Here is a 56,678-nt window from a genome sequence, read left to right as displayed (position 1 = left end):
CCAGCACCAGCGCGAAGGCGCCGCACATGCTGCCGATCAGCAGCAGGCGCCACCAGTTGTACGGGCGGGCGACGATGGCGAGGACCCAGATGGCGATCAGGAAGAGCGTCAGGGTGGCCACACTGGTGTCGGCCTTGAGGTCGGTCGCGTGGTCGGTGCGGGCGAGCGTGTAGGCGACGAAGGTGCCGGTGCCGGCGATGACGCCGCCGGGGATCGCCAGCCGCAGCACCCGCTTCACGAAGCCGGTGCGGGCCCGCTCGTTGTTGGGGGCGAGCGCGAGGAAGAACGCCGGGATGCCGATGGTCAGTGAGGACAGCACGGTGGAGTGCCGGGGCAGGAACGGGTACGGCGAATGGGTGAAGATCACCAGGAGGGCCAGCAGGACCGAGTAGACGGTCTTCACCAGGAAGAGTGAAGCGACCCGCTCGATGTTGCCGATGACCCGGCGGCCCTCGGCCACCACGGAGGGCAGCGAGGCGAAGGAGTCGTTCAGCAGCACGATCTGGGCGACCGCCTTGGTGGCGTCCGAGCCGGTGCCCATCGCCACGCCGATGTCGGCGTCCTTGAGCGCGAGCACGTCGTTGACGCCGTCGCCGGTCATCGCCACGGTGTGGCCGCGGGACTGCAGCGCCCCGACCAGCTGGCGCTTCTGCTGGGGGGTGACCCGGCCGAAGACGTTGGTCCGGTCGGCGGTCTCGGCGAGTTCCTCCGGGTCGGCGGGCAGGGTGCGGGCGTCCAGCGGGTGGTCGGCGCCGGGCAGGCCCAGGTGGCCGGCCACCGCGCCGACCGAGACCGCCGCGTCGCCGGAGATGACCTTGGCCCGGACCCGCTGGCCCTCGAAGTAGCGCAGGGTCTCGGCGGCGTCCGAGCGCAGCCGCTGCTGGAGCACCACCAGGGCGAGCGGGGTGAGGTCGGCCGCCGGGTCGGGGGCGTCCAGCGGGACGGTGGTGCGGCCGAGCAGCAGTACCCGCAGGCCGCGGGCGCCCAGTTCGTCCACCTCGGCCAGGGCCGGGTGCCCGGCGGGCAGCAGCACGTCGGGCGCGCCGAGCAGCCAGCTGGCCTCGCCGCCCTGCGGCTCCAGCAGCTGCACCCCGCTCCACTTGCGGGCGGAGGAGAAGGGCATCGCCTCGATCACCCGCCAGCCGTCGCGGCCCGAGGAGGCGCCGCCGTCGCCGCGCCCGTACGCGTCGATGACCGCCTGCATGGACGGGTTGGGGCGGGCGTCGGCGCCGGCCATCACGGCCAGCGCGTGCTTGACGGTCTCCGGGGCGACGGCGGCGGGCTCCCCGTTCGAGAGCACCCGCAGGTCGATCACGTCCATGCCGCCCTCGGTGAGGGTGCCGGTCTTGTCCAGGCAGACGGTGTCCACCCGGGCCAGGCCCTCGATCGCCGGGAGCTCCTGGACCAGGCACTGCTTGCGGCCGAGCCGGACCACGCCGATCGCGAAGGCGACCGAGGTCAGCAGCACCAAGCCCTCGGGGACCATCGGCACGATGCCGGCCACCATGCGCCGGACGGCCTCCTGCCAGTCCCGGCCCTCGACGGCCAGCTGGCTGATGATCAGACCGAGGGCGGTGGGGATCAGCAGGTAGGTGATGATCCGCAGGATGCTGTCGATGCCGGTGCGCAGCTCCGACTTCACCAGGGTGAACTTGCTGGCCTCCTCGGCGAGCTGGGCCGCGTAGGCCTCGCGGCCGACCTTGGTGGCGGTGAACGCGCCGGCGCCGGCCACCACGAAGCTGCCGGACATCACGTGGTCGCCGGGCTGCTTGAGGACCGGGTCGGGCTCGCCGGTCAGCAGCGACTCGTCGATCTCCAGGCCGTCCGCCTCGGTGACCTCGCCGTCCACGATCACCTTGTCGCCGATGCCGAGCAGCACGGTGTCGTCGAGGACGATCTCGGAGACGCCGATCTGCTGGACGGCGCCGTCCCGGCGGACCTGCGGGCGGGCCTCGCCGATCAGGGCCAGACTGTCCAGGGTCTTCTTGGCGCGCAGCTCCTGGATGATGCCGATCGCCGTGTTGGCCACGATGACCAGGCCGAACAGGCCGTCCTGGAGCGGACCGACGATCAGGATGATGCCGAACATCACGCCGATGATGGCGTTGAAGCGGGTGAAGACGTTGGCCCGGACGATCTCCCTGGTGGACCGGCTGGACCGTACGGGGACGTCGTTGACCTGGCCCTTCGCGACCCGCTCGGCCACCTCGGCGGCGGTCAGGCCACCGCGCCGGCCGGGCAGCAGGCCGAGGGGGTGCGCTCCGTCCGGTCGGTCTCGGTCGGTCGGCCGCTCTTCCGCTGGCTGGGCAGGCTGCGTCATGGCACCGACTCTACGGGTGCCTTATGCCCGATGCGTGCTACTAAAGGACTATTCAGTCCGACCGGGTGGCCGGGTTCTGGCCGTTGTCCTCGGCCGTGTGTTCGGCCGTGTGCGCGGCCGCCTCGGCGGCGCGGCCGCGGGCGATCGCGTCCCGTCGGGCGCGGCAGTACCAGAGGCCGATCAGGCCGAGCAGGCCGCCGGAGAGGCAGATCCACGGCCAGGTGCCGTGGCCGTGCGCGGAGAGGGTGCCCTGGAAGGGGAGCAGGGCGAGGAAGGCGACGAACCACAGCACCGTGCCGCCGCCGACGATGGCGACGTCGTTGGCCTCCAGCGGAGGGGGCGAGGGGTGCAGTGGCGTCTTGGGCATGGGGCCTAGCGTACGGTGCGGCGGGCGGCTGTGCGGGCCCCTCGGCCCCATGCGAGCTCTACGCGCGAAGATAGCGCGTGTGCGATCCGGAAACCATACTTAAAGATCTGCGCCCGGCCACCGTCGCCCCGGGCGTCCACTCCCTCTCCTCAGCTCCCCCACAGAGGACGCACGCACATGCCAGTGGTCCAGCCGACCACCGAGTCGCCCGAACCCGCCGACGCCGCGCCGAAGCCCCCCACGAGCGCCGTCGACCGCTTCTTCCGGATCAGCGAGCGGGGTTCCACCCTGCCGCGCGAGATCCGCGGTGGTGTCGCCACCTTCTTCACCATGGCGTACATCCTGGTGCTGAACCCGATCATCCTGGCCAGCGGCACCGACGTCACCGGGGCCCACCTGGACAGCGGCCAGCTGGTCACCGCGACCGCCCTGACCGCGGGTCTGACCACCCTGCTGATGGGGGTCGTCGGCAACGTCCCGATCGGCCTGGCCGCCGGCCTCGGCGTCAACACGATCGTGGCGCTCCAGCTCGCCCCCAAGATGACCTGGCCGGACGCCATGGGCATGGTCGTGCTGGCCGGTTTCGCGATCATGCTGCTGGTCGCCACCGGTCTGCGCGAGCGGGTCATGAACGCCGTGCCGCTCGGTCTGCGCAAGGCGATCGCGATCGGTATCGGCCTGTTCATCAGCCTGGTCGGCCTGGTCGACTCCGGCTTCGTCAGCCGCATCCCGGACGCCGCCCACACCACGGTCCCGCTCCAGCTCGGCGGCAACGGGCACCTGCTCGGCTTCCCGGTGCTGATCTTCGTGGTCGGCCTGCTGCTGACCCTGATCCTGCTGATCCGCAAGGTGCCCGGCGCCATCCTGATCAGCATCGCGGTCTCCACCGCGCTCGCCGCGATCATCGACAAGGTGGCCGACATCCCGGCGCTCAAGTGGGGCCTCACCGTCCCGACCTGGCCGGGCAACCCGGTCTCGGCGCCGGACTTCGGGCTGGTCGGCAAGGTCAGCCTGTTCGGCGGCTTCGAGAAGGTCGGCGTGCTGACCGGCGTGCTGTTCGTCTTCACCGTGCTGATGTCCTGCTTCTTCGACGCGATGGGCACCATCCTCGGCGTGGCCGACGAGGCCCACCTGCTGGACGCGAAGGGCGACCTGCCCGGCATCAACAAGGTCCTGATGGTGGACGGCATCGCCACCGCGGCCGGCGGTGCCACCTCGTCCTCCGCCAACACCTGCTTCGTCGAGTCCACCGCCGGTGTCGGCGAGGGCGCCAGGACCGGCTTCGCCTCGATCGTCACCGGCCTGCTCTTCGTGGTGGCGCTCTTCCTCACCCCGCTCGCCACCATGGTCCCGGCCCAGGCCGCCACCCCGGCCCTGGTCACCGTCGGCTTCCTGATCCTGGCCAACTCGATCAAGGAGATCGACTGGGCCGACTACACGATCGCGATCCCGGCCTTCGTGACCATCGTGATGATGCCGTTCACCTACAGCATCACCAACGGCATCGGCATGGGCTTCATCGTCTTCTGCGTGATGCGCCTGGCCGCCGGCCGCGGCCGCGGGGTCCCGGTCCCGATGTACGTGGTGGCGGCGGTGTTCGCCTTCTACTACCTGATGCCGGCCCTCGGCCTGCTCTGACGCCGTACGGCCCACGCGGCCCCGTCCCCCCGGCTTCACCTCGGGGGGACGGGGCCGCGGCGTCTCCGCGGGGCGCTCCTCCGGCCGCCCGGCCTTTCCGCGGGGCGCCCCTTTGGCCGCACCCGTCACCAGCGGTCGGAAGTTGTCAAGAATGCGCCCGTGTAGGCGAGTTGGCGATGGGAATACTGGCTGGACGGAGAAGGGGGAGGGGACTCGACCGATGGTGCAACAGGATCCGCCGGGGGGCGTCGAGGCACAGCTTCTGCCGGAGCTGTTCTGGACGACGGACAAGGCATCGCTGGACGGCCAGCGGGAGACGCTGCGCTGGTACCGCGGCCTGATCGCGATGCTGGTGGTCGCCGCGGTGATCGGGTCGTTCCCGGGCCCGGACGACAAGGGCGACTTCGACGTCTGGCCGCTGTTCTCGGTCGCCGCCTTCCTGGTGGCCGGCTACTTCTGGTCCCGGCTGCGCCGGAGCAACCCGCAGGGCCGCTGGTACCAGGCCAGGGCGGCGGCCGAGTCGGTCAAGACGCTGGCCTGGAAGTACACCGTCCGGGCCGCGCCGTTCGACGGCGAGGCCGAGTCCGTGGACGTCGACCGCGGCTACCTGCTCCAGGTCGAGGACGTGCTGCGGGCCTTCGAGGACCCGGAGATCGTGCCGCCCGGCAGCGTCGCCGAGATCACCCCGGAGATGCGCCGGCAGCGCGCCGAGAGCCTGACCGCCCGGCGCACCCTCTACCTGCGCACCCGGGTCGAGGGCCAGCGCACCTGGTACCGCTCCCGGGCCGAGGCCTGCGATTCGCAGGCGGTCTCCTGGGGGCTCGGCGTCGCGGTGCTGATCATCGTCGGTGCCGCGGCGGCCGTCGCCCAGGCCACCGGCGCGCTGCCGGTGCACGTCTTCGGCGCCACCTCGGCCGCCGCGGCGGCGATCATCGCCTGGACGCAGCTCAAGCAGCTCGGCCCGCTGGCCGCCGCCTACCAGCTGGCCGCGCGCGAGCTGGAGAACGTCGGCAACCAGCTGTCCGACCTCGACCTCCGGGCGCCGGACGCCGAGGCGCGCTGGGCCCGGTTGGCCGCCGAGGCGGAGGACGCGGTCTCCCGGGAGCACACCACCTGGCGGGCCCGCCGGGCGTTCCCGCGTTAGGGGCGCGTGTCCGCCGGCGGCGGAGAGTACCCGGTGGGAACGGGGAGTTGGGGAGATCCGGCGAAACGCGGGGCACAGGTGTGCGGGGTGCGTGAGAGTAGAGCGCCGAGACACGGACCGTAATCATTACGTGTCCATGCCGTGGTTTCATCGCCTGCGCGCGACCCCAGTTCCCGCCGGAGGCCCTCCTTGCGCATTCTCCTGATCGCCAGCGCGTTCAACAGCCTGACCCAGCGCGTCCACACCGGACTGCGCGAGCGCGGCCACCGGGTCGCCGTCCAACTCGCCCTCGGAGACGAGGGGATGAGGGAGGCGGTGGCCCGCACCGATCCCGAGCTGATCATCTGCCCGATGCTCACCAGGGCCGTCCCGCAGGACATCTGGTCCACCCGGACCGTCCTGATCGTGCACCCGGGGCCCAAGGGCGACCGCGGTCCCTCCTCGCTCGACTGGGCGATCACCGAGGGGGCGGAGCACTGGGGCGTCACCGTGCTGCAGGCCGTCGAGGAGATGGACGCCGGGGACATCTGGGCCTCCGTCGAGTTCCCCGTCCCCGCCTGCGGCAAGAGCGAGTTGTACCGGGGCGAGCTCGCCGACGCCGCCGTCGAGGCCGTCCTGCTGGCCGTCCAGCGGTACGAGGGCGGGCTGTTCACCCCCGAGCCGCTGGACTACGCCCGGCCGGACGTGCAGGGCGAACCGCGGCCCTTCCTGCGCCAGGAGGCGCGCCGGATCGACTGGTCGCGGGACGACACCGCCACCGTGCTGCGCAAGCTGCGCGCCGCCGACTCCCAGCCCGGCGTGCTGGACGAGCTGTACGGGCGGGAGTTCTTCCTGCACGGCGGCCACCCCGAGGACGAGCTGCGCGGACCGGTGCCCGGCGCCGTGCTGGCCACCCGGGACGGCGCGATCTGCCGGGCCACCGTGGACGGCGCTGTGTGGATACCGCAGCTGCGCCCGCGCCGCACCCCCGGCGGGCCGGCCACCTTCAAGCTGCCGGCGGCCACCGCGCTCGCCGACGAGCTGTACCGGGTCCGCGAGGTGCCGGTGCGCCCGGAGGCGGCGAGCCGCCGGGACACCTGGTCGGAGCTGCGCTACCGCGAGGAGGGCGAGGTCGGCTTCCTCGAATTCGCCTACGCGGGCGGGGCGATGAGCACCGGGCAGTGCCGCCGGCTGCTCGCCGCCTACCGGGAGGCGGCCGAGCGGCCGACCTCGGTGCTGGTGCTCGGCGCGCCCCGGGACTTCTACTCCAACGGGATCCACCTCAACGTCATCCAGGGCGCGGCCTTCCCGGCACTGGAGTCCTGGGAGAACATCAACGCGATGGACGACTTCGTCGAGGCGGTGCTGACCACGACGGACAAGGTGACGGTGGCGGCCCTGGCCGGGAACGCGGCGGCCGGGGGGCTGATGGCGGCGCTCGCCGCCGACGAGGTGTGGTGCCGGGAGTCGGCGGTGCTCAACCCGCACTACCGGCTGATGGGCCTGTACGGCTCCGAGTACTGGACGTACACCCTGCCCCGGCGGGTCGGCGCCGAGCAGGCCGAGCGGCTGACCGCCGAGGCGCTGCCGGTCGGTGCCGACCACGCCCGCCGGATCGGCCTGGTGGACCGTACGGTCGGCGGGGACGCGGCCGGGTTCCGCCGCTGGGTGGCCCGCGAGGCCGCCCGGATCGCCGCCGCCCCGGACCTCACGGGGCGGCTGGTGGACAAGAAGCGCCGCCGCGCGGTCGACGAGGAGGCCAAGCCGCTGGCCGAGTACCGGGCGGAGGAACTGCGCCGGATGCACGCCAACTTCTACCGGGCGGGCGAGCCGTACCACGCGCTGCGGCGGGACTTCGTGCACAAGGTCTGCCCGGTGGCCACGCCGGAGCACGTGGCGGGGCTCCTCGGGCGTCCCTCGCAGGCCTGACGCGGCGGTACCCGTCGGAACGGGAACGGGACCGGGCGGACGCCCGGTCGGGGTGGGGGGCCCGGCCGGACGCCCGCTCGGGCTCCGCTCCCGCGCCCGGCCTCAGCGCCGGGCCGCCCCGCCCAGTGGCCGCTGCCGCCGCGGGAGCGGCGGCAGCGGCGGGTCGTCCGGGCCGCCCGGGGTGCGCGCGGCCCACCCGGCCCGCTCGGTGGCGGGAGCACGCGGGGGCAGCGGGGCGGCCGGACCGGCCAGCAGGGGCCGGGAGTCGGGTCGGCTCGGTGAGACGGCGAAGGCCAGCGAGCCGAAGAACACGTAGCAGCCGAGCCCGACCCCGAGCGGGAAGATGAACTGGAGCGCCATCACGCCGTCCGCGGTGGAGCGCGAGAAGTCCAGCCGGACGGAGAGCGCCGCCATGCCGGTGTAGTGCATCGCACAGACCGCCACGCCCATCACCGGGGCCGCCGCCAGTACGGCGAGCGTGCCCTGGATGTTCAGCGCGGCCCAGAGCGCGGCCGTGGCCGCGACCACGGCGATCGCCACCGAGGCCGCCACGGTGGGCCGGTCGTAGTCGAGCCGGCCGGGCAGGACCATCGCGGCCATGCCCAGGTAGTGCATCGCGGCGACCCCGAGGCCGGTGGTCAGCCCGCCGACCAGCAGGGCCGGGCCGCGGCGCCGCCAGTACCCGACGGTGAAGAGCCCGACGCCGACCACGGCGACGGCGACCAGCAGGCTGAGGACGGTGAGCCCGGGCCGGTAGCTGATCTCGACGCCGGTCACGGAGAAGCCGAGCATCGCGATGAAGTGCATGGACCAGATTCCGGCCCCGAGCGAGGTCGAGGCGAACAGCAGCCAGACGGCCCGGGTGCGGCCCCGGGAGACGAGTGCCCAGCGGGCGCTGCGCAGCGCGACGAAGGCGCCGAGGCAGGCGACGAAGTACGAGACCGCCGGTGTCACCCAGCCGTGGTCGGCATGGTGGATCTCACCCAACAGAGCTCCCTGGACGAGGGTTGCGGGCACCGGGAGACGGGCGGACGCGGCTGGCCGGGGAAGGCGCGCGGCAGCGGGCACCGGAGCGGGAACGCGGTCCCGCGGGGAGGAGCCTGGTATGTGGTGCCCCTGACAAACCGGGAGAGTAGTCACTGTTCGGCGGATCGCACAATGTTCGCGTTTTTCGTGAAGTCCCAGGTCAGGATGGACCTTTACGCGGTCTGCATGATCCCGGCACCAACCCCTGACACCGCCTGCGCACCGCCCCCGGGTCGCGGTCGGCGCCCACTCCGGCGGTCGGCGCTCACTCCAGGGGGGCTAGTCCGAACGGGTGGCCGGCCGGGTCGATCAGCACCCGCAGCGTGCGGCCGTGCTGGTAGGCGGGCTCGGTGGCGCCGAGCGCGAGGGCCTTCTCGGTGGCCTCGTCCAGGTCGTCGACGTAGAAGTCGAGGTGGAAGTGCTTGCTGCCGTCCGGTTCCTTCCACGGCTCCGGCCGGTACCCGGTCACCCGCCCGAAGCCGATCGGGCTGCCGCCCTCGGGGTTGTCCAGGATCGCGAAGTGCTCGTCCGCGTGCCTGGTCTCCCACCCCAGCAGCTCGCCGTAGAACGAGGCCAGTGCGACCGGGTCGGCGCAGTCGATGGTGACCATGGCGAGCCGGGCGAAGCCGGTGTCGTCGGGCTCGGTCCTGGTGGACGGCACGGACGGCTGCGACTGCTCGGACGGCTGCGGCCGTTCGGACCGCCCGGACGGCTCGGTGGCGAGGTCGGACATGGCAGGTCGGCCCTTCTGGGAGTCGAGAGCTGGGGCCCATGACCAATATCGCACCGGGGTGACCCTCCGGCGCGGCGGATCTCATTTTCCTTAGCGAGAGTAATGACGTAGTCTAAAGAGATGCCCGAGATGTCCGAGCAGGACCTCGCAGCGATCAGTCAGCTGCGATCGTCCACGATGCGCCTCTCCCGACGACTCAAACACCAACGGGTGGAGGAGTCGCTGAGTCCCACCGAGATGGGAGTACTGGGCACCCTCGCCCGGTGCGGGAAGGCGACGCCGGGTGAGCTCGCCCGGAAGGAGCACGTGCAGCCTCCCTCGATGACCAGGATCGTCGCGATGCTGGAGGAGAAGGGGCTGGTGCGGCGCGAGCCGCACCCCGAGGACCGCCGCCAGGTGGTCGTCAGCAGCACCGAGCAGGCCGAGACGATCCTCGCGGAGAGTCGTCGACGCCGGAACGTCTGGCTCGCCGAGCTCGCCCAGGGACTCGACGAGGAGGAGTGGGCCGTCCTCAGGGAGGCCGCGCCCGTGCTCTACAAGCTCGCACACCTCTAGGCACACCGAATCCGGCCAGCCGCCGGAAGAACGAGGAGCACTGCATCACCGCAGGACCGACCACTGACACCAGGAGCGCGACGGCCACCGCCATGGCCGTCGCGCCACGAGGGGAGACCACCGTGACACCGCCGGCCGCAGCCAGCGCCGCCGCCTTCCGTACCGACGACCCGACCACCGACCCCGCCGCGGCGAGCGCCGCGGCCGCCGACACCCAGGCACCCGCCCCCACGGGGCTGCCCGGCAACGGCGACGACGACCCCGACGAACGCACCGCGGCGGACCCCGCCGCTCAGGGCCGCCCCCACTCGGCCCGCCCGTCGCCCGCCACCACCCTTCCGGCGACGAGCTCCGCTCGGCCCCTCTCATCTCCCACAGGTGCCGAATTCACCCGGCCCGGGGGGATGTTCTCCTCACTGCGCGTTCGCAACTACCGCTACTACTTCGCCGGCCAGGTGGTGTCCAACACCGGCACCTGGATGCAGCGGATCGCCCAGGACTGGCTGGTGCTGAGCCTCACCGGCAGTCCGCTCGCGGTCGGCATCACCACCGCCATGCAGTTCCTGCCGATGCTGTTGCTCGGCCTGTTCGGCGGCGTGCTCGCGGACCGGATGCCCAAGCGCCGGCTGCTGATCTACACCCAGGGCGCGATGGGCCTGCTGGCCGCCGGCCTCGCGGTGCTGACCGTCGGCGGCGTGGTGACGCCGTACTACGTGTACTTCTTCGCGCTGCTGCTCGGCCTGGTCACCGTGGTGGACAACCCGACCCGGCAGGCCTTCGTCTCCGAGATGGTCGGGCCCAAGGACCTCGCCAACGCCGTCAGCCTGAACGCCGCCAACTTCCAGACCGCCCGGCTGGTCGGCCCCGCCGTCGCGGGCCTGCTGATCGCCGCGGTCGGCAGCGGCTGGGCGTTCGCCGTCAACACGCTGTCCTTCGCCGCCGTGATCGGCGGGCTGCTCGCGATGCGGGAGAGCGAACTGCGCCCGACCGAGCCGATCGCCCGCGAGAAGGGGCAGTTGCGCGAGGGCCTGCGGTACGTGAGGGAGCGGCCCGAGCTGCTCTGGCCGATGGTGCTGGCCGGGTTCATCGGCACCTTCGGCTTCAACTTCCCGACGCTGCTCTCCGGTTTCGCGTACGACACCTTCGAGGTGGGCGCCGGCCAGTACGGCCTGCTGAACACCGCGATGGCGATCGGTTCGCTGACCGGCGCGCTGCTCGCCGCCCGCCGGGGCGTGCCGCGGCTGCGCCGGCTGGTCGGTGCGGCGCTGGCCTTCGGCGCGCTGGAGGTGGTCGCCGCGTTCGCGCCCGACTACTGGACCTTCGCGCTGCTGCTGATGCTGATCGGGGTGTTCGGGCTGAGCTTCAACACCTCGGTCAACTCCTCGCTGCAGCTGGCCACCGACCCCGAGATGCGCGGCCGGGTGATGGGCCTGCTGGTGCTGGTCTTCACCGGCGGCACGCCGATCGGCGCCCCGATCGTCGGCTGGGTGACCGCCTCGTACGGGCCCCGGCTCGGCCTGCTGGCCTGCGGACTGGTGTCCGCGGCGGCGGCCGGCGTGGTGGGCCTGGTGCTGGCCCGCAGCGCGGACCTGCGGGTGCGCTTCGACCTGCACCCGGGCCGCGGCGGCCGGGTGGTGGCCGTCGTGCCGCGAACCGGCGCGACGAGCAAGTCGGAGCTGGCCCCGGCCTGCTGACGGAACGTCGGGCCCCCGGACGTGTCCGGGGGCCCGCGGTGGTTCAGAGGCGGATCTCCAGCACCTGGCCGGGCCAGACGCCGTTCGGCTGGTCGACCTCGAACGCCACGGTCTCGGTGAAGCCGAGCGCCCGGTACCGGCCGACCAGCTTGCGGTCGGCGCCGCCGTAGCAGTCCACCCGCAGCAGGCCGATGCCGCGTCGGCGGGCCTCCTCGATCGCGTCGGCGATCAGCGCGGCGCCGATGCCGGAGCCCTTGCGGTCGCGGTCGGTGACCAGGTTGCGGACGTACAGCTCGCGCTCGTCCACGGCGGGGATCCACCGGCCGCGGTCCTCGGAGAGCACGCAGCAGCCGACCGTACGGCCGTCCTCGTCCACGGCGAGGCGGATCAGGAACGGTTCCTCGGCGTACGAGGAGACCTGGTCGATCCGGGCCTGGATGGTGCTGAACGGCTGGTCGCCCCACTGGCCGGTGCGGCCCTGGGCGGTCAGCCAGGAGATGGCGTCGTCGAGCAGGGACAGGATGTCGGGGACGTCCGCGGACCCCCCGTTGCGGATCTTCATGGGAGAACGTTCTACCCCAGCCGGCCGGGCGCGGGAAGATGGGCCCATGAGGTTGTTCGTGGCGGTGCTGCCGCCGGTCGAGGCGTTGCAGGGGCTCGCCGACGCGGTCGCGCCGGTGCGGGAGCTGCCCGGGGCGGAGCGGCTGCGCTGGACCGGCGTCGAGGGCTGGCACCTGACCCTGGCCTTCCTGGGCGAGGTGCCGGCCGGGAGCCTGCCGGAGCTGGAGGCGGGCCTGGCCGCGGTCGCCGAGGTCCACCCGGTGCACCGGCTGCGGATCGCGGGCGCGGGCCGGTTCGGCGACCGGGTGCTCTGGGCCGGGGTCGAGGGCCAGACCTGGGCGCTGCGGCGGCTGGCCGACGCCGTCACCGAGGCCACCGCCGAGGTCACCGGGGCGACCGACGACTTCGCCTTCCACCCGCACCTCACCCTCGCCCGGGCCGGCTCCTCGCGCGGCCACCGGCGGGCCGTGCAGCGGGTCGCGGCGGCCGAGCTGGACGGCCTGGTGGCGGCGCTGGCCGACTACCGGGGGTCGGAGTGGGACGCGGTCGAGCTGCGCCTGGTGCGCAGCGACCTGGGCGGCGGCTTCGCGCACTACGAGACGCTGCGCTCCTGGGCGCTGGCGGACTGGAGCTGAGCTCCCCGGGAGGGCCCGGCAAGGGGCCCGGGCGGAGTACGGGGTGAGCCGGAGGTACGCTCGTTGACCGTGGATCCCAAGACTCGTATGCGCATCGTCTCCGGCACCCTGGTGCTGATGCTGGTCGTCGTGCTGATCAGCTCGCTGGTCGGCCGATAGGCACCTCCGGCCTCCCGGCCCCGGAACGGCGAGAGGGCCACCGCCCGTCGGCGGTGGCCCTCGGCCGTGTCCTCGGGGGACGGGGTCAGAGCTGCTCGACCACGTAGTCGATGCAGTGGGTGAGCGCCTCGACGTCCGCCGGGTCGATCGCCGGGAACATCGCGATGCGCAGCTGGTTGCGGCCCAGCTTGCGGTAGGGCTCGGTGTCCACGATGCCGTTGGCACGCAGTGCCTTGGCGACCGCCGCGGCGTCCACCGACTCGTCGAAGTCGATGGTGCCGACCACCTGGGAGCGCTCGGCCGGGTTCGCCACGAAGGGGGTGGCGTAGGAGGACTTCTCGGCCCAGGAGTACAGCCGGGACGAGGAGTCGGCGGTGCGGGCGACCGCCCAGTCCAGCCCGCCGTTGCCGTTCATCCACTCCAGCTGGTCGGCCAGCAGGAAGAGGGTGGAGAGCGACGGGGTGTTGTACGTCTGGTCCTTCGACGAGTTGTCGATGGCCGTCGGCAGGGAGAAGAACGGCGGGATGTAGCGGCCGGAGGCGGCGATCTCGGCGGCGCGCTCCAGGGCGGCCGGGGAGAAGGTGGCCAGCCACAGGCCGCCCTCGGAGGCGAAGGACTTCTGCGGGGCGAAGTAGTAGACGTCCGTCTCGGTGATGTCCACCGGCAGGCCGCCGGCGCCCGAGGTGGCGTCCACCAGCACCAGCGAGCCCTCGTCCGCGCCGGCCGGGCGCCGGATCGGCATCGCGACGCCGGTCGAGGTCTCGTTGTGGGTGAGCGCGTAGACGTCCACGCCGGCCTCGGCGACCGGCAGCGGGTGGGTGCCCGGGGCGGTCTTGATCACGCTCGGCTCGCCGAGCCAGGGCGCGGCCTCGACCGAGGAGGCGAACTTCGAGGAGAACTCGCCGAAGTCGAGGTGCTGGGACTTCGCCCGGACCAGGCCGAAGGCGGCGATGTCCCAGAAGGCGGTGGAGCCACCGTTGCCGAGGACGACCTGGTAGCCGTCCGGCAGCGAGAAGAGGCTGCTCACACCCTCGCGCACGCGCTTGACCACGTTCTTGACCGGGGCCTGGCGGTGGGAGGTGCCGAGCAGGGAGGTCTGGGTGGCGGCGAGGGCACTCAGGGCCTCGGGGCGCACCTTGGACGGTCCGCAGCCGAAACGGCCGTCTGCGGGCTTGATGTCAGCGGGGATCTGGATCTGAGCCACGGGCGCAGCCTACCGGCCGGGGGCCCGGCGGATGTACGGCCGTCCGCCCGCTGAGACTGGGGTCCCGGCCGTCCGGGAGCCGCCCGGGGACGCGCGGCAGCGGGCCCGGACGGAGCCGGACCCGCTGCTCAGGGGCACTGACCGGACGCTCGTCCGGTATCGCGCCGCGGGGGATCAGTGGGCGATGGCGTCCCAGCCCTCGATCTCCTCGGGGCGGCGCGGGCCGGGGCCGACGTAGCGCGCGGAGGGGCGCACGAGCCGGCCCGTGCGCTTCTGCTCCAGGATGTGCGCCGACCAGCCCGCCGTGCGCGCGCAGGTGAACATCGAGGTGAACATGTGCGCCGGGACCTCGGCGAAGTCCAGCATGATGGCGGCCCAGAACTCGACGTTGGTGGCCAGCACGCGGTCGGGGCGGCGGTTGTGCAGCTCCTCCAGCGCGGCCTTCTCCAGGGCCTCGGCGACCTCGAAGCGCGGCGCGCCGAGCTCCTTGGCGGTGCGGCGCAGCACCCGGGCGCGCGGGTCCTCGGCGCGGTAGACGCGGTGGCCGAAGCCCATCAGGCGCTCGCCCTTGTCCAGCGCGTTCTTGACCCAGGCGGTCGCGTCGCCGGTGCGCTCGATCTCCTCGATCATGCCGAGCACGCGGGACGGGGCGCCGCCGTGCAGCGGGCCGGACATCGCGCCGACCGCGCCGGAGAGGGCGGCCGCGACGTCGGCGCCCGTGGAGGCGATGACCCGGGCGGTGAAGGTGGAGGCGTTCATGCCGTGCTCGGCGGCCGAGGTCCAGTAGGCGTCGACGGCCTTGACGTGCTTCGGGTCCGGCTCGCCGCGCCAGCGGATCATGAACCGCTCGACGACCGTCTCGGCCTTGTCGATCTCGCTCTGCGGGACCATCGGCAGGCCCTGGCCGCGGGCCGACTGGGCGACGTAGGACAGGGCCATCACGGCGGCCCGGGCGAGGTCGTCGCGGGCCTGCTCGGCGTCGATGTCCAGCAGCGGCTTGAGGCCCCAGACCGGGGCGAGCATGGCGAGGGCGGACTGCACGTCGACGCGGATGTCGCCGGAGTGCACCGGGATCGGGAACGGCTCCGCGGCCGGCAGGCCGGGGTTGAACTTGCCGTCCACCAGCAGGCCCCAGACGTGGCCGAAGGAGACGTTGCCGACCAGGTCGTCGATGTCGACACCGCGGTACCGCAGGGCGCCGCCCTCGCGGTCGGGTTCGGCGATCTCGCTCTCGAACGCGACGACTCCCTCAAGCCCGGGTACGAAATCGGACATGCGACGGCTCCTTCAGTTCTGCGATCGGCGCTCCGCCGTGGTGGGGCGGCGCACCAGTGACCGAATGGTGTTTGGCACTCGGTGCCAGAGTGACAGGCACGGGGTGCATTGCGCCATACACCACCGTGGTGATGTTTCCCGTCGTCCCGCTTGACCTTCCCGCGGACGGGCCGGCCCGCCCGGGGAGGCCGCGGAACCAAACGCCCGGTTCCGGACAATTCCCGCAGGGTGGGCGGCCGACCGGTGGCGGGTCACCTCATCTCCCACCGAGGTTTGTCCGGAGGTAGCGGTGTCCGTTGCTTGTCGTACGGGATGATGTTGGCGTGCAGACCCCGGATCGCGCCCAGTCGACGCCCCTGAGCCCCGCCAACCGGACCCTGGCCGACGAGGCCCGCCCAGGCCCGGACCTCACCGTGATGCGCAAGCACTACAGTCACGAGGGCCTGGTCGAGGAGCAGCTCGCGCCCGAGCCGATCGGCCAGTTCACCCGATGGTTCCACGAGGCGGACGACGCCGGCGTGGTGGAGCCCAACGCGATGGTGCTCTCCACCGCCGACGCCCAGGGGCGGCCCAGCTCCCGCACCGTCCTGCTCAAGGGCTACGACCTGCGCGGCTTCGTGTTCTTCACCAACTACGGCTCCCGCAAGGGCTCCGAGCTGGCCGCCAACCCGTACGCGGGGTTGCTGTTCCCGTGGATCGCGCTGGCCCGCCAGGTGATCGTCCAGGGCCGGGTGGAGAAGGTCGGCCGGGACGAGACCGCCGCCTACTTCCGCACCCGCCCGCACGGCTCCCAGCTGGGCGCCTGGGCCAGCGAGCAGTCCAGTCCGGTCGACGGCCGGGAGGTGCTCGAACGGCGCTACGCCGAGCTGGAGCGCCGCTACCCGGAGGGCGAGGGCGTGCCCGTCCCGCCGTTCTGGGGCGGGTACCGGGTGGTCCCGCAGAGCGTCGAGTTCTGGCAGGGCCGGGAGAACCGGCTGCACGACCGGCTCCGCTACGTCGCCGACCCCGCCGCCCCGACGGGCTGGCGGGTGGAGCGGCTCTGCCCGTGATCCGTTCGGCCCATCAGCTCCGCGCGGCGCCCGCGCGGAGCTGATGGTACGTCACTCCCCGGGTGTAGGATGCCCGTCGCGGACCTGGGTCGATGCACCTTCGGCCAACAGCCCGCTGTGCCGACACGATCGAGTGAGGGACTGATGGGCGTCACCGGTGCGGAAACCGCCGCTGGACTCGGCTCTGACCTGGTCGACGTCGCCGCCCTGTCGCTCGACGAACTCGAAGCCCTGCCCGACACCGTCCTCGGCGACCTGCTGCGCCGGGTGGTCGCGGACGCCCTGACTCCCGGCGCCGAGCCGCTCGCCGCCTTCCAGTCGGCACTCGACCGGTAGGCCGCCTCGCCGCCGGCATCCGGCCCGCGGCACCCCGCCGGACGCACCCCGCCGGCGGCGCTCGACCGGTGGCACTCGCCGATCCCGCCGGTGCGCCCCGCGATCCCGTCCGCGCGCCCCCGGGCGCCGGAGTACCGCGGGCCGTCCGTGTGCGCCTGACCACCGGCTAAACCACCCGAGGCGCCGAATCCGCCAACTCGCCAGCGGGGCCGGGGGAGTTCGCGACATGCTGGGGTATGAAACCAGCGCCGTCGCGGACCGTCGGGCACGGGGGGAACAGGTGATGGGGCAGGAACAGCAGAGGCCGTACTTCTTCTTCAGCTACGCGCGTCGGGACTTCGAGGCCGAGGACGCCTTCGTCAACCAGTTCTTCAACGACCTGCGGGACGAACTCGGCCGAGTGCTCGGGGTGGCCGTCCGGGCCGAGGAGCTCGCCTTCCGCGACACCGAGCAGCTGCGCCTCGGCGACGACTGGGCCGAGCGGCTGGCGACGATGCTGGGCCGCAGCCGGACCATGATCGCGCTCTACTCCCCGGCCTACTTCGCCAGCCTCTACTGCGGCAAGGAGTGGACCGCCTTCCGCGGCCGGGTGCGGCGCCACCACGAGGACACCGGGGAGCTCGTCCCGGCGCTGATCCCGGTGCTCTGGGAGCCCGTCGGCTCGGGCGAACTGGCCGCCGAGGTGACCAAGGTCCAGTGGGTCCAGCCGGACATGGGCGAGGCCTACGCCCGGCACGGTCTGCGGGCCCTGCTGCGCACCGCGCAGAGCGGGGCGTACGAGCAGGTCGTCCGGGTGGTCGCGGAGCGGGTGCGGGACGCGGCCGCGCGGCGGCTCGGCGAGCTGCCCGAGTTCGACCTGGGCGCGGTGCGCGGCTACTTCCCGCCCCCGGCGGCGCCGGAGCCGGCCCCCAGCCCCGGGATGGTGCGGCTGTTCATCGCCGCCGGGAGCGCCCCGGAGGCCGCCGCGCAGGGCGGCTCGTACACGGGCGGCTGGTACGGGGCCAAGCCCTGGCACTGGGCGCCCTACTACCCGCCCGCCCGGCCGTCCCTGGCGGCCCGCGCCCAGCAGGTGATCACCGCGGCCGGGCACACCACCACGCTGGAGGAGATCGGTCCGGGCCTCGGCGACAAGCTCGACCAGGCCCGGGAGGACAGCCAGGTCAGCGTGTTGCTGGTCGACCCGTGGGTGGCCGGCAACGGCCGCTACCGGGCCGCGCTGAGCGAGTACGACGACCAGAACCACCCGGTCACCGGCGTGGTGGTGCCGATCGGCAGCAGCGACCCGGACGGGGAGCGCGAAGCGCCGTGGACCGGCGTGCGCGGCGTGTTCCGCCGCAACTGGTTGCGCCGGAGCGACCTGGAGCACTTGTTCCGGGTGCGCGTGAACCAGGAGAGCTTCGACAACGACCTCACCATCATGGTGACGGTCGCCCAGAACAAGCTCATGGACGACAACCTCGATTGGGGAGACGATGGCGGGGACGCCTTCGGCCTCGGCCCGGAAGGCGACGCCTTCGGCTTCGGCGACGGCCCGGACATGCCCGGGCTGACCATCCCGGCCGGTCCGTCCGGGCGGCCCGGCCCGTCGGGTCCGCGCCGGGGCCGACCGCCCGCGCAGCACCACCCCGATCCCGCTCCACCGGAACTGCCCGGCCAGCGCCGGGGCCAGGACGATGCCGTCCCGCTGAGGGGAGACCAGGACGATGACCACTGAGCCCGGCGCAGAGCTGGAGCGCGGCGGACCGGGATCGGTCGTCACGTTCTACTCCTTCAAGGGCGGCACCGGCCGCACCATGGCGCTCGCCAACGTCGGCTGGATCCTCGCCAGCCGCGGCCTGCGCGTCCTGGTCGTCGACTGGGACCTGGAGGCGCCCGGCCTCCACCGCTACTACCACCCGCTGCTGGTCGACCCGGAACTCCACTCCACCGAAGGCCTGATCGACCTGCTGCGCTCCTACGTCAAGCAGGCGCTGCCCTCCGCCAGCGGGCCGGTCGGGCAGTCCCCGGCCGACTGGCTGGACGAGCCCGGCCGCCTGGAGGGCTACGTCTGCGGCCTCGCCCTCGACCTGCCGCCCGGCGGCCGGCTCGACTTCCTGCCCGCCGGCCGGCAGAACGCCGCCTACGCCGCCGCCGTCACCAGCTTCAACTGGCGCAGCTTCTACCACGGCCGGGACATCCGCGGCGGCGAGTTCCTGCGCGAGCTGCGCGAACGCTGGGCCCGCGGCTACGACTACGTGCTCATCGACAGCCGCACCGGCGTCAGCGACACCTCCGGTATCTGCACCGTCCTGATGCCCGACACCGTGGTGGACTGCTTCACCTTCAGCGCCCAGAACATCCGCGGCGGCGTCGACGCCGCCCGCGACATCACCGAGGCCGAGGAGCGGGCGATCCGGGTCCTGCCGGTGCCGATGCGGGTCGAGGACGCCGAGCAGGAGCGCCTGGAGGCCGGCCGGGACTACGCCCGCGAGGCCTTCGCCCCCTACCTCGGCCGCTGGCTGGCCGGCGACCGCCGGGCCGGCTACTGGGCCGACGTCGAGGTGCCGTACAAGCCCTTCTACGCGTACGAGGAGGTGCCCGCCACCGTCGCCGACCGGCCGCAGGAGGCCCGCAGCCTGCTCAACGCCTTCGAGCGGCTGGCCGGTTGGATCACCGACGGCCGGGTCCGCACCCTGCGCCCGCTCACCGCCGAGACCCGCCGCCGGCTCTACGGCGCCTACCTGCGCTCCGCCCGCGCGGTGCCGCGCCAGGTGTTCGTCAGCTACGCGCCCGAGGACCGGATGTGGGCCGAGTGGGCCGCCGGGACGCTCACCCGCTTCGGCTACCAGGCCTCCCTGCACAGCGCCGCCGAACCGTACACGGGCCCCCGGCCGCCCGAGGTCGCCGGGCCGATCGACGGCCAGGGCCGGCTGCTCGCGCTGCTCTCGCCCGAGTACACCGCGCTGCCCCGGGCCGCCGAGGTCTGGCAGCTCCTCCAGGGGCGCGAACTGGCCTCCGGATCACCGGCGTTGGTCCCCTTCCGGCTCCAGGACCCGGACGAGCCGGTGCCCCGCCCGTTCGCCGGGCAGCCGGTGCCCGACCTGGTCCGCTCCTCCGCGGTCGGCGCCGAGTCCCAGCTCTACGCCGAACTCGGCCCGCCGCCCGGCAGCAACCGGCAACTCGACACCGACAGCGGTGAGTTCGCCGCCCCCGCGCGGTTCCCCGGCACCGCCCCGCAGGTCCAGGACGCGCCCTCGCGCAACGCCGCCTTCATCGGCCGCGGCAAACTCCTGGAACTGCTCCGCAACCGCTTCACCGGCGGCCCCGCCGCCGTGCTCAGCCAGGTGCTCTACGGCTTCGGCGGCGCCGGCAAGTCCCAGATCGCCGCCGAGTACGCGCACCGCTTCAAGGCCGCCTACGACGTGATCTGGTGGGTGCCCGCCGAGGAGCCCGCCAACATCCCGCAGAAGCTCGCCGAACTCGCGCCCCGGCTCGGCGTGCCCACCAGCGACGACGTCGCCCACACCGCCGCCGCCGTGCTCGACGCGCTGCGCCGCGGCCAGCCGTACCGCCGCTGGCTGCTCGTCTTCGACAACGCCGGCACCCCCGAGGAACTCGCCCCCTGGCAGCCGGCCGGATCCTCCGGCGGGCACGTGCTGATCACCTCCCGCAACCAGGGCTGGGCCCGGCACGCCGGCCTGGTGGAGGTCGACGTCTTCCTCCGCGAGGAGAGCGTGCGACTGCTGCGCCGCTTCAACGGCGGCCTCTCCGCGGAGGACGCCGACCAGGTCGCGCACCGCCTCGGCGACCTGCCGCTCGCCGTCGGCCAGGCCGCCGTCTGGCTCCAGGAGACGTCGATGCCGATCGCCACCTACCTCGAACTGCTCGACGAAGAGCTCACCGAGATGCTGGAACGCACCCGGCTGCGGGCCGCCGACTACCCGCACTCGGCCGCCGCGACCTGGCGCATCTCGGTCGAGGAGCTGCGCCGGATGAACGCCCCGGCCGCCCAGATCCTGGAGATCTGCGCGTTCTTCGGCCCGGACGCCATCCCGATGCGGCTGCTCTACAGCCGGGCCGTCACCCGCGCCCTGCGGCTGCCCCCGCGCGCGCCCCGCGACAAGCTCGCGATCGGCGAGTTCCTGCGCGCCATCAACCGGTTCGGGCTCGCCCGCACCGACCAGGGCAGCGAGACCATCACCGTGCACCGGCTGGTCCAGGCGGTGCTGCGGGACCAGGTCGAGGAGGAGCGGCGGGCCGAACTGAGCGGCGTCGTCCACGCCGCGCTCGCCACCGCCAACCCCGGCGACCCGGACGTGCCCGCGAACTGGGCCGAGTACGCCGAACTCCTGCCCCACCTCTGGCCGTCCGGGGCGCTCGACAGCGCCGACGAGGACGTCCGGCAGTGGATCATCGACTCGGTGCGCTACCAGTGGAAGCGCAGCCTGCACGAGTCCGGCCGGGAACTCGCCGAGCGGACCCTGGAGCACTGGCGCCAGGACGGCTACGGCGGGCCCGGCTTCGACGTCGACAACGACGCCCAGACGCTCATGCTGCGCACCCAGCTGAGCAACATCCGCCGCTCCCAGGGTGCCCTCCAGGAGGCGTACGAGATGGACCGGGACATCCTGGAGCGCTTCACCGCGACCCTGGGCCCGGAGCACTCGCACACCCTCGCCGTCGCCAACAGCCTCGGCGCCGACCTGCGCTTCCTCGGCCGCTACGACGAGGCCAGGGCGCTCGACCGCCGCACCCTGGACGCCGCCCGGCGCACCCTCGGCCCGGACCACCCGCGCACCCTGATGATCACCAACAACCTCGCCGTCTCCGACTACCTGGCCGGCGACCGCCGGGCCGCCCTGGAACGGCACCGCAGCAACTACCTCCAGCAGCGCGACGCGCTCGGCGCGCACAGCCTCTACGCGCTCTCCTCGGCCTCCAACTACGCCCGCGACCTGCGCGAGACCGGGCGGCTGCGGGAGGCCCTGGACCTGCTGGAGGAGACCGTCCGGATCTACCAGCAGACCATCGGCGACAGCCACACCGACACCCTGCGCGCCCGCAAGAACCTGGCCGTGGCGCTGCGCCGGGCCGGCCGGTACCACGAGGCCCTGGAGATCGACGAGGACATCTACCAGCGCTACCTGGACATCAACGGCCCCGAGCACCCCGACACCCTGGCGGCCGCCACCAACCTGGCCAGCGACCTCAACGCGCTCGGCGACACCGGGCGGGCGATCCCGCTGGCCGAGCGGGCGCTGGCGCGGTACCGCGACTACCTGGGCGAGAACCACCCGGTGACGCTGGCCGGCGCCAACAACCTCTCGGTGTACCTGCGGCTGGCGGGGCGCGCGGCGGAGGCGCGCGAGCTGTCCGGCCGTACGCTGGCGCAGTTCCGCACCGTCCTCGGCGCGCACCACCTCTACATCCCGATCGCGATGATGAACCACGCCAACGACCTGGCGCTGGCCGGGGAACTCCGGGCCGCGCTCGAACTGGAGCTGGAGGCCGAGCCGTTGATGACCGACGCCCTCGGCCAGGACCACTACGACTCGATCGGCATCAACTCCAACCTCGCGCTGTCGCTGGCCGCCCTCGGGTACGCCGAGCGGGCCGCGGAGCTGCGGGCGGACTGCATCCGGCGGGCGCGGTCGACCCTGGGGGAGGAGCACCCGACGACGATCGCGGTGCGGGCCGGGACGCGGCTGGACTCGGACGTGGAGCCGCCGCACGTGTGACGAACCGTCAGGCCGCCTGGTGGTCGGGCGGCGTGGCGGCCAGGCCTTAGGCTCACGGGCATGGTGCCGTTCCGGCAGTTCCTGCTGAAGATCCACAGTCGGTGCAACCTGGCCTGCGACTACTGCTACGTGTACGAGGGCGCGGACCAGAGCTGGCGCGGGCGGCCGCGGCGCATGGAGCTCGCGACCGTCCGCCGCACCGCCCGGCGGATCGACGAGCACGCGGCCGAGCACGGGCTGGACGAGGTGTCCGTGGTGCTGCACGGCGGCGAGCCGCTGCTCGTCGGCGCGGCCCATCTGGACGCGCTGCTCGGCGAGTTGGCGGCCGTCCGGCCCAGGGTGCGGTTCACCGTGCAGACCAACGGGCTGCGGCTGCTGGACGAACCTGCGCTGCTCGACGTGCTGCACCGCCACCGGGTCGCGGTCGGGGTCTCGCTGGACGGCACCCGGGCCGGCCACGACCGGCACCGGCGGCTGCCCTCCGGCGCGGGCAGCTGGGCGCGCACCGCCGAGGCGGTGCGGCTGCTCGGCTCGGAGCGGCACCGGGAGCTGTTCGCCGGGCTGCTGTGCGTCGTCGACCTGGCGTCGGACCCGGTGGCCACCTACGAGGCGCTGCTGGAGTTCGCGCCGCCCAGGATCGACCTGCTGCTGCCGCACGCCACCTGGCGCGAGCCCCCGCCGGGCGTCCCGCCGCGGCCGGTGCCGGACGCGCCGCCGCCGGGCGGGGGGCCCGCGCCGTACGGGGAGTGGCTGATCGCCGCCTTCGACCGCTGGTACGGCGCGCCGCGCCGGGAGACCGGGGTGCGGCTGTTTGAGGAGCTGGCGGTGCTGCTGCTCGGCGGGCGGGCGGCCAGCGAGGCGGTCGGGCTGGCGCCCGTCGACCTGGTGGTGGTCGAGACGGACGGGGCGATCGAGCAGGCGGACAGCCTCAAGGCGGCCTACGACGGCGCCCCCGGGACCGGCCTGGACGTGTGGCGGCACGGCTTCGGGGAGGCGGGCGCGCACCCGGCCTTCCGGGCCCGCCAGCGCGGCCTCGCGGGCCTCGGGGCGGTCTGCGCCGGGTGCCCGCTGGCCAGGGTCTGCGGCGGGGGCCTGTACGCGCACCGGTACGCGGGGGACGGCTTCGGGCACCCGTCGGTGTACTGCGCGGACCTGGACCGGCTGATCCGGCACATCGCGGGGCGGCTGCGGGCGGGAGTGGCGGGACTGGCGGGGGCGGCGGGGGCGGCGCGGGCGACGGGGGCGGCAGGTTCGGCGGGGGTGGCATCGGAGGCGCGGGCGGGGCGTCGGTTCACCCGTCCGGGTCATGCCCGGCCGCCGTCCGGCTGATCCGCACCCGCGCGGGGAGACCGCGGGCGGATCCGGCGGGTTGGGCGAGGGGCCGGCCGACCTGGCCGGCAGCCGCACACACGAGGAGGAGGACCGGTGACGGGTACGGGCGAGGTGGTGGCGGCCGGGGTGCCGGGCGCGCGCGGGGCGGACGGACTGCCCCGGCACGGGGTGGACCGGGCGACGTTCCGGGCGATCGCGGGCGCGCGCGGCGGGCCGGAGGCCGTCCGGCTGCTGCGCGCGGGGCAGTTGAGCAAGCGGGCGCTGCTGCTGCTGGCGCTGCGCCGGTCGGCACCGGAGCACGACGGCTACCGGGAGGCGTACGCCCGGGTGCGGGCGCTGCAGCGGGACGACCGGGACGGTTGGGAAGAGGTGCTGCTGCGGCCGGAGTTGGACGCCTGGGCGGCCGACTGCCTGCGCGGCGCGGCGGCGGGGGAGGCCGTTCCGCTCGACGGGCTGGGCGAGTTCCTCCGGTCGGGCCCGGGGCCGGCCCTCGCGCTGGAGTGCGACGGGCTGCGCTGGACGCCGTCGATCGACCACGCCGGTCCGCGCCGGGTGGACTACGGGCGCCCGCCGGCCGGGCCGCTCACGGGCGACGAACTCGCCCGCTGGGAGGGGCGGTTGGCCGAGGCCTGGGAGATCCTGGTGCGCCGCCACCGCCGCCATGCGCGGGCCCTCGCGGCCTGCGTGGCCACCGTCGTGCCGCTTCGGCCCGCCCCCGGCGGGGAGGTCGTCAGCGCTGCCGCCCGGCGGGCGTACGGTGCGGTGGCGGCCTCGCTGCCGGACGATCCGGTGCTGCTCGCGCTCGCCCTGGTGCACGAGTTCCTGCACGTCCAACTCGGCGCGCTGATGGACCTGGTGCCGCTGCACCGCCCCAACGGTCCGGCCGTCCACCACGCTCCCTGGCGGCCCGACCCGCGTCCGGCCGGGGCGCTACTCCAGGGGGCGTACGCGCACCTGGGCGTGGCGGACTTCTGGCGGGCGGAGGCGGTGGGCGCGAGTGTCGGTGACGCGGCGCGCGCGGCCCGTGCGCACGGGGAGTTCGCGCGCTGGCGGACGCACACCCTGGCGGCCGGGCAGACGCTCCTGGGCTGCGGCGAACTCACGCCGGACGGGCTGGAGTTCGCCAGGGAGTTGGTGCGGGCCGTGGGGGAGCTCGGCGAGCCGGGGGGAGTGAATCCGGGGGAATGAATCCGGTGAGGCGGAGGCTTGACCGGATGGCGCGCTTGTGGGGGTTCTCTGCCGGGCACTCCCGGGGTGTGCCCAGGCGGCGGTCCACATGTTCGTCCTGGCGGCGGGCCACAATTTCGCCCTGGCGGCGGTCCATGTTTTCGCCCCGGCGACACGCTTCGGCGTGCGCCACGGCGAAGCGCGCGGCGGCTGAACAGGTGAATTCTGGTGGTACGGCGCGGGCTGTGGTGCGGCGTCGGCCGCCTGGGGAGCTCAAGGTGACTCCGAACGTGCCGCGCGGAGTCTTCGAGGGCACTACATTGGTCGCAACCGGGTGGGCTTACCCACCCTCGGCAGGTCCTAACCGCGCCTAAGGAAACGAATATGACTCCGGTAACCAGCATCAGGCCGGCCGGCAAGCTCACTGACCCTCAGGAGACGCCGGAACGCCCCTCGCTCGCCGATCTCGCCGCGCTCGGCGCGGAAGAACTCGCCTCCCGGCTCCAGCGCGCGCTCCCCGGCGCGGAATCCGGCCTCGTGCCGGTCGCTGCCTTCAACTCCTCGATCTGACCCGGCCCGGAACACCGAGCGGAACCCAGACCGAGCCGAACCGAACAGTCCCAGCTCCATGACGACGTCGACTCCGCTGCCGCTGACGCAGTTCGTGGTCAAGATGCACAGCAGGTGCGATCTGGCCTGCGACCACTGCTACGTCTACGAGCACGCGGACAGCAGCTGGCGCTCCCGGCCGAAGGTCATCGCGGACGGGATCCTGGCCAAGGCCGCCGAGCGCATCGGCGAGCACGCGGCCGCCCACCGGCTGCCCGCCGTCCGGGTCGTCCTGCACGGGGGAGAACCCCTGCTCGCCGGCCCGGACCGCTTGCGCCGCGCCGCCGAGGCGCTCCGGGCGGCGCTCCCGCCCGGCTGCGCGCTCGACCTGCGCATCCACACCAACGGCGTGCTGCTGAGCCGGGACTTCTGCGCGCTGTTCGCGGAGCAGGAGATCAAGGTCGGCATCTCGCTGGACGGTGACAAGGCCGCCAACGACCGCCACCGGCGGTTCGCCGACGGACGCAGCAGTCACCCGCAGGTGCTGCGGGCCGTCGCGCTGCTGAACGAGCCCGAGTACCGGCACCTCTTCGTCGGGCTGCTGTGCACGATGGACGTCGAGAACGACCCGGTGGCCGTGTACCGGGCGCTGGCCGAACTCCGGCCGCCCGCCGTGGACTTCCTGCTCCCGCACGCCACCTGGGACGAACCGCCCAAGCGCCCCGACGCGCTCGGCGCCGCCCCGTACGCCGACTGGCTGCTGACCGTCCACAGGCTGTGGGAAACGGACGGGCGGCCGTTCGCCGTACGGACCTTCGAGTCCGTGCACCGGACCCTGCGGGGGTTCTCCAGCCTCACCGAGTCGCTCGGCCTGGAGCCCTCCGACCTCGCGGTCCTGGAGACGGACGGGACCTTCGAGCAGGCCGACAGCCTGAAGACGGCGTACGACGGCGCGCCCGCCACCGGGCTGAACGTCTTCGCGCACAGCCTCGACGACCTCGCCCGCCACCCCGGCATCGCCGCCCGCCAGTCCGGCCTGGCCGGACTGAGCGAGGCCTGCCGTTCCTGCTCCGTGGTGCGCTCCTGCGGTGGCGGGCTGTACGCCCACCGCTATCGGAGCGACGATGGAGGAGGCAGCTTCGACCATCCCTCCGTCTACTGCGGTGATCTCATGACGTTCATCAACGGCATCGCGGGGAGCGGGAGTTCTGCCGGCGATCCGGGGGGCCGTGTTCCCGGGCAGGCTGCCGGGTCGTCGCGGCCCGGCGCCGAGCAACTGCTGCCCGGCACGCTCACCCCGCCCCAACTCGACGAGCTCGCCGCCGGATACGGGGGCGCGGACACCATCGCCGTGCTCGGCCGCTCCCAACTCGCCCTCACCCGGGCGATGCTGGCCGCCGCCTGGGACGCCTCCGGACAGGGGCGGGCCGAGGCGTGGGCCCTGCTGGCCGAGCTCGACGCGGCGGCCCCCGCCGCCGTGGACGCCGTGCTCGCCCACCCGTACGCCCGCGCCTGGGCGGCCCGCCGGCTCGCCGGGGACCTCCCGGTCGGGCTCGGCCCGCTGGTCGCGCTCGCCGCGGCGGCCGCGGTGCGGGCCGGGCGGGGCGACACGGTCGCCGTGCCCGTCCGGGGCGGCCGGCTGCACCTGCCGACGCTCGGCAGCCTCGCCGTACCCGACGGCGAGGCCGTGGTCACCGGACGGGCGGACGGCCTCGAAGTGCGGGCGTCCGACGGATCGGTGCACACCGTGCTGGACGAGCCGCGGTGGCGGATCCGGCTGGCCGACGGTTGGACGGTCGCCCTGGAGGACACCGACCCGCTGCGGGACAGCCACGACCACCCCGTCGCGGACCGCCTCTCCGAGAGCGAACTGCTCGACTGGACGGGCGCGTTGCGCGAGGCCTGGGAACTGCTCGGGCGGGACCTGCCCGGGTACGCGGAAGGCATCCGGGCCGGCCTGACGACGGTCACCCCGTTGCGGCCCGGCCCGACCGGCCGGGACGTCAGCTCGGCGGCCCGGCAGGCGTACGGCGCCGTCGGCATCGCCCGGCCCGCCACCGCGCCGACCCTCGCCCTGCTGCTCGCCCACGAGTTCCAGCACGTCAAGCTCGGCGCGGTGCTGGACCTGACCGACCTGTACGACCGCGGCGACACCGCGCTGTACTTCGCCCCCTGGCGGCCCGACCCCCGGCCGCTCGAAGGGCTGTTCCAGGGCACGTACGCCCACCTGGCCGTCACCGAGTACTGGGGCACCCGCACCCTCGCGTACGACGGACTGCCGGGCGCGGCCGCCGACCGGGCGCGCGAACAGTTCGCGCTCTGGCGGCGGTACACCGCCGACGCCGTGGAGCGGCTGGCGTCGTCCGGGTCCCTGACCGGGACCGGCCTGCGCTTCGCCGACGGCATGCGTGCCACCGTGGCACCCTGGCTCGCCCTGCCGCTGCCCGCAGCCGCCGAGCAGGCGGCCGACCGGGTACGGCGGGAACGGGCCGGGGTCTGACCTCCCACCCGCGCCGCCCCGGGACCTCCCTCGCCCGGGGCCCTCAACCCCGGGGAAACGCCATCCTCACCGAACCCCGCGGCGGCGTCGCCGTCGCCACCTCCGTCCACCCTCTCGTCCGCGACCTCGTCGAACTCGGGGTCCGTCCGGGCACGGTGCTGCACGTCCAGGCGTCCCTGCGCGCCCTCGGACCGGTGCCGGGCGGGGCGGCCGGTGTGGTCGAGGCCCTGCTCGAAGCCCTGGGCCCCGACGGCACCCTGGTCGCCTACACCGCCACGCCCGAGAACTCCGCCACCTCCCGCATCCACCAGTCCGCCACCGCCGGTCTCTCCCCGGCGGAGGTGGCCGACTACCAGGACCGGATGCCCCGCTTCGACCCGGCCACCACCCCGGCCTCGCCCTCCATGGGGGCGCTGTCGGAAACGATCCGCACCTGGCCGGGCGCGCTGCGCAGCCGCCACCCGCAGACCTCCTGGGCGGCCGTCGGCCGGCTCGCCCGGGAGATCACCGCCCACCATCCGCTGACCTCCCACCTCGGCCCGCAGACGCCGCTCGGGCGGCTCTACGAACTGGACGCCCGGGTGCTGATGCTCGGCGTCCCGATGGACCGCTTCACCGCGTTCCACCTCGCCGACCTCCGCATGCCCGACGTGCCGGTGCGCGAGTACCGCTGCGTCGGGGAGGACGGCTGGACGGCCTTCCGGGCCGCCGACCTGGACGACCTCCACTTCGGTGGCCTCGGCGCCGAGGTCCTGCGCACCGCCCGCGGCATCACCACCGCGCGCATCGGGGCCGCCGACTGCCGCCTGGTGCCGGTCCGGGAGGCCGTCGACCTCGCCGAGGCCGTCCTGCGCCGCGGCCGCCCCTGAAACCCGCCCCTTGTTCCCACCCCTGCTGCCCTATCCCGCCGTTTCCCACCCCCCGCCCCCACACCCACCCCCCCGCCCCGCCGCCCCACCCCGCCCGCCCGTTGCCGCTCCGGCTCCGCCGGAGCGGCAACGGGGCTCCCGGCCCCACCTCGTGCGTGACCTCCTGCCCCAGGACTTCGCGGCCGTCCTGCGCGAGGTCGTCGAGCGCGGCGAACTCCTCGCCGCCCGTTGACCATAGGGGTGACTGGGTCGGCTCGACTCCCGATCACCTATGCGCAGACCACGACGGTCATCACGCACGACTCCACCGAAAAACGACAGCCCTTGATGTGATCAAGACCGATGCGGCAAAAGGACCTTGGCGCGGCGGGTGACGTGCTACGTTCCGTGGTCCAACCGAAAATAGGCGACCCCGGCAGCGCGCCAACGCTCCGGGGTCCGGCAACAGGAGTAAGAGCTCCCGATGCGCGTCCATCGTACCGAACACGTACGTAGCTTCACTGTGCTACCCAACGGCCTGCTGCAGGACCGGCGGCTGTCCTACACCGCCCGTGGCTTGCTCGCGGACCTCCTCTCCCGGCCGGACGGTTGGCGCGAGGACGGCCGGCACATGGCCGACTCCAGCCCGCAGGGTCGTGGGGCGATCCGCAAGGCTCTGAAGGAGCTGACCGAGGCCGGGTACTACCGGGTCGAGAAGATCCGCCTGCCGGACGGAACGATCATCACCGAGACCCACGTCCACGACACCCCGCTGCGCACGCCGCCGGGTGCCACCCGTCCGGTCCCCGGTGAGGGGAGCACCGGCCGTGTCGGCGCCCCTCTTGTAAAGAAGCGGTACCAAGAACCCTCCCACCCCGCCGAGCAGCAGCCGGCCGCCGACCGGCCCGAGGGGCGGGAGGAAGACCACACCATCGACCAGGAGCTTCCGGCCATGCCGGACGAGCAGGTCCGCGAGGCGGTGGCGATGCTGTTCCGGGCGATCCGCCCGGAGCCGCGCCTGCGGCTGGGCGAGGCCGAGGCCATCGAGCTGGCGCCACTCGTCGCCCAGTGGCTGGAGCGTGGCAGCACCACTCAGGAGCTGGCCCAGGCCCTGCTGCCCGGTTTGCCCGTACCCCTGCACTCCCCGGTTGGCGTGCTCCGTAGCCGCCTGAAGCGCAAGTTGCCGCCCGTCCAGGCCCCGCAGCAGCCCTCCAAGCCCAGGTACGCCGAGTGCGCCAAGTGCCATGACCCTGTGCCGCAACCGGGCATCTGCCGCGCCTGCGCGGGCCTCGGCACGGTGCCGGCCGCAGTCGGAGGCGGTGCTGCCGTGACGACTCGGGGCGCCGTGCGGGCGCGTGCGGCCCTACTGGCGGCCAGGGCTGTCCCTCTCCGGCCCGGGTGAGCGCGGCCTCGACGCTCGGCCAGTCGGGCTCCCGTACCTCGGCTGAGCCGCCCGGTCGTGCGCCTCGTGCGTGAGAAGTCAGCCAGGCCGACTTCCCATGAAGGACTCCTCCCGCTCATCGCAGACGGCGCCAGGTGATATCGCTTCCCTGCTATGACCTGCGCAACGTCGCCACGAGTGGTCCGATAACAAGGCCATCCAACCCACATCTCATGAATGTGTTGACCGCATCGTCCGGAGTGCAGACGATCGGTTCGTCGGCCCTGTTGAAAGACGTGTTGAGCAGGACGGGCAAGCCGCACAATCGGCGGTACTCCTGTATGACCTTCCAGAGATCGGGGTTGGTGTCCTGTTTGACCGTCTGTACCCGGGCGGACCCATCAGTGTGGACGATCGCTGGGACTTCCTCGCGCCGGTGTGGGTGTACCAGCGCTGTGGCGAGCATGTACGGGTAGACCAGTACCCCGGCCGCGGAGAGGTCGAAGTACTTGTGGGCGTGCTCGGCCAGGACCGCCGGTGCGAAGGGGCGGAACGCCTCGCGCTGCTTGATCATGGCGTTGATGCGTACTGCGGTCTGGGCTGAGCGGGGTGAAGCGAGGATGCTGCGGGCTCCGAGCGCGCGCGGCCCGAACTCCATGCGACCCTGGAACCAGCCGATCACCTGCTCAGCGTTTAGCAGCCTCGCCGCCTCCTGGTGGGGGTCAGTGGTTCGCCGTACCTCGTAGCGGCCCGCTGGAAGGTCGCCGAGTGCCTTCTCAATGGCCCTGGTGCTGAACTCTGGCCCGAGGAAGGCATCGCGGAGTGGCCGCCGTTCTTTGGACGCACCCGCGATCAACGCGGCCCCGATTGATGTTCCCGCATCGCCGGCCGCTGGCTGGATGAAGACGTTGTCGAAGCGTCCGGAGTTGATGATCGCCGTGTTGGCAACGCAGTTCAGCGTGACGCCCCCGGCGAGACAGAGCATTCTGTGTGGCACCAGCCGTTGGGCGTGGGCGATGTAGGCGCCGACCAACTGTTCGTGGACGTGCTGGAGGGCATGGGCGATGTCACGGTGGCGGTCGGTGATCTCGCTGCCGGGATTCCGCGGTGGGCCGAGGAGATCGACCAAGGCGGGGCTGTAGAGGGTTCGCCGCGCACTGGGTGTGCGGTGATGGTCGAAGTAGCGGAGATCCAGGCGCAGGCGGCCGCTGTCGGCGTCGAAGTGGGCTAGCCGGGCGAGTCGTTCGATGTAGGTGCCGCTGCCGTACGCGGCCAGACCCATGACCTTGTACTCGTCGCTCTGCGGGCGGAAGCCCAGGTAGCGGGTGAGAGCGCTGTACAGGTAGCCGAACGAGTGCGGGTAGGTGATGTGGTGGCGCCTGATCAACTTCCCGTCGACACCGTCGAAGATGGCGGCGGTCTCGTACTCGCCTCGACCGTCGAGCGTGACGACGAGCGCATCGTCGAACGGGGAGACGTGGTACGCGCTGGCCGCGTGCGCCCGGTGGTGAGGCACGGTCACGAGCGGCAGGTTCTTCGGCAACAGGCCGCTGCTGCGGATGGTGGCTGGCAGCCGGCGGCGCTTGCGGTACTTGTCGAGGTCGGAGAGCAGGGAGCCGACGGATGCCGGTGTGCCGTGGCGGAGGTTGGAGGGGGCCAGGAGGAGGTGGAGTTTCGGGTCCACGAACAGGGCCACCTGGTCGAGGTCGTCAGCGCGGGCGCCCGCCAGGTCCAGACAGGCCTGGATCGCGCGCTCGGGGAACACCTTGGTGTTCTTGACCCGGGTCAGGCGTTCCTCTTCGACGGCGGCGGCCACCGTTCCGTTGTGAACGATGGCCGCCGCCGCGTCGTGGGTGCCGAAGTTCAGCCCCAGCGTCAGGGTCAATCCCGCCTGCCGATCCATTCCTGCCCGCCCAGGTATGGCCGGAGTGCCTTGGGGATGTAGATCGTGCCGTCCGCCTGGACGTGGTTCTCCAGGATGGCCAGGGCGGCGCGGTCGGTGATGCCGGTGGACGAGATGGTGTGCGGGAGCACGGTCTTGCCGTTGCCGTCCTTGAACCGGATCTTGAAGCGGCGGGACTGGTAGTCCCACAGGTTCGAGTTCGAGTGCGTCTCGCGGTACAGGCCGAAGGACGGGAACCACGCCTCGGTGTCGTACTTCTTGTACGTGGGTGCCCCCATGTCGCCGAGGCACACGCGCACCACCCGGTACGGCAGTTCGAGGCCGTCGAGGATGTCCTCCACGTTGCGCTGGCACTCGTTGAGCCAGTGATCGGACTGCTCCGGGTGGCACAGGACGATCTGCTCGACCTTGTGGAACTGGTGGGCGCGGAAGCCGCCGCGGTTGGTCCGTCCCGCCGCGCCGGCCTCGGTACGGAAGCACGGGGAGAACGCGGCCACCTGGATCGGCAGCTCCTCGGGGTCGAGGATGGTGTCGCCGTAGAAGCCGATGAGGGTCTGCTCGGTGGTGCCGATCAGTGAGAGGTCTGTGCCCTGCACCCGGTAGAGCTGGTCCTCGAAGAACGGCAGGAAGCCGGTGCCGAAGAACGTGCGCTCGCGCGCCATGAGTGGGGTGAGCATCGGGGAGAATCCGCGCTGCACCAGCAGGTCCTGGACGTAGGAGAACATCGCCCAGGCGAGGCGGGCGCCGTCCCCCTTCCAGTAGTAGAAGCCGGCGCCGGAGACCTCGGCAGCGCGCCTGAGGTCGAAGATACCCAGGCGCTCGCCGATGACCTCGTGGGCACGGGCCTCGTCGGTCGGCTTCGGGGCGCCGACACTCCGCAGCTCGACGTTGCCTTCGTCGTCGTCACCCGAAGGGGTGTCGGCCGGGAAGATGTTCGGCACCCGGACCCACAGGTCATCGCGCTCGGCCTGGAGGTCGCGGACGCGGTCGTTGGCGGCCTGGAGGCGGCTCTTGAGGTCGCGGGCGGCCTCGATGTCGGCGCCCCTGCCCAACTTCTTCTGCTGCGCGCGCAGTTCCTCGGCCTGGGTCTGCTCCTGGCGGAGTTCGCCGTCCACCTCGATCAGGCGGTCGACGTTGACGTCGGAGCCCTTCGCCCGTGCGGTACGACGCACGAGGTCGGGGTCGGTTCGCAACAGGGCGATGTCAATCACGGAAGTTCTCTCCTTGGGGTTTCGGTTGGGGCAGTGTAGGGAGAACGGGGCCTTGATCGTTCCGAGTTACGGACAGTGTCGATCACCTCGTTGACGTGTTCGGGGGTGGACATGGTCACCGCGAGGGCGGAGACGCGCGGGTCACTCAGTGCCCATGCCAGCGGCCGGAGACGCGCACGGGCGGTGGTGGCGAGCGGGTTCACCAGTGCTCCCCGGTTGAGCGGCGACATGCCGATGAATGCCTTGCCGGCCCTCTTGACCTGAGCGATGTGCGCGAAAGCCCACGGTGAGGTCAGGTGGTACTGAGCGGCGACTGCGCTGACCGCCTCCACCTGGAGTGCGGCGGCCAGTGCTTGGGGGCCGTGGCAGTAGGCGTAGACCGCGTCGACTCGGCCGGACGCGAACGCCACGCGGGCCCCGCTGCGGAAGAAGCCGGCGAGCACGCGCGGCTTGTGCAGCAGGTCCGTGTGTTCGGTTCGCTTGAGGTCGACTTCGAGTACGAGCGCGCTGATCCTGGGGATACCGAGCCGACTGGTGGAGACGTCGATGGCGTTCCGGATCCGGGCTTCGAGATCGCCACGCAGCGGGCATTCGGCCTTGACGAGATGACGCAGCCCGTGGACCGGCCCGATCTCCTCCAGCACCTCGCGCACGGCCCACTGGGTGTTGAGGTTGGGGTTCGAGTGGATCAGTCGGACACCGGACCGGAGCGCGGTGCGCAGTGCGGCGATTCCGGGGCCCGACTCCTTCTGCGGGAGCAGGTGGCCGGCCACGAAGGTGGATGTGCCGAAGCACAGGCGCTCCAGTCCCGTGATCACGCTTTCTTTCCGCCTTCCAGCTGTTCACGGGTGAGGATGGTGCGGAAGTGCGCGATGCTCTTCTGCTCGCCGACGACCTTGTCGAAGCGCAGTTCGCCGAGTTGGTCGCGGTAGTGCTTGCGGTTGGGGTTGTCGATGTCGAACTGTTCGCTGTCGCGGTAGCCGGTCAGGCGCTTGAAGGTTTCCCGCTTCTCGTCGAGCGACATCCCCCACAGGACGGGCGGGTTCTTCTGGCTGATGCAGACCGTCGTCATGCCGTTGGGGCTGATGCGGAGCTTCCAGCAGCCGCCGCACGGGTAGTCCCAGGAGAACATCGCCAGCACGGCGACCTTCACCCCGGTGTCGCCGACCTCGTAGTAGTTGTAGCTGGGGTTGTCGCCTTCGATCCCCTCGCGGCGCACCGGGTTGAGTTCCCCGGCCTTGGCGAGGGATTCGAGGATGGCCGACTCCTCCACGAACTGGTTCTTCCAGAAGGCTTCGCCCTCGGCGCCGAGCTGGGCCGGGTTCGAGGGGAAGAACTGGTTCAACTTGATCGCCAACTGCCCGGCTCCGCCAGCGCTGTTGAGGCTGCGGGCGTAGTCGATGAAGGCCGGCAGCTCGTGCAAGGTGTCGCGCATGGTGACGCACGAGATCTTGGTGAGCGTGGGCAGCAGTTCGACGGAACGCTCGATGCTCTGGAGGGTGTCGCTGTGGAAGCCGCGGCGAGTGATGAAGAGGTTCCGCTGTTCGTCGAGGGTGTCGATGCTGATGATCGCCCGGGTGAGGCCGGCGTCGATCGCCTCCTCGATGATGTGGTGCAGCCGGTAGCCGTTGGTCGTGACGATCTGCTGCGTGAAGCCGATCGCCTTCGCGGCCCGGAGCAGGTCCACGAAGTCCCGGCGCACGGTCGGCTCGCCGCCCGTGTAGTGGACTCGGGCGAACCCGATGTCGTGCGCCGCCTGGAGGACTTCGATGGCCTCCTCCAGAGACGGCTGGACGATGACGCCCTGCTTGCCCTCGGGCAGGCAGTACTGGCAGCGGATGTTGCAGCGGGACGTGATTCCGAAGCGGAGGTTCCACTTGCGCATTCCCGGTGAGTACCGGTTGTCCATCACCTTCATGACGCTTCTGCCTCTCGGTCGTCAGCCGGCCTGCATGTGTGCCTCGCCTGGGCTTGGAGGAGCTTCGATGAGCTGGCGGCCGTTCTACGGATGGTCTGGCAGCCGACCTGCCCGTCCCGTCTGGCGTCGACCAGCGCTTCCTCGTGCAGCGAGGCACCGCCGATGGCCCGCTCGATGGCGAAGTAGCTTCCGTCCTCGGAGCCGCTGTCGATGATCTCCGGTACGGGGTAGCCGAGTTCCGCGATCAGCTGCTGGAACTCGGTCTCCGCCTGCAGATCCTCGCCGCCGGTTCGCTTGTAGAGCCGGCCGTCCGCAGACCTCCATACCGCGCCTTGGGCGGCGGTTCTGTCCTTCACGAACTCCCAGTCGCTCATCCATCCACCCTTACGGAGCTCCGAGTTGGATGCTGATGGTCGCGCAGAGTGCGAGGACCGCGTCACCGCATACGCGGACGGTTCAAGGACGTCCTGGGACGATTTCCAGCAGGGCGAGGAGACTTGCTGTATCCGACAGATCCGGTAGGACTATCGGTGCACCAGCCGCTGTCAGTTCGGCCTGGCTGTGGATGCCGGAAGCCACCGCGATGATCCCGGAGCCGGTGACGAGAGCTGCTTCGACGTCCCGTGGCGTGTCGCCGACCAGGACGACCGGGGTGTCCTCTGGGAGCCCGCGGTAGCGCTGGACGCGCTTCCGGGCGACGGATACCAGATCGGGACGCTGCGCGCTGTCACCGCCGTATGCCCCGACGGCGAGGTCCAATAACGGGTCGAGATCGAAGGCCGACAGCTTTACCCGGGCGTTCGCAGCGATGTTGCCGGTCAGTACCGATGAAACCCAATGGGCTTGACCGGCGGCGGCTTTGAGGATCTCTGGCACGCCTGGGAGCGTCATCCCCCGGCGGCTCAGTTTGCCGAAGTGTTCCTCCCCGGCCCGGGCGAGCGCGGCTTCGACGCTCGGCCAGTCAGGTTCCGGAAAGCTCTGTCGGTGGAACATGGCGCGCATGATCAAGCGATCAGTGCGGCCCTCCGTCGATGCAGGACCTATCGGTGGGGCGCCGGTCAGCAGAGCGAACGCGGTGGCGTAGATCTCCTTGCTCACTCCGGCGTTCTCAATGAGCGTGTGATCGATGTCCCACAGAACGATGAGCTGCATATCGTCAGCGTAAGCACCTTGTTGGATCGTCAGCTTGAAGTGACCGTCCCACAACGCTCTTGCAGAGCGGCGCCAGCCTCGGCTTGTATGACCTCCGTGAACGCGCGACTTCACTCCGTGCTCGCTCAGCGAGGCGTACAGCCCGGGGCGCTCGCCGAAGCCTGCGAAGTAGACCCCAAGACCGTTGGTCGCTGGCTCGGCGGACGCGTGCCTCACCCGAGGCACCGCTTTCGTGCCGCTCGGTTCCTGAGCGTCGAGGAGGAATTCCTCTGGCCCGATCCGCAGCCTGGGGCAGGCCGACGGGCGGTCGGCCTGGGCACCGAACTCGTCGGCACCTACCAGAACAGAGCCAGTGTGCCCCGCGAGACCTGGTTGGCCCTGCTCCAGGAAGCCCGGCAGCAGATCGACGTGCTCGTCTTCTCGGGGACGTTCTTCGCCCAGTCCAACCCGCACGTCGCCAAGATGCTGGCCGAGCGGGCGGCCGACGGCGTCCAGGTGCGGTTGTGCTTCGGCGACCCGCGTGGGCACGCAGCGGCAGTCAGGGGCCGTGAGGAAGGAATTGGCGACACCCTCGCGGCCAAGATCCGGGCCTCCCTCACGTACTACCGCGCCCTACTTCCGGAGGAGCGCTGCGCAGTGAGACTTCACGACACCACGCTGTACAGCTCGCTCTTCCGCTACGACGACAACCTACTGGTCAACCCGCACATCTTCGGCCAGCCGGCCAGTGCCAACCCCTTGCTCCATCTCAGGCAAGCGGACGCCACCGGCTGGTTCGACAACTACGCTCAGAGCTTCGAAGTGGTCTGGGCCCAAGCGCGGCCCTGGACGCCCGATCAGGAGGAAGCCGCCGCACATGGGTAGGACTGAGTACTACAACGACCCTGACGCTCCCAAGGCCAACACCCTCATCCCCGCCAGCAACCTACTCGTCGTCGACGACTCCGGCGCCATCCTTCTGCAGCGCCGCCGCGACACGGGCCAGTGGGCCCTGCCTGGTGGAGCCCAGGACATCGGTGAGACCGCTGCAGAGTGCGCGGTGCGCGAGTGCCTGGAGGAGACCGGCATCCGGGCCGAGATCACGGGCTTCCTGGGCGTCTACTCCAACCCGGACCACATCGTCGCCTACACCGACGGCGAGATCCGGCAGCAATACGAGAACGCCTACATCGGCCGCCCTATCGGCGGGGAGCCCACGATCAATGACGAGGCCGACGGCGTCCGCTTCGTCCAGCCGGCCGACCTCGACCGGTACGACATTCACCCCAGCATGCGCCAGCAGATCGGCGACTTCCTCGCCGGCACCTACCCTTACCTGGGATGAGACGGCAGGGTCGCCTCCACCCGGTCGACAGCTGCGAAGATCTCCAGCTCCGCCCGACGGATGAACCGCCCCACCACGCTCTCCGCCCCGTAGCGGTTGAGGATCTTCGCCACCCGTTCCTCGGCCGTGGTCGGCCTGCCGTCGGGCGTCGTCGTCATGTCACACCACACCAAGGCATCGACCAGCCCCTGGTCCTCCAGCAGTGGGAACTCGATCTCCAACACTTCCCGGAGACCGCGCTCCTCGGCTTCGAGTAGCGCGAACGAGTGATTTGCCACCAACCGCGTCAGATGGTCATCAACCCCATGGACGTCACGGAGGAACCGCGCACCGTCGAGCGGATGGAACCCTGTCGTCGCCAACCCCGGCGCGTAGCCGACATCGTGCAACAGGGCGGCACAGGCCAGAAGCTTGGCCTTCTGGCCGAGAACACTTTCGAGGAGGCGCGCTCGGTCCGCCACACCCTGCGTGTGTGCCCAGCGGCGGGGCAGTGATCCGGCAAGCTCACTCTCGGCCACCGACCTGGCCCAGAGAGTCGACTGTTCGCTCATGCGTCGATCACTTCCCACATTGATGCTCAGTACGCGCGGGGCCGGGCCGAGGGGCGGCATGGGGCTCAACCAGGACAACGGAAGCGGCGCAAGGGCCTTCGAGGGTACGGCCCGAGAAGTGCCCCGTGTGCAGGAAGTCGGCCCAGCCGACTTCCTGCACAGGCGTAGTCGCAGCGCCTCCGAGATCCGTTTCTCTCACTTGGTTCCGTGTCGCTCCCACCATTCGGTGAAGGGCGCGGCGTGGCTCAGGGCGAGGTCGCGGTACCCCAGCCACTTCTCGACCGTCGACTCCTTGTCGGCGTCGAGGAACGCTCCGCCGTCGCCGTAGCGCATCGTGACGACGGTGGACTCGTCGAAGGCCCAGAAGTCGGGCACGCCGTCGAGCGGGTTCGGCTGTTCGGTGGTGTCGAGGATGAAGAACTCCTCCCCGGCGGTGGCGTTCTTGGTGTACCCCCAGCCGAGCTCGAACCGGAGGTACGGGGTCAGCGGGCGCGACAGGATGTGGACCCGGTACATGCGCTTTCCGTTGTCGGTGTTCGCTCGGACCTCCTCCATCCAGTCCTGGTTGTAGTCGGCCGGCTGCGGCTCTCCGTCGAGGAACGCACGGATGTTTGCGGCGTTCGACGATCCGCTGTAGTCGTCCAGCGTCTCCAGCCGGAAGGCCTCCCGTTGGAACGTCGAGAAGAGATCCTCGAAGTCCTCACCCGAGATGCTCACAGAAGTATCCTCCGAATCAACGAAGCCGGAATGCGAACCGTTGCCTCCTCGGCGGGCCCACGTTGTGTCCGATGCTGGCGAAGTCATGACTCGCGGGTCAAGGCATGGCAGTTGAGAGAACGGGAAACTGCCCCGAGATCACTGGATCGGGTGGTTCTTCGGTGGCCTCTTGCGGAGAGCAAGAGGCCACCAGGAGGACACTGGAGCTGTGACGTTCACGGGAAGCCTGCCGGCGAGTTCGAGCGACTTGACCGAACTGGGGACCACGCCGAGCGGTACCTGTCCGATCACCAGGTACTGATCCTGCAACAGTGCCGCGGCCGTCCGCCGAGTTGGCGTGAGGTGACCTCTAGTAGATTGTCGCGGCTAAGTGTCGTTCCGGTTGGTGAAGTTGGGCAGAATCCCCTTGTCGCTTCCTTTCGGCCGTCAGGGGTGCCGTGTCCTCGCAGAAGAAGTATCCGGTTGCGTTGAGCGTCGAAGATCGCCAGGCCTTGGTGCGCGTGACGACGACGGGGGTCCGCAGCGCGTCGATGATCAGAAGGGCTCGGGTGCTGCTCGCGCTGGATACCTCGGTCGGCGAGGTCGCTCCACGGGCGGTGATCGCGGAGCGGGTCGGGGTCTCGCGCGACTCGGTCCGCCTGATCTCGAAGCGGTACGCGGAGACCGGCGGCGATGTGTGGGCCACGGTCGGGCGCAAGGAGCGTGCCCTGCCGCCGGTGCCCTCCCCGGTGACCGGCGAGGTCGAGGCCAGGCTGATTGCGCTGGCCTGTTCGACGCCACCCAAGGGACACGCCCGGTGGTCGCTGCGGCTGCTGGAGAAGCACGTCGCGCTGGTCGAGGACATCCCGGACCTGGACCACTCCACGATCGGACGGGTGCTAAAAAAACGGAACTGCGCCCTCATGTGAAGAAGTGCTGGACCATCCCGCCGGCGGCGAACGCGGCCTTCGCGGCGGCGATGGAGGACGTCCTGGCGGTCTACCGCCGCCCCTTCGACCCGGCGCGCCCGGTGGTGTGCATGGACGAGAAGCCCTACCAACTGCTCGGCCACGTCCGTGATCCGCTCCCCGCGCAGCCCGGCCGCGACCGGCGCGAGGACAACGAGTACATCCGCTCGGGGACCTGCTCGATCTTCTGCTGGGTCGAGCCGCTGCGCGGATGGCGGCGCGTGGACGCCCAGCCCCGCCGGACCAGGGTCGACTGGGCACACCAGGTTGAGCACCTGCTGACCGTGGACTACCCCGACGCGGAGACCGTGGTGCTGGTGATGGACAACCTCAACACCCACACCACCGCCTCGCTCTACGAGGCGTTCGACCCGGCAAAGGCCTTCGCCCTGGCCCAGTGCCTGGAGATCCACCACACCCCCAAGCACGGCTCCTGGCTCAACATCGCCGAGATCGAACTGTCCGCGCTCACCCGCCAATGCTTGGACCGCCGCATCGACGACCTCACCGTCCTCAACACCGAACTCGCCGCCTGGCAGCAACACACCAACGACAACCAGCGCCAAGTCGACTGGCACTTCACCACCGACGACGCACGCGTGAAACTACGCCACCTCTACCCCACCACACAGCGAAATTAAGCCGCGACAATCTACTAGGTTGATGGGATGGGACTTTCTGCCACTGTCGTTGCCGCTGCCAGTCAGGCCTGGGTGTGGAGGCCGGACGATGCCGAGGTCGTGGAGGGCAACGAGTACACGATCCTGCGGCTGCCCGACTACGTCGACTTCGACCTCTCGGTGGTCTCCTTCACGCCGACCGGGCCGCTCGGGGCGGCCGTCGACGCGGTGGTGGAGCGGGCGCGGGCGTTCGGGCCGCCGGTACTGGACTGGCAGGTGCTGCTCGGCTCCCCGGCCGGGCTGGCGGACGAGCTGTCCGCGCGCGGTGGGCGGGTGAAGCTCGGGCTGGAGGCCCTGGCCATGGACCTGAGCCAGGGCGCACCCCGGCTGCGGCCGCCGGCGGTGGACGTATCGCTGCGCTGGGCAACGGACTTCGCGACGGCCAGGGACGGGGCGGCCGTCGAGATCACCGGCTTCCGAGGTGAACTCCCGCCCGACGAGCGGATCGAGGAGATCGCGGCCAAGTGCGCGAGGGCTGTCGCGGCCGGGGAGGGCGGCATGGTCGTCGCCTACGTGAACGGTGAGGCCGCCGGAACCGGCGGTGTGACGCTGGTGGACGGCGTCGCGCGGTTGACGGGCGGGGTCGTGGCGCCGTCCTGGCGGGGCCAGGGGGTGTACCGGGCGGTGCTCGACGCCCGGCTGTCCTGCGCGGTGGCGGGTGGCGCGACGATGGCCCTGGTCAAGGCCAACGAGGCGACGTCGGGCCCGATCCTGCGGAAGGCGGGCTTTACGCCCTTCGGCCCTGAACCCGTCTACGCCGTCCCGCTGGGTCAGGGGCGTTCGGCCCCGAAGAGGGAAGGCCCGAGAGCGACACCGGGTGCCGGAAATGCAGGGGAGTGAGCTGAGGCGCGGTGCTACGGTCGGGCGCCATGAGCTGGCTTCCCGATGACTTCGTCCATCCCGTCCAGGTGCCGCTGCCGGGCGGGGCCCATCACCTACGGCCGGTCCGGGAGGCGGACGCCCCGCTCGACTATCCGGCCGTGATGGGCTCGCGCGAGCGGCTGTGGAGCATGTTCGGTCCGGCTTGGGGCTGGCCGGCGGCGACCATGAGCTACGAGGCCAACCAGGCCGATCTGTTGCGGCACGAGAAGGAGATCGCCGCACACCAGTCCTTCAACTACGCGCTGCTCGACGCGGAGGAGACGTCCCTGCTCGGCTGCGTCTACATCGACCCGCCCGCGAAGGACGGCGCGGACGGCGAGATCGCCTGGTGGGTGGTGGACCGGCTGGCGGGCAGCAAGATCGAGCGGGCGCTGGACGCCTTGGTGCCGCAGTGGATCGCCACTGAGTGGCCGTTCGAGCAGCCGCGCTTCCTCGGCCGTGGGATCTCCTGGGAGGACTGGATCGCCCTGCCTGAGCACCCCGGTATGTGAGCGGCCCTCGTCCCCCCATGCCCTGACACGGGGGGACGAGGATGAGATCAGGCTTCGGTGAGGTGGTCGAACTCGCCGGCCTTGGCGCCGTGGATCCAGGTGTGGAGCTTGGTGCGGGTGGTGGTGACGATGGTGGTGGGGTCGTCGGACTCGCGGATGTAGACCAGCTCGCCGGCGGAGGAGGCGATCTCAAGGCAGTTGGTGTTGGTGCCGCTGAAGCTCGACTTCTGCCAGTTGAGCTGTTCCATGCTTACCTTCCGTGGAGTGCGTAACGAATGTGCTGGAGCAAGCCCCATGAGTCGCGATAGGTGGGCGATGGTTCGGATGCATCGGCGGACAGCGGCGGGAGTGCCAGGCCTTTGAGTCGTTCGAACTGCCTCCGGAACGAGGCTACTGCTTCAGGGTCTCCGAGGAATGGCGAGCCCTGTGGTTGTTCCATCAAGACGGTGTCCAGCTTGGAGTGTCGTCCGTGGATCAGCATGAACGGGGTGTCGGTCTCGGCGAAGACCTTGCAGTCGAACGGAAGGATCTGAATGGTGATGTGCGGCAATCGGCCGACTTCGATCAGGTGATTCAACTGGTCACGCATGATGGTCGGGCCGCCGTACATCGTCCGTAGCGCCGCCTCGTGGATCACGGCATGGAACGGAGTCTTGTTCTCGACGCTCAGGATTCGCTGCCGCTCCTGCCGGAACTCGACCGTCGTGTCCGAGTAGTCGAGGATGACCTCGCTGTAGGCCTTCGTCTGGAGCAACCCGGGAATCAGCAGCGTCTCGTACGTGTCCAGGCGGGTGGCGCTGTGTTCGAACTCGGCGAGATCGAGGGCCGAAGTGGGAACGTGGTGCCGGTAGTCGGTCCACCAACCCTTGCCGTTGCTCCGGCTCATGTCGAGCAGGCCCGCTCGATATTCGGGATCGTTGGCCTGGCAAGCGTCAAGCCACTGCGTCAATCGCTCAGGATTGATACCAAGCCTGGCCGACTCGGTGTGACTGACGGCAGGCCCCTTCATGCCGATCAGGTCGCCGAGTTCCGGCAGGGACATGCTGGCGCCCGTTCGAAGGCGTCGCAGCTCATCGCCGAGTCGATGCTGCCTCTCGCTGATCACGGTCCTGAATCCCATGCGCATGCCCTTCTCGTGCGGAAGTTCGGCCGATGGGGTGGCCGCCTACGGACAGTGTAGGTCTAAGTGCGCAGAGTGTTGCAGGATTGTGGTGGTCGGCTCTACAGTCGATGCACCAACCTCTTTGCACCGCTGGGAGATTCCCCATGTGTGACCCCAACCTCAACTCCCCCTCCCTCGCCGTGTCCCGCGAGGTGTTGCGCGACGCGATGGTGCGCGCCGGGTACCCCGACTCCTCCATCGGGGACGCCGAACTCGCCCTCATGGAGCTGGTGGTGAACGCGTGGCGGCACGGGATGACGCGCTCGCCCGTCGTCACGGTCGTCTACTCCGGCAACACCCTCCGCGTCTCCGTCGCGGATCGCAGCAGCGAGTTGCCGAAGTGTCAGAAGTTCGACCCGCAGGCCGAGTCGGGCCGCGGATTGCAGCTGGTGGAGGGGCTCACCAACCGCTGGGGCGCCGAACCGCAGGTGCTCGGTAAGCGGGTCTGGTTCGAGTTGGACTGCGTCGCGTGAGCGCCCTCCACCCCCTCGATCCGCGTGATCCCTCCCTCCATCGCCTCACCCGCCGGGATCTCACCGACCTGATCGTGGAACTCCGCACCGAGGGCCGTGAGTTGGGTCTGCTCTGGCCCTCGGCCAAGCCCGGCGAGACCGTCTTGAACGGCCAGGTCCTCGTCTCGCTCGGCAGCGTTCCGGCCAGCACCCTGGTCAACCTTCTCTCGCTCGTCCGCGAGTTCAGGCGCCGCCAGGGGTAGGCGCAAAACGCGGGCCCCGTTCGTCGAACGGGGCCCGCGCCCGTGTGTTCAGGCCCTGAAGCCGGCCGCGAGGAGGCTGAGGCGGGCGAGTAGGGCGTCGGCGAGCAGGTAGGAAGCGTCGGCGGCCAGCCAGCGGCCGAGGGTCGTGATGTACGTGTCGAACAGCAGGTCGGCGACGTCCGTCGGATCCAACTCCGGGCGGATCTCGCCCTGTTCGCGGCCCCGGGTGGCGGCCGTGACGAACGCCAGGGGGGTCGTGGCGCCGAGGCTGAAGGCGGCGTGGAGCACTCCGCTGTCGTGGAGCTCCTTCGCCAGCGCGTACTCCCGCTCGTTGAGTTTCGCGAGGGCGCGCAGTGCGCCCGCGAGCGACTCGGTGGCGGAGGCATGAGCTTCGTCCAGCCGGTCCAGGGCCTCGTGTCGTCGCTGCACCCAGGCGGTGACGAAGTCCTCCTTGCGGCGGAAGTGGTTGAAGGCCGTCTGGCGTCCCACGTCCGCGCGTTCGGCGATGTGGTCGTAGGTGGTGGCCGCGTACCCCTGGGCGGCGAACAGCTCCAGTGCCGCGGTCAGCAGCCGTTCCCGGGTCTCGGTGCGGCGCTGGTCGCGGCGGGGCGTCGAGGTCATGCGATAAGTGTACTTGAATCCAAATATGGACTGGAGTACATATTAGTACTCCAGTCCACCTAGCGAGGAGGTCAACCGATGGCCGTCCCGTACACCCTCGGCCTGCACGAAATCGCCGCCGACACCTACGCCTACCTCCAGCCGAACGGCTCCTGGGGCCTCAGCAACGCCGGGCTGATCGTCTCCGGCGAGGAGGCGCTGCTGGTCGACACCCTGTTCACTGTCCCGCAGACCCGGGAGCTGCTGGCCGCGATCGCGCGGGCCCTGCCCGGCGCCACCGTCTCCACCCTGGTCAACAGTCACAGCGACGGCGACCACTGGTGGGGCAACCAGCTGCTGCCCGACGCCACGGTGATCGCCTCCGAGGCCGCCGCGATCGACATGGGGCGCGACCACCTCCACGAACTCCTCGCCGACCCCGGCGACCTGCCGCTCCCGCGCGTCGTCCAGGACATGCGGCGGGCCTTCGACTTCACCGGCATCGCGCCGACCCTGCCGAACCGGACCTTCAGCGGCGAGCTGGACGTCGCTGTCGGGCGGCGGACCGTGCGGCTGATCGAGGTCGGGCCGGCCCACACCTGGGGCGACGTGCTGGTCCACGTCCCCGACGCCGGCGTGCTGTTCGCCGGGGACATCCTGTTCGTCGGCGGCCACCCGGTGATCCACAGTGGGCCGGTGGAGCGCTGGATCGCCGCCTGCGACCTGATCCTCGGCCTGGACGTCGAGACGATCGTGCCCGGGCACGGGCCGGTCGTCGGCAAGCCGGAGGTCCGCACCTTCCGCGGCTACCTGGAGCGGGTCCGCGACCACGCCGGGCGCGCCCACCGGGCGGGCATCCCGGTGCTGCGGGCCGCGCGGGAGATGGACCTGCACGGCTTCGAGGACTGGGACGACCGTGAGCGGCTGCTGCTCAACATCGGTGCCGTGTACCGCGAACTGAACGGCGACGGGACCCCGGGGGAGGAGGAACTGCTGCTCGGGATGGACGAGTTCACCGCAGTCCCCAGGCTGGCGCCGCGGCCGGCCGCCGAGATCGCGGCCCTCGCCGGGCGCCTGGAGGGCCCCGCCGCCCGGCTGCTCGCCGACGGCGCCGGTCCGCTGGCGGGCCGCCCGGTGCTCAACGTCCTGGCCACCATCGGCCACCACCCGGACCTGCTGGTCGCCCTCGCGCCCCTGCTCGCCCAGCTCAACCAAGGCCTGCTCCCGTTCCGCGAGCGCGAACTGGCCGTCCTGCGCACCGCGCACCGCACCGGCTCGGCGTACGAGTGGGAGTACCACGCCCGCCTCGGCGCCGCGGCCGGGCTGGCCGGGCCGGAGATCGCCCGTGTCCAGGACGGCCCGGAGCACCCGGACTGGTCGGAGGTGGACCGCGCGCTGCTGCGGGCCGTCGACGAACTGCACGACGGGCACGCGCTCGCTCCGGACACCTGGCAGGCGCTGATCGAACGGCACTCCGAGGCGCAGGTGTTGGAACTCATGGCCCTGGTCGGGACCTACGGGATGGTCGCGGGCATCCTCAACTCCTGCCGGGTCCCGCTGGACGACTGGCTCGCCGGGGCGGAAGCGTAAGCGTGCCCGCGCGGGAAGTCGGCCCGGCCGACTTCCCGGGCACGGCCGCGGCTACGCCGTCACCGGCTCCAGCCGGAGCCGCCGGAACGGCCAGGGCGGCGGCTCACCGGGGCCGAACCAGACGCGGAGGTCCTCGCCGGTGCGGACGGGGAGCTGAGGGAAGTCGTTCTCGGCGTGCTCGGTGCGGTGCAGCGCGTGCTCCGGGCCCAGGTGGCGGGCGGCGTGGGCGTCGAAGGCGGCCGGGTCGGCGGGGTGGCAGACGGTGGCGAGCACCTCGCGGCTGCCCGCGGGCGGGGTGAAGCCGGGGCCACGCAGCAGCAGGACGTCGTCGCAGTCGACCATGGTGGCGTTGGCCGCGTCGCGGTGTTCCCGCCAGACCGGGCCACCGTAGAAGGCCTCCAGGGCGCGGCGGCGCTCGGGCATCGAGGGGAAGGCGCGCAGCCAGACGAAGCGGTCCGGATCGTCCAGGTCGCGGAAGCGCCCGCCGAGGGTGATGCCGACCGCCTCCTGCCCAGTCACGAACTCGCGCTCGAACAGCTCGATCAGGGTCTCGCGGGTGCCGGGGTGCAGGGTGTACCGGCGGAGTTCGACGACGAGGCTCATGCGGCGGCTGCTCCGGGGCGGGTGAAGTGCGTCATGTGCCGCAGGTTAGGGGTGCTCCCCTGACACCTCCTGTCAGCGGAGGCCGGGAAGGCCAGGAAGGCCGGGACGACCGGAAGGCCGGGAAGGCCAGGAAGGCCGGGACGACCGGAAGGCCGGGAAGGCCAAGAAGGCAGGGACGACCGGGATACTGGCCGGCATGCGCGCGAGTCGGCTGGTCACCCTGCTCCTGCTGCTCCAGAACCGGGGCCGGATGACCGCCGAGCAGCTGGCGGGGGAGCTGGAGGTCTCCGTCCGCACCGTCTACCGGGACGTCCAGGCGCTCGCCGCCGCCGGTGTCCCGCTGTACGGCGACGCCGGGCACGACGGTGGTTACCGGCTGGTCGACGGCTACCGGACCCGCCTCACCGGGCTGACCGCCGACGAGGCCCAGGCCGCCTTCCTCGCCGCGCTCCCGGGCGCCGCCGACCAGTTGGGCCTCGGCGGCGCGCTGGCCGCCGCCCGGCTGAAGCTGCGGGCGGCCCTTCCGGTGGAGCTGCGCGAGCGGGCCGGGCGGATCCAGGAGCGCTTTCTGCTCGACGCGCCCGGCTGGTACGGCGCCCCGGACGACACCCCGCACCTGGCCGCCGTCGCCGCCGCGGTGTGGGAGCGGCGGCCGCTGGTGCTGCGCTACCGGCGCTGGCGGGCGCCGGAGGAGATCGAGCGGCGGGTGGAGCCGTACGGGCTGGTGCTCAAGGCAGGGCGCTGGTACCTGGTCGCCGCCGGGCCGACCGGGATGCGTACGTACCGGGTCGATCAGATCATCGGGCTGTGCGATCCGGCGGCCGAGGCAACGGAGTTCGCCGTGCCGGCCGACTTCGACCTGGGCGCGTCCTGGACCGGCTACCTCGCCGACTTCCGGGCCCGGCTGCACACCGGCGAGGCGCTGGTCCGGCTCACCCCGGAGGGCGCCCGACGCCTCGGTGTGGCCGCCGGGCGCGACGGCTGGACGGAGGTCCGGGTGCCGATCGAGTCGATCGACCACGCCCACGGGGAGTTCCTGCGGCTCGGCGCCGACGTCGAGGTGCTGGAACCGGCCGAACTCCGCGACCGCATCGCCGCGACGGTACGGACCCTGGCCGCCCGCTACCCGGACTGACGCCGACGGCGGCCAGCCGGGCCGGCTGGCCCCGGCCCGGCCCGCCCGGCCCGAGAGGATCAGGCGACGAAGTGGTCGAACTCGCCGGCCTTGGCGCCGCGGACCCAGGCGTTGAACTTGATGCGGGTGGTGGTGACGACGAGGGTGGGGTCGTCGGACTGCCGGATGTAGACGTGGTCGCCCTCGGAGGCGATCTCGATCCACTCGTCCTTGCCGATGCTGGTGCTGGCCCTCTGCCAGTCGAGGTGTTCCACGAGTTCCCTCCTGGTGGTGGTGCGCGACGGCCGGAACGAGGGTACTGCTCCCAGTGCACGGGTGGCGGCATCGTTTCGGTCATGTCAATTCGTGCGAGACGTTGTGCTATTCCATTGGGGTGTCAGTCGTTCCTACACTGAAGCCCCGCCGCACGGGGGCTGCGGGAGGCAGGTTTGCCGACGGGCCCGGGGGAGGCGCGTGTGACTGACCGGGGCTGGGACGAGGACGACGCCCGGCCGTACTTCTTCCTCTCCTACGCGCACACCCCCAAGGCCGGTGCGCGGGGCGCGAGCGACCCGAACCACTGGGTCAGGCAGTTGTACCGGGATCTCTGCGAGGCTGTGCTCCAGCTGACCACCGTCCCGGACGGAGCCGCGGTGGGCTTCATGGACGAGTCCATGCACCAGGGCGAGTTGTGGGCCGAACGGCTGTCCGACGAGTTGGCGACGTGCCGGGTCTTCGTGCCCCTCTACTCGCCGAGGTACTTCAACAGCGTTCCGTGCGGCCAGGAATGGCACGCCTTCACTCGCCGGCCGGTCTATCCGGCGAACCTCGACTCCGAGCGCACCAGCGGCATCGTGCCGGTGCTGTGGGCCCCGATGAGCCGCTACCGGCTGCCGAACGTGGCCAGTGAACTCCAGTTCAACCACGCGAGTTTCGGCCCCGAGTACGCCACCGAGGGCCTCTACGCGCTCATGAAGCTCAGCTACTTCCGCTCCGCCTACGAGCTGGCCGTGCACCGGCTGGCGGCCCGGATCGTCCAGGTCGCGGAGGAGACGGTGATCCCGGTCGGTCGGCGGCTGGAGTTCAACGGCCTCCCGAGCGCCTTCAACGTCACCGCCCCGACCAAGCAGCTGCGGATCTCCGTGCTCGCCTACCACCAGAACGAGTTGCCCGCCGACCGCAGCTCCGACTACTACGGCGAGCGGCGCACCGACTGGCACCCGTACCGGCCGGTCGGCTCGCCGATCGCCCAGCACGCGGCCAGGCTGGCACGGCAGTTGGGGTTCCAGCCGACCGTGCACGAGTTCGACGACGAGGTCGAGTCGATCATCGAGGGCAACGCCGAGGCGCCCGGCCTGCTGCTGCTCGACCGCTGGGCGCTGCGCGACCCGCGCCGGCGCGAACTGGTCCGGCGCTTCGACCGCTCGGACGCCGCCTGGGTGAGCATCCTGGAGCCGTTCAACGGCGACGACCCGGAGTGCGCCGACCGCGCGGAGGAACTCGGCGACCTCAGCGACGAGACGCTGCGCATCACCCGGCGGGCGAGCCGGCCAAGCTTCCTCGGCGCGACCGGCCCGACCGGGCTGCACACCCTGGAGGACTTCGACGACGCCCTGCCCCGGGCGGCGATGAAGGCCAAGTACGCGTTCGAGGGCCGCACCCGGGCCGAACCGGAGGAACCGCCGCCGCCCCGGCCGAGCCTGCGGGACGCGTTCCGGCGCGGGGGAGGCGGGTACGGACCGGACGGGTCCCCGGTGGACCCCTTCGAGGAGGACCAGGGCGACGACGACAGCACCAACTACGGCAACGGCAACGACCGCGGCAACGGCCGCACCACCCGTCGAAGTCGGACCAACGGCAACGACCCGCACCGCGCGCACGACCCGTACCGCGACGACGGCGATGAACCCGATGACGGGATGGCGCCCTTGGGAGGACGAGGACCGCGATGAACGACGACAACCGCACCAGGAACCTCCGCCTCGGCGGGCTCACCGCCGCCGACCTGGCCGCCCAGCGGGAGGCCGAGCGGCAGGCGGCGGAACGGGACCGCAACGGCCGGATCATCACCTTCTACTCGTACAAGGGCGGCACCGGCCGCACCATGGCGCTCGCCAACACCGCCTGGATCCTGGCCGCCAACGGCTTCCGCGTCCTCACCGTGGACTGGGACCTGGAGGCGCCCGGCCTCGCCAAGTTCTTCCACCCGTTCCTCGACCAGGCCTCGCTGGCCGGCACCACCGGCATGATGGACCTGATCGCGGAGTACCGCGAGGAGGCGTTGCGCCCGGTCGAGCACGCCGAGGGCTGGCACCTGGACTTCGCCCGGGTGCACCCGCACGCGCTCTCGCTCACCTGGCCGCACTTCCCGGCCGGCGGCAGCCTGGACTTCCTCTCCGCGGGCCAGTTCAACCGCGACTACTCCGAGGCCGTCACCCACCTCGACTGGGACATCTTCTACGACCGGTTCGACGGCGGGCAGTTCTTCGACGCCCTCAAGGCCGACATGGCCAAGCGCTACGACTACGTGTTGATCGACTCCCGCACCGGCCTGTCCGACATCGCGGAGATCTGCACCGTCCAGATGCCCGACGACCTGGTGGTCTGCTTCACCCTCAGCGACCAGTCCATCGACGGCGCCTCCCGGATCGCGCAGCACATCCACGACCGCTACCGCGAGCGCGGCATCCGCATCCTGCCCGTCCCGATGCGCATCGACGAGGGCGAGAAGGAGAAGGCGGACGCCGGCCGCGCCCTCGCCCGGGTCCGCTTCGACGGGCTGCCGGTCGGCCTGGACGGCGAGGAACTCGCCCAGTACTGGGGCTCGGTGGAGATCCCGTACCGGCCGTTCTACGCCTACGAGGAGATCCTCGCCACCTTCGGCGACCAGACCGGCACGCCCACCTCGATGCTGGCCGCCTGCGAGCGGCTCACCTCCATGATCACCGAGGGGCGGGCGGCCGGCCTGCCGCCGATGGACGAGGAGGTGCGGCTGCGCTACGTGGACGCGTTCACCCGCCGCCGCCCGTCCGTGCCCGCCGACCTCTACCTCTCCTACGTCCCCGAGGACCGGATGTGGGCGGACTGGATCGAGTCCGTCCTGACCAGGGCCGGCTTCCGGGTGCTGCCGCGCGACCTCAGCGCCGGCACCGACCCGCGCGAGGAGACCGAGCGCGGCATCGACTCCGCGTACCGGACGGTCGCGGTGCTCTCGCCCGCCTACCAGCGATCCCCGCAGGCGCGGGCGCTGTGGGAGTCGGTGGTCAGCTCCGACCCCTCCGGCACCCGGCGCCAGCTGCTGCCGGTCCGCGTCGGCGACGTCCGGCTCACCGCGCCGTTCAGCAACCGCAACCCGGTCGACCTGGTCGGCCGCGACGAGATGCAGTCGATCCAGAGCCTGCTGCGCGCGCTCGGCCGCGGCGACACCCCGCTCGGCGACGCGCCCAGCGGCGGGCCGCGCTTCCCCGGCAGCAAGCCCTCGGTGTGGGACGTCCCGCCGCGCAACCCGTCCTTCACCGGCCGCGCCGCCGTGCTGGAGCAGCTGCGCAACCAGCTGCGCGGCGGCATGGCGGCCGTGCTGCCCACCCCGCAGACGCTGTACGGGCTCGGCGGTGTCGGCAAGACCCAGGTGGCGCTGGAGTACGCCCACCGCTTCATGTCCGACTACGACCTGGTCTGGTGGATCGACGCCGAGCAGACCGAGCTGGTCGCCCCGGCGCTCGCCGAACTCGCCCGCCGGCTGGGGCTGCGGGTCGGCGACTCGGTGACCGAGGCCGCCGAGGCGGCCAGGGAGGCGCTGCGGCGCGGCGTGCCCACCTCGCGCTGGCTGCTGATCTTCGACAACGCCGACGAGCCCGCCGAGATCCGCCGGTTCTTCCCCGGCGGCTCCGGCCACATCCTGGTCACCTCCCGCAACCAGGCCTGGACCGGGCACGCCGAGGCGCTGGAGGTCGACGTCTTCACCCGCGGCGAGAGCGTCGAGCACCTGTGCCGGCGCGCCCGCAGCCTCTCCCGCCCGGACGCCGACCGGGTCGCCGAGGCGGTCGGCGACCTGCCGCTGGCCGTCGAGGTGGCCGCCGCCTGGCTGGACACCACCGGCACCCCGGTGGAGACCTACGTCTCCCAGCTGCACGCCGAGGCCGCCCGTGCCCTGGCCGTCGGCCGCCCGGCCGACTACCCGACGCCGGTCGCCGCGACCTGGAACGTGTCGATCGGACGGCTGCGCCAGCAGTCCCCGGCGGCCGTCCGGCTGCTCCAGCTCTGCGCGTTCTTCGCGCCCGAGCCGATCTCGATGAACCTCTTCTACAGCGACCAGATGATCCGGGCGCTGGTGAAGTTCGACGCCGACCTCAGCGACAAGTTCATGCTGGGCAAGGTGATCCAGGCGATCGGCCGGTACGCGCTGGCCAAGGTCGACGCCGGCAGCAACAGCTTCCAGGTGCACCGGCTCGTCCAGGCGGTGATCCGGGCCGGGATGACCGCCGACGAGCAGGAGATCGCCGTCCACGAGGTGCACCGCATCCTCACCGGCGCCCGGCCCGTCCTCGGCGACACCGACGACCCGGCCAACTGGCCCGCCTTCGACGAGATCTGGCCGCACCTGTCGCCGTCCAAGGCGCACAACTGCGACGAGGCGGACACCCGCCAGCTGCTCATCGACCGGGTCCGCTACCTGTGGAAGCGCGGCGAACTCGACCGCGCCCGCGACCTCGGCCACGCCCTGGACGTGGAGTGGACCGGCAAGCTCGGCGAGGACGACCGGCAGACCTTGCTGCTGCGCTTCCAGCTCGCCAACGTGCTGCGCTCCCAGGGCAACTACGGCGAGGCGCTGGCCCTGGACGAGGACACCCTGGAGCGCCAGCGGGCCCTGCTCGGCGAGCACCACCCGTACACCCTGATGACGGCCGGCTCGCTCGGCGCCGACCGCAGGGCGCTCGGCCGGTTCCAGGCCGCCCTCGACCTCGACCGTGAGATCCTCGACCAGTTCCGCGAGTTGTTCGGCGACGACAACCCGCGCACGCTCTCCATGGCGAACAACCTGGCGATCGACTACCGGCTGGTCGGCGACAGCGAGGCGGCCCGCGAACTCGACCAGGAGACCCTCGACCGGCGCACCGCCGTCCTCGGCCCCAAGCACCCCTACACCCTGTCCACCAAGTCCAACCTGGCCCGCGACCTGCGCGAACTCGGCGACTACCGCGGCTCGGTGGACCTGCTCCAGGAGGTCACCTCCGACCTCGGCGACGTGCTCGACCCGGACCTGCCGGAGAACCTGCGCAACGCCAAGTCGCTGGCCGTCTCGCTGCGCCGGATCGGCCAGCTCGCCGAGGCCCGCCGGATCACCAAGGAGACCTACGAGCGCTACCTGGAGCGCTACGGCGCCGACGCCCCCGACGCGCTCGCCTGCGCGCTCAACCTGGCCGCCGACCACAGCGCCTCCGGCGACAAGGAGGCCGCCCGCGACCTCTGCTCCACCGTCTTCGAGGGCCACCGGCGGCTGTTCGGCGACGAGCACCCGTTCACCCTGGCCTGCGCCAACAACCTCGGCATCTACCTGCGGGGCAGCGGCGACGTCCAGGGCGCCATCGAGCGCGGCCGGCTCACCGTCGAGGGGCTGACCCGCTCGGTCGGACCGGAGCACCCGTACACCCTCAACGCGATGATCAACCTGGCCAACGCCTACGGCGACGACGGGCAGCTGGATCGCGCCGAGCGGCTCGGCCGGGCCGCGTACCAGGGGCTGTGCGACCGCTACAGCGCCCAGCACCCGGACGCGGTGGCCTGCGAGGCCAACCTGGCGATCACCCTGCGGGCGGGCGGCCGGCACACCCAGGCGGCCGAGCTGCGGGCGCGGGCGATCTCCGAGCTGATCCGGCAGGTCGGCGAGGAGCACCCCAACACGGTCTCCGCGCGCGGCTGGAAGCGGATCAACCGGGACCTGGAGCCGCAGCCGGTCTGATCGGGAGGACCGGGAAGGGGGCGGGGTACGCTCCCAGATCATGAGCACCCCGCCCCCGGTCCTGGTCACCCGGCGCCTCGCCCCCGGCGTCGTCGAGCGGCTCACCGCGCACCACGCCGTCACCTGCCACGACTCCGACCTGGCGATGGACCGGGCCGCACTGCTGGCCGCCGTCCGCGGGCGCCGGGCCGTGATCACCACCCTGGACGACCGGGTGGACGCCGAGTTCCTCGACGCGGCCGGCCCGCGGCTGGCCGTCGTCGCCAACCACGCCGTCGGCTACCACAACGTGGACGTGGCCGCCTGCGCCGAACGCGGCGTGCTGGTCACCAACACCCCCGGCGTGCTCACCACCGCCACCGCCGACATGGCCTGGGCGCTGCTGCTGGCCGCCACCCGCCGCCTCGGCGAGGGCGAGCGGCTGCTGCGCTCCGGCGCGCCCTGGACCTGGGCGCCGAACTTCCTGCTCGGCCTGGAGCTGGCCGGCACCCCGCTGGGTGTGCTCGGCATGGGCCGGATCGGGCAGGCGGTGGCCCGCCGGGCCCGCGCCTTCGACATGCCCGTCAGCTACCACAACCGCCGCGAACTGCCGCCCGAGCAGGCCGAGGGCGCCGACTGGAAGCCGCTGGAGGACCTGCTCGCCACCTCCACCGTGCTGGTCGTCACCTGCCCGTTCACCGCCGCGACCCGGCACCTGCTGGACGCCCGCCGGCTCGCCCTGCTGCCGCGCGGCGCGGTGGTGGTCAGCATGACCGCCGGGGTGGTGGACGAGGAGGCGCTGGCCGCCGCGCTGGAGTCCGGCGCGCTGTTCGCCGCCGCCGTGGACAACTTCGAGCGCGAGCCGGCCGTCCCGTCCGCGCTGCTCGCCCAGGAGCGCGCGGTGCTCGCCCCGCACCTGGGAAGCGCCACCGTCCGTACCCGCCAGGCGATGGGCGGCCTGGCGGTGGACAACGTGCTGGCGGTGCTCGGCGGTTCGGCGCCCCTGACGCCGGTGCGGGCCTGACGTCGGTGCGCCCCTGACACCGGTGCGGGCCTGACGTCGGTGCGGGCCTGAGCCCTGGTTCCTAGCCCGCCGCCCAGGCCAGGGCGGTGGTCATCACCCGGAACGCCCCGAAGTGGGCGGCGCCGGGCTCCAGGAACAGTTGGGCGTCCGGGATGTGGTCGGCCAGCCAGCGGGAGTGTTCGACCGGCGAGAACTGGTCGTCCGCGCCGTGCCAGAGCCAGGTCGGCACCCGGATCGACCCGACCTCGAACCCCCAGTCGGCGGTGAAGGCCAGCACGTCGTCGATCCAGCCGTCCGCGCCGTGCCGGAACGCCTCCCGGTAGTTGCTCTGGAGCATCCGGCGCAGCCCGCTGTCGGCCACCACCTCCCGGTCGGCGGCGGAGAGTTCGGTGCGCAGCCCGTTCAGCAGCCGGACCGGGTCGTCCTTGATCTGCCGGGAGCGGAACTCCATCGCGTCGGCGATCCGGCCGTGTCCGCGCTCGGCCTCCTTGTAGGCGCGGACGTTGGACGGGGTCATCCCCGCGTACCAGTCCAGGCCGGCCGCGGTGCGCGGGGCCAGCCCGACCAGCACCGCGGCCCGGCTGACCCGGTCCGGCAGCAGCGCCGCGCAGGCCAGCGCGTGCGGGCCGCCGCCGGAGCGGCCGAGCACCGCGAAGCGGTCCAGCCCGAACTCGTCCGCGATGGTGCGCACGTCGGTGGCCGCCGCGCTCACCCGGCGGCCGAACAGCCGGGTCGAGTCGCCGTAGCCGGGCCGGTCGAACGAGATCAGCCGGACGCCCAGCCGGTACAGCACGGTGCTGCGCGGGTGCGGGCCGACCCGGCTGCCGGGCATGCCGTGCAGCAGGAACACCGGACGGCCGCGCGGATCGCCGAGGGACTCGACGGCGAGGGCGCGGTCGTCCGCCGTTTTGACCGTCCGTAACGACACCTGCGGCCTCCTCAGTGCTCCGGGTCGGTTGCGTGCTCCCGGTCGGTGGTGGTGCGCACCTCCCGGCGGGCCTGCCAGGTGGTGTGCTCGCGGGAGATCGCGTCCTCGGCGTCCCGGGCCAGGCGGGCCCAGACCTCCTCGGCCTCCATCGACTCCAGGTCCAGCTGGGCGAGTTGGTGCTGGATCTGCGCCAGCTCCTCGGCGGCCAGGGCGTACGCGGCCGCGAGCGGCCGGTACTGGCGCAGCTGCGCCCAGGCGGCGACCGAGGCGGCCACCGCCGAGACCGTGCCCAGCGCGTCGTAGCTGAAGGCGCCGAGCGCCCGCAGCAGGGCGAGCACCAGGCCGAGCGCGGGCAGCAGCACGCCCAGCACCCCGGCCCAGTACCCGGCGCGGGCGCAGTAGCGGGCCTTGGCGCGGTACCAGTCGTGCTGCAGCTGGATCCGCTCGGCCAGGTACACCTCGCGGCGCACCGCCAGCGGCTGTCCGCGCAGGTCGTGCATCGCCGGGGTGATCTCCACCCCGCCGTCCGGGACGGCGACCGGGCTGTCCCGGAACGCGCCGAGCACCCGGGCGAGCTGGAAGCGGTACAGGCCCTCGGCGTCCGGCAGGGCGCGCGGCGGGGGCTGGTAGGCGTCGGCCCGGACGGCGTACTTCCAGGCCAGCGTCTTCACCGACTCGGCGGCCGCCCGGCCCTCGTACCAGAGGCCCTGGGGGTTCTGCCGGCTGACCACCACCGCCAGCGCGATCGCGCCGAGGTAGGCCGCCGCCGCCGGCCACGCCCAGGGCTCGCCGTCGGCCGAGCCGGTCGCCGCGGCGGCCACCAGCAGGACCAGCTCCCAGGCGCAGAGCAGCACCGAACGCCGCTGCCCGCGCAGCGAGGCCGCGTCGGCGGCCCAGAAGAACTCGGGTAGCAGGTCCCGCTCGCGCACCCACCCGGTCCGTCCCGCAACAGACGCCATGTTCGGCCCCCACCAGTCGCTCCGGTCGCACCGCTCTCCTGCCCCGGGGGGCCGACCGGTACGCCTGGTGACGGCCGGTGCGGCCGGATGTGGCCGGGAAGGCCCGCTGCTTTGTCCGGTACTCCTCGTGTTCGGTCCTGCACCCAGCGTGCGGGGAGGTGGTGGGGGCGC

The 56,678-nt window shown here is 72.0% G+C and carries 51 protein-coding genes (1 of these 51 running past the window's edge); 29 read left to right on the top strand and 22 right to left on the bottom strand.

Translation table 11 applies throughout. The features are described from left to right. Together ACGF13_RS33325 and ACGF13_RS33320 are read right to left on the bottom strand one after the other, a co-directional pair. Positions 1–2,320 carry the 5' portion of an HAD-IC family P-type ATPase gene (locus ACGF13_RS33325; RefSeq protein ID WP_392882469.1) on the bottom strand. 140 nt of this gene lie to the left of the window's left edge, so 2,320 of the gene's 2,460 nt are visible here — the first part of the coding sequence; its start codon is at positions 2,318–2,320; its stop codon lies off the left edge, out of view. Between the two features lie 52 nt (positions 2,321–2,372). Further along, on the bottom strand, positions 2,373–2,687 hold the full coding sequence (locus ACGF13_RS33320) for a DUF2530 domain-containing protein (RefSeq protein ID WP_392882467.1): 315 nt from the start codon (positions 2,685–2,687) through the stop codon (positions 2,373–2,375). 177 nt (positions 2,688–2,864) lie between these two features. On the opposite strand from ACGF13_RS33320, the gene ACGF13_RS33315 reads away from it, so the two are divergent. The 3 genes from ACGF13_RS33315 (at position 2,865) to ACGF13_RS33305 (ending at position 7,377) form a co-directional block, all read left to right on the top strand. Then, complete coding sequence (locus ACGF13_RS33315; protein ID WP_392882465.1) at positions 2,865–4,325, top strand: NCS2 family permease; 1,461 nt, start codon at positions 2,865–2,867, stop codon at positions 4,323–4,325. Between the two features lie 220 nt (positions 4,326–4,545). Further along, positions 4,546–5,469 (top strand): DUF4231 domain-containing protein, encoded by a 924-nt coding sequence (locus ACGF13_RS33310; protein WP_392882464.1) that lies wholly within the window; start codon positions 4,546–4,548, stop codon positions 5,467–5,469. A gap of 189 nt (positions 5,470–5,658) precedes the next feature. Beyond that, positions 5,659–7,377, top strand: coding sequence for a hydrogenase maturation protein (locus ACGF13_RS33305; protein ID WP_392882462.1), 1,719 nt, complete (start codon positions 5,659–5,661; stop codon positions 7,375–7,377). Between the two features lie 102 nt (positions 7,378–7,479). Here the strand turns inward: ACGF13_RS33305 and ACGF13_RS33300 are convergent, their stop codons facing one another. Both ACGF13_RS33300 and ACGF13_RS33295 read right to left on the bottom strand, forming a co-directional pair. Next, positions 7,480–8,364 (bottom strand): MHYT domain-containing protein, encoded by an 885-nt coding sequence (locus ACGF13_RS33300; protein ID WP_392882460.1) that lies wholly within the window; start codon positions 8,362–8,364, stop codon positions 7,480–7,482. A 304-nt stretch (positions 8,365–8,668) separates the two neighbouring features. Next, complete coding sequence (locus ACGF13_RS33295) at positions 8,669–9,136, bottom strand: VOC family protein (RefSeq protein ID WP_392882458.1); 468 nt, start codon at positions 9,134–9,136, stop codon at positions 8,669–8,671. A 120-nt stretch (positions 9,137–9,256) separates the two neighbouring features. Between ACGF13_RS33295 and ACGF13_RS33290 the strand changes: the two genes are divergently transcribed. Together ACGF13_RS33290 and ACGF13_RS33285 are read left to right on the top strand one after the other, a co-directional pair. Next, a complete protein-coding gene (locus ACGF13_RS33290) occupies positions 9,257–9,691 on the top strand; it encodes a MarR family winged helix-turn-helix transcriptional regulator (RefSeq protein WP_030235202.1) in 435 nt (144 codons plus the stop codon). 92 nt (positions 9,692–9,783) lie between these two features. Beyond that, positions 9,784–11,385 (top strand): MFS transporter, encoded by a 1,602-nt coding sequence (locus tag ACGF13_RS33285; protein ID WP_392882455.1) that lies wholly within the window; start codon positions 9,784–9,786, stop codon positions 11,383–11,385. A gap of 43 nt (positions 11,386–11,428) precedes the next feature. Here the strand turns inward: ACGF13_RS33285 and ACGF13_RS33280 are convergent, their stop codons facing one another. Further along, positions 11,429–11,947 (bottom strand): GNAT family N-acetyltransferase, encoded by a 519-nt coding sequence (locus tag ACGF13_RS33280; RefSeq protein ID WP_392882453.1) that lies wholly within the window; start codon positions 11,945–11,947, stop codon positions 11,429–11,431. Positions 11,948–11,993: 46 nt separating this feature from the next. On the opposite strand from ACGF13_RS33280, the gene thpR reads away from it, so the two are divergent. Continuing rightward, positions 11,994–12,581 carry an RNA 2',3'-cyclic phosphodiesterase gene (thpR, locus tag ACGF13_RS33275; protein WP_392882451.1) on the top strand — a complete coding sequence of 196 codons (588 nt, stop codon included), beginning with the start codon at positions 11,994–11,996 and terminating at the stop codon, positions 12,579–12,581. Between the two features lie 244 nt (positions 12,582–12,825). On the opposite strand, the gene serC is transcribed toward thpR, so the two are convergent. Both serC and ACGF13_RS33265 read right to left on the bottom strand, forming a co-directional pair. Then, the gene (gene serC / locus ACGF13_RS33270; protein ID WP_392882449.1) at positions 12,826–13,944 is read right to left on the bottom strand and encodes a phosphoserine transaminase; all 1,119 of its coding nucleotides are present in this window, start codon (positions 13,942–13,944) and stop codon (positions 12,826–12,828) included. 174 nt (positions 13,945–14,118) lie between these two features. Beyond that, positions 14,119–15,219, bottom strand: coding sequence for a citrate synthase 2 (locus tag ACGF13_RS33265; RefSeq protein WP_360348291.1), 1,101 nt, complete (start codon positions 15,217–15,219; stop codon positions 14,119–14,121). A gap of 416 nt (positions 15,220–15,635) precedes the next feature. On the opposite strand from ACGF13_RS33265, the gene pdxH reads away from it, so the two are divergent. The 10 genes from pdxH (at position 15,636) to ACGF13_RS33215 (ending at position 30,119) form a co-directional block, all read left to right on the top strand. Beyond that, positions 15,636–16,268, top strand: a complete 633-nt coding sequence (pdxH, locus tag ACGF13_RS33260) for a pyridoxamine 5'-phosphate oxidase (RefSeq protein ID WP_392882691.1) — start codon at positions 15,636–15,638, stop codon at positions 16,266–16,268. Positions 16,269–16,412: 144 nt separating this feature from the next. Then, positions 16,413–16,604, top strand: a complete 192-nt coding sequence (gene fxsA, locus ACGF13_RS33255; RefSeq protein ID WP_392882446.1) for an FxSxx-COOH cyclophane-containing RiPP peptide — start codon at positions 16,413–16,415, stop codon at positions 16,602–16,604. 283 nt (positions 16,605–16,887) lie between these two features. Continuing rightward, positions 16,888–18,318, top strand: coding sequence for a TIR-like protein FxsC (locus ACGF13_RS33250; protein WP_392882444.1), 1,431 nt, complete (start codon positions 16,888–16,890; stop codon positions 18,316–18,318). Further along, entirely contained in the window at positions 18,308–22,321 is a 4,014-nt protein-coding gene (gene fxsT / locus ACGF13_RS33245; RefSeq protein WP_392882442.1) for an FxSxx-COOH system tetratricopeptide repeat protein, read from the top strand. The genes ACGF13_RS33250 and fxsT (ACGF13_RS33245) overlap by 11 nt, the downstream gene beginning before the upstream one ends. 60 nt (positions 22,322–22,381) lie before the next feature. After that, positions 22,382–23,650, top strand: coding sequence for an FxsB family cyclophane-forming radical SAM/SPASM peptide maturase (locus tag ACGF13_RS33240; protein WP_392882439.1), 1,269 nt, complete (start codon positions 22,382–22,384; stop codon positions 23,648–23,650). Between the two features lie 96 nt (positions 23,651–23,746). Continuing rightward, positions 23,747–24,841, top strand: a complete 1,095-nt coding sequence (locus ACGF13_RS33235) for an aKG-HExxH-type peptide beta-hydroxylase (RefSeq protein ID WP_392882436.1) — start codon at positions 23,747–23,749, stop codon at positions 24,839–24,841. Positions 24,842–25,204: 363 nt separating this feature from the next. After that, the gene (locus ACGF13_RS33230) at positions 25,205–25,390 is read left to right on the top strand and encodes a hypothetical protein (RefSeq protein ID WP_359913873.1); all 186 of its coding nucleotides are present in this window, start codon (positions 25,205–25,207) and stop codon (positions 25,388–25,390) included. Between the two features lie 58 nt (positions 25,391–25,448). Then, positions 25,449–27,869 (top strand): FxsB family cyclophane-forming radical SAM/SPASM peptide maturase, encoded by a 2,421-nt coding sequence (locus ACGF13_RS33225; RefSeq protein WP_392882434.1) that lies wholly within the window; start codon positions 25,449–25,451, stop codon positions 27,867–27,869. A 155-nt stretch (positions 27,870–28,024) separates the two neighbouring features. Next, a complete protein-coding gene (locus ACGF13_RS33220) occupies positions 28,025–28,738 on the top strand; it encodes an aminoglycoside N(3)-acetyltransferase (protein ID WP_392882431.1) in 714 nt (237 codons plus the stop codon). Positions 28,739–29,240: 502 nt separating this feature from the next. Further along, positions 29,241–30,119 (top strand): hypothetical protein, encoded by an 879-nt coding sequence (locus ACGF13_RS33215; RefSeq protein WP_392882428.1) that lies wholly within the window; start codon positions 29,241–29,243, stop codon positions 30,117–30,119. A 151-nt stretch (positions 30,120–30,270) separates the two neighbouring features. On the opposite strand, the gene ACGF13_RS33210 is transcribed toward ACGF13_RS33215, so the two are convergent. The 6 genes from ACGF13_RS33210 to ACGF13_RS33185 form a co-directional block, all read right to left on the bottom strand. Next, positions 30,271–31,983 (bottom strand): carbamoyltransferase, encoded by a 1,713-nt coding sequence (locus ACGF13_RS33210; protein WP_392882426.1) that lies wholly within the window; start codon positions 31,981–31,983, stop codon positions 30,271–30,273. After that, complete coding sequence (gene serS, locus ACGF13_RS33205) at positions 31,980–33,212, bottom strand: serine--tRNA ligase (RefSeq protein ID WP_392882423.1); 1,233 nt, start codon at positions 33,210–33,212, stop codon at positions 31,980–31,982. The genes ACGF13_RS33210 and serS overlap by 4 nt, the downstream gene beginning before the upstream one ends. Then, on the bottom strand, positions 33,209–34,030 hold the full coding sequence (locus ACGF13_RS33200) for a hypothetical protein (protein ID WP_392882421.1): 822 nt from the start codon (positions 34,028–34,030) through the stop codon (positions 33,209–33,211). The genes serS and ACGF13_RS33200 overlap by 4 nt, the downstream gene beginning before the upstream one ends. After that, positions 34,027–35,097: a radical SAM protein gene (locus ACGF13_RS33195; RefSeq protein WP_392882419.1), complete on the bottom strand. Its 1,071-nt coding sequence runs from the start codon at positions 35,095–35,097 to the stop codon at positions 34,027–34,029. The genes ACGF13_RS33200 and ACGF13_RS33195 overlap by 4 nt, the downstream gene beginning before the upstream one ends. A gap of 29 nt (positions 35,098–35,126) precedes the next feature. After that, positions 35,127–35,504: a hypothetical protein gene (locus ACGF13_RS33190; RefSeq protein WP_392882416.1), complete on the bottom strand. Its 378-nt coding sequence runs from the start codon at positions 35,502–35,504 to the stop codon at positions 35,127–35,129. 82 nt (positions 35,505–35,586) lie between these two features. Beyond that, on the bottom strand, positions 35,587–36,282 hold the full coding sequence (locus ACGF13_RS33185) for an HAD family hydrolase (RefSeq protein ID WP_392882413.1): 696 nt from the start codon (positions 36,280–36,282) through the stop codon (positions 35,587–35,589). Between the two features lie 96 nt (positions 36,283–36,378). On the opposite strand from ACGF13_RS33185, the gene ACGF13_RS33180 reads away from it, so the two are divergent. Then, a complete protein-coding gene (locus ACGF13_RS33180; RefSeq protein ID WP_392882688.1) occupies positions 36,379–37,146 on the top strand; it encodes an XRE family transcriptional regulator in 768 nt (255 codons plus the stop codon). Further along, positions 37,139–37,606 carry an NUDIX hydrolase gene (locus tag ACGF13_RS33175; RefSeq protein WP_392882412.1) on the top strand — a complete coding sequence of 156 codons (468 nt, stop codon included), beginning with the start codon at positions 37,139–37,141 and terminating at the stop codon, positions 37,604–37,606. The genes ACGF13_RS33180 and ACGF13_RS33175 overlap by 8 nt, the downstream gene beginning before the upstream one ends. Here the strand turns inward: ACGF13_RS33175 and ACGF13_RS33170 are convergent. Then, the gene (locus ACGF13_RS33170; RefSeq protein ID WP_392882409.1) at positions 37,594–38,157 is read right to left on the bottom strand and encodes an HD domain-containing protein; all 564 of its coding nucleotides are present in this window, start codon (positions 38,155–38,157) and stop codon (positions 37,594–37,596) included. The genes ACGF13_RS33175 and ACGF13_RS33170 overlap by 13 nt on opposite strands. A gap of 195 nt (positions 38,158–38,352) precedes the next feature. Next, the gene (locus tag ACGF13_RS33165) at positions 38,353–38,874 is read right to left on the bottom strand and encodes a DUF6879 family protein (protein WP_392882407.1); all 522 of its coding nucleotides are present in this window, start codon (positions 38,872–38,874) and stop codon (positions 38,353–38,355) included. 437 nt (positions 38,875–39,311) lie between these two features. On the opposite strand from ACGF13_RS33165, the gene ACGF13_RS33160 reads away from it, so the two are divergent. The 4 genes from ACGF13_RS33160 to ACGF13_RS33145 all read left to right on the top strand — a co-directional run bounded on the left by ACGF13_RS33160 (position 39,312) and on the right by ACGF13_RS33145 (position 41,874). Further along, on the top strand, positions 39,312–39,782 hold the full coding sequence (locus ACGF13_RS33160; protein WP_392882405.1) for a helix-turn-helix domain-containing protein: 471 nt from the start codon (positions 39,312–39,314) through the stop codon (positions 39,780–39,782). After that, positions 39,779–40,462: an IS630 family transposase gene (locus tag ACGF13_RS33155; RefSeq protein ID WP_392882403.1), complete on the top strand. Its 684-nt coding sequence runs from the start codon at positions 39,779–39,781 to the stop codon at positions 40,460–40,462. Before ACGF13_RS33160 ends, ACGF13_RS33155 begins: the two co-directional genes overlap by 4 nt. 99 nt (positions 40,463–40,561) lie before the next feature. Further along, positions 40,562–41,341 (top strand): GNAT family N-acetyltransferase, encoded by a 780-nt coding sequence (locus tag ACGF13_RS33150; RefSeq protein ID WP_392882401.1) that lies wholly within the window; start codon positions 40,562–40,564, stop codon positions 41,339–41,341. A 29-nt stretch (positions 41,342–41,370) separates the two neighbouring features. Continuing rightward, positions 41,371–41,874: an N-acetyltransferase gene (locus tag ACGF13_RS33145; RefSeq protein WP_392882399.1), complete on the top strand. Its 504-nt coding sequence runs from the start codon at positions 41,371–41,373 to the stop codon at positions 41,872–41,874. A 47-nt stretch (positions 41,875–41,921) separates the two neighbouring features. Here ACGF13_RS33145 and ACGF13_RS33140 read toward each other — a convergent pair whose 3' ends face one another. Next, positions 41,922–42,122 (bottom strand): DUF397 domain-containing protein, encoded by a 201-nt coding sequence (locus tag ACGF13_RS33140; protein ID WP_392882397.1) that lies wholly within the window; start codon positions 42,120–42,122, stop codon positions 41,922–41,924. Positions 42,123–42,124: 2 nt separating this feature from the next. After that, on the bottom strand, positions 42,125–42,994 hold the full coding sequence (locus ACGF13_RS33135; protein ID WP_392882395.1) for a helix-turn-helix domain-containing protein: 870 nt from the start codon (positions 42,992–42,994) through the stop codon (positions 42,125–42,127). 146 nt (positions 42,995–43,140) lie between these two features. Here ACGF13_RS33135 and ACGF13_RS33130 point away from each other — a divergent pair, with 146 nt between their 5' ends. Next, entirely contained in the window at positions 43,141–43,509 is a 369-nt protein-coding gene (locus ACGF13_RS33130; protein WP_392882393.1) for an ATP-binding protein, read from the top strand. Then, entirely contained in the window at positions 43,506–43,751 is a 246-nt protein-coding gene (locus ACGF13_RS33125; RefSeq protein WP_392882391.1) for a hypothetical protein, read from the top strand. The genes ACGF13_RS33130 and ACGF13_RS33125 overlap by 4 nt, the downstream gene beginning before the upstream one ends. Before the next feature lie 48 nt (positions 43,752–43,799). Here the strand turns inward: ACGF13_RS33125 and ACGF13_RS33120 are convergent, their stop codons facing one another. After that, positions 43,800–44,372, bottom strand: a complete 573-nt coding sequence (locus tag ACGF13_RS33120) for a TetR/AcrR family transcriptional regulator (RefSeq protein ID WP_392882389.1) — start codon at positions 44,370–44,372, stop codon at positions 43,800–43,802. Between the two features lie 78 nt (positions 44,373–44,450). On the opposite strand from ACGF13_RS33120, the gene ACGF13_RS33115 reads away from it, so the two are divergent. Beyond that, positions 44,451–45,941 carry an MBL fold metallo-hydrolase gene (locus ACGF13_RS33115; RefSeq protein WP_392882387.1) on the top strand — a complete coding sequence of 497 codons (1,491 nt, stop codon included), beginning with the start codon at positions 44,451–44,453 and terminating at the stop codon, positions 45,939–45,941. 51 nt (positions 45,942–45,992) lie between these two features. Here the strand turns inward: ACGF13_RS33115 and ACGF13_RS33110 are convergent, their stop codons facing one another. Beyond that, positions 45,993–46,544, bottom strand: coding sequence for an NIPSNAP family protein (locus ACGF13_RS33110; RefSeq protein ID WP_392882385.1), 552 nt, complete (start codon positions 46,542–46,544; stop codon positions 45,993–45,995). Between the two features lie 196 nt (positions 46,545–46,740). Here ACGF13_RS33110 and ACGF13_RS33105 point away from each other — a divergent pair, with 196 nt between their 5' ends. Then, positions 46,741–47,679 carry a helix-turn-helix transcriptional regulator gene (locus ACGF13_RS33105; RefSeq protein ID WP_392882383.1) on the top strand — a complete coding sequence of 313 codons (939 nt, stop codon included), beginning with the start codon at positions 46,741–46,743 and terminating at the stop codon, positions 47,677–47,679. A 59-nt stretch (positions 47,680–47,738) separates the two neighbouring features. Here ACGF13_RS33105 and ACGF13_RS33100 read toward each other — a convergent pair whose 3' ends face one another. Further along, positions 47,739–47,933, bottom strand: coding sequence for a DUF397 domain-containing protein (locus ACGF13_RS33100; protein ID WP_392882380.1), 195 nt, complete (start codon positions 47,931–47,933; stop codon positions 47,739–47,741). A gap of 201 nt (positions 47,934–48,134) precedes the next feature. Here ACGF13_RS33100 and ACGF13_RS33095 point away from each other — a divergent pair, with 201 nt between their 5' ends. Genes ACGF13_RS33095 through ACGF13_RS33085 form a run of 3 tightly spaced genes read left to right on the top strand, consistent with a single transcriptional unit; the run spans position 48,135 to position 54,620 of the window. Beyond that, positions 48,135–49,610, top strand: a complete 1,476-nt coding sequence (locus tag ACGF13_RS33095; protein WP_392882378.1) for a TIR-like protein FxsC — start codon at positions 48,135–48,137, stop codon at positions 49,608–49,610. Further along, entirely contained in the window at positions 49,607–53,617 is a 4,011-nt protein-coding gene (gene fxsT / locus ACGF13_RS33090) for an FxSxx-COOH system tetratricopeptide repeat protein (protein ID WP_392882376.1), read from the top strand. The genes ACGF13_RS33095 and fxsT (ACGF13_RS33090) overlap by 4 nt, the downstream gene beginning before the upstream one ends. A 40-nt stretch (positions 53,618–53,657) precedes the next feature. Continuing rightward, positions 53,658–54,620, top strand: a complete 963-nt coding sequence (locus ACGF13_RS33085) for a 2-hydroxyacid dehydrogenase (RefSeq protein WP_392882374.1) — start codon at positions 53,658–53,660, stop codon at positions 54,618–54,620. A gap of 61 nt (positions 54,621–54,681) precedes the next feature. Here ACGF13_RS33085 and ACGF13_RS33080 read toward each other — a convergent pair whose 3' ends face one another. Beyond that, complete coding sequence (locus tag ACGF13_RS33080; RefSeq protein WP_392882372.1) at positions 54,682–55,548, bottom strand: alpha/beta fold hydrolase; 867 nt, start codon at positions 55,546–55,548, stop codon at positions 54,682–54,684. An 11-nt stretch (positions 55,549–55,559) separates the two neighbouring features. Then, a complete protein-coding gene (locus ACGF13_RS33075; RefSeq protein WP_392882370.1) occupies positions 55,560–56,507 on the bottom strand; it encodes a DUF4231 domain-containing protein in 948 nt (315 codons plus the stop codon). Positions 56,508–56,678 lie beyond the last annotated feature (171 nt).

The sequence above is a fragment of the Kitasatospora sp. NPDC048286 genome (assembly GCF_043201735.1).
GTDB lineage: Bacteria > Actinomycetota > Actinomycetes > Streptomycetales > Streptomycetaceae > Kitasatospora.
The sequence above is the reverse complement of the archived record's forward strand: the minus strand, read 5'-3'. Positions and strand labels throughout refer to the sequence as shown.

Excerpts from the sequence above, each read along its gene's own strand:
- ACGF13_RS33105 (WP_392882383.1), top strand. The coding sequence starts at position 46,741 with ATGCGCGCGAGTCGGCTGGTCACCCTGCTCCTGCTGCTCCAGAACCGG.
- fxsA (WP_392882446.1), top strand. The coding sequence starts at position 16,413 with ATGGGCGTCACCGGTGCGGAAACCGCCGCTGGACTCGGCTCTGACCTG.
- ACGF13_RS33280 (WP_392882453.1), bottom strand. The coding sequence starts at position 11,947 with ATGAAGATCCGCAACGGGGGGTCCGCGGACGTCCCCGACATCCTGTCC.
- ACGF13_RS33190 (WP_392882416.1), bottom strand. The coding sequence starts at position 35,504 with ATGAGCGACTGGGAGTTCGTGAAGGACAGAACCGCCGCCCAAGGCGCG.
- ACGF13_RS33145 (WP_392882399.1), top strand. The coding sequence starts at position 41,371 with ATGAGCTGGCTTCCCGATGACTTCGTCCATCCCGTCCAGGTGCCGCTG.
- ACGF13_RS33075 (WP_392882370.1), bottom strand. The coding sequence starts at position 56,507 with ATGGCGTCTGTTGCGGGACGGACCGGGTGGGTGCGCGAGCGGGACCTG.
- thpR (WP_392882451.1), top strand. The coding sequence starts at position 11,994 with ATGAGGTTGTTCGTGGCGGTGCTGCCGCCGGTCGAGGCGTTGCAGGGG.
- ACGF13_RS33285 (WP_392882455.1), top strand. The coding sequence starts at position 9,784 with ATGGCCGTCGCGCCACGAGGGGAGACCACCGTGACACCGCCGGCCGCA.
- ACGF13_RS33135 (WP_392882395.1), bottom strand. The coding sequence starts at position 42,994 with ATGGGATTCAGGACCGTGATCAGCGAGAGGCAGCATCGACTCGGCGAT.
- ACGF13_RS33310 (WP_392882464.1), top strand. The coding sequence starts at position 4,546 with ATGGTGCAACAGGATCCGCCGGGGGGCGTCGAGGCACAGCTTCTGCCG.
- ACGF13_RS33115 (WP_392882387.1), top strand. The coding sequence starts at position 44,451 with ATGGCCGTCCCGTACACCCTCGGCCTGCACGAAATCGCCGCCGACACC.
- ACGF13_RS33120 (WP_392882389.1), bottom strand. The coding sequence starts at position 44,372 with ATGACCTCGACGCCCCGCCGCGACCAGCGCCGCACCGAGACCCGGGAA.
- ACGF13_RS33290 (WP_030235202.1), top strand. The coding sequence starts at position 9,257 with ATGCCCGAGATGTCCGAGCAGGACCTCGCAGCGATCAGTCAGCTGCGA.
- ACGF13_RS33175 (WP_392882412.1), top strand. The coding sequence starts at position 37,139 with ATGGGTAGGACTGAGTACTACAACGACCCTGACGCTCCCAAGGCCAAC.
- ACGF13_RS33130 (WP_392882393.1), top strand. The coding sequence starts at position 43,141 with ATGTGTGACCCCAACCTCAACTCCCCCTCCCTCGCCGTGTCCCGCGAG.
- fxsT (WP_392882376.1), top strand. The coding sequence starts at position 49,607 with ATGAACGACGACAACCGCACCAGGAACCTCCGCCTCGGCGGGCTCACC.
- ACGF13_RS33085 (WP_392882374.1), top strand. The coding sequence starts at position 53,658 with ATGAGCACCCCGCCCCCGGTCCTGGTCACCCGGCGCCTCGCCCCCGGC.
- ACGF13_RS33295 (WP_392882458.1), bottom strand. The coding sequence starts at position 9,136 with ATGTCCGACCTCGCCACCGAGCCGTCCGGGCGGTCCGAACGGCCGCAG.
- ACGF13_RS33110 (WP_392882385.1), bottom strand. The coding sequence starts at position 46,544 with ATGAGCCTCGTCGTCGAACTCCGCCGGTACACCCTGCACCCCGGCACC.
- ACGF13_RS33140 (WP_392882397.1), bottom strand. The coding sequence starts at position 42,122 with ATGGAACAGCTCAACTGGCAGAAGTCGAGCTTCAGCGGCACCAACACC.
- ACGF13_RS33265 (WP_360348291.1), bottom strand. The coding sequence starts at position 15,219 with ATGTCCGATTTCGTACCCGGGCTTGAGGGAGTCGTCGCGTTCGAGAGC.
- ACGF13_RS33185 (WP_392882413.1), bottom strand. The coding sequence starts at position 36,282 with ATGCAGCTCATCGTTCTGTGGGACATCGATCACACGCTCATTGAGAAC.
- fxsT (WP_392882442.1), top strand. The coding sequence starts at position 18,308 with ATGACCACTGAGCCCGGCGCAGAGCTGGAGCGCGGCGGACCGGGATCG.
- ACGF13_RS33250 (WP_392882444.1), top strand. The coding sequence starts at position 16,888 with ATGGGGCAGGAACAGCAGAGGCCGTACTTCTTCTTCAGCTACGCGCGT.
- ACGF13_RS33225 (WP_392882434.1), top strand. The coding sequence starts at position 25,449 with ATGACGACGTCGACTCCGCTGCCGCTGACGCAGTTCGTGGTCAAGATG.
- ACGF13_RS33315 (WP_392882465.1), top strand. The coding sequence starts at position 2,865 with ATGCCAGTGGTCCAGCCGACCACCGAGTCGCCCGAACCCGCCGACGCC.
- ACGF13_RS33170 (WP_392882409.1), bottom strand. The coding sequence starts at position 38,157 with ATGAGCGAACAGTCGACTCTCTGGGCCAGGTCGGTGGCCGAGAGTGAG.
- ACGF13_RS33230 (WP_359913873.1), top strand. The coding sequence starts at position 25,205 with ATGACTCCGGTAACCAGCATCAGGCCGGCCGGCAAGCTCACTGACCCT.
- pdxH (WP_392882691.1), top strand. The coding sequence starts at position 15,636 with ATGCGCAAGCACTACAGTCACGAGGGCCTGGTCGAGGAGCAGCTCGCG.
- ACGF13_RS33195 (WP_392882419.1), bottom strand. The coding sequence starts at position 35,097 with ATGCGCAAGTGGAACCTCCGCTTCGGAATCACGTCCCGCTGCAACATC.
- ACGF13_RS33320 (WP_392882467.1), bottom strand. The coding sequence starts at position 2,687 with ATGCCCAAGACGCCACTGCACCCCTCGCCCCCTCCGCTGGAGGCCAAC.
- ACGF13_RS33240 (WP_392882439.1), top strand. The coding sequence starts at position 22,382 with ATGGTGCCGTTCCGGCAGTTCCTGCTGAAGATCCACAGTCGGTGCAAC.